Annotated in this window: 56 protein-coding genes and 2 tRNA genes (1 of these 58 cut by a window edge); 22 read left to right on the top strand and 36 right to left on the bottom strand. The window is 51.4% G+C overall.

From position 1 onward, the window contains the following. Nucleotides 1-215: 215 nt before the first annotated feature. The 9 genes from E6Q52_RS03955 to E6Q52_RS03915 form a co-directional block, all read right to left on the bottom strand. On the bottom strand, nt 216-902 hold the full coding sequence (locus E6Q52_RS03955) for a Bax inhibitor-1 family protein (protein ID WP_292818733.1): 687 nt from the start codon (nt 900-902) through the stop codon (nt 216-218). A 113-nt stretch (nt 903-1,015) separates the two neighbouring features. After that, nucleotides 1,016-1,915: a lipid A hydroxylase LpxO gene (lpxO, locus tag E6Q52_RS03950; protein ID WP_292818730.1), complete on the bottom strand. Its 900-nt coding sequence runs from the start codon at nt 1,913-1,915 to the stop codon at nt 1,016-1,018. A gap of 72 nt (nt 1,916-1,987) precedes the next feature. Beyond that, entirely contained in the window at nt 1,988-3,034 is a 1,047-nt protein-coding gene (gene nagZ, locus E6Q52_RS03945) for a beta-N-acetylhexosaminidase (RefSeq protein WP_292818727.1), read from the bottom strand. Nucleotides 3,035-3,056: 22 nt separating this feature from the next. Further along, nucleotides 3,057-4,232: a class I SAM-dependent methyltransferase gene (locus E6Q52_RS03940; RefSeq protein WP_292818725.1), complete on the bottom strand. Its 1,176-nt coding sequence runs from the start codon at nt 4,230-4,232 to the stop codon at nt 3,057-3,059. A gap of 74 nt (nt 4,233-4,306) precedes the next feature. Then, on the bottom strand, nt 4,307-5,749 hold the full coding sequence (locus E6Q52_RS03935; RefSeq protein WP_292818722.1) for an SPFH domain-containing protein: 1,443 nt from the start codon (nt 5,747-5,749) through the stop codon (nt 4,307-4,309). Between the two features lie 98 nt (nt 5,750-5,847). Continuing rightward, complete coding sequence (locus E6Q52_RS03930; RefSeq protein ID WP_292818717.1) at nt 5,848-6,546, bottom strand: queuosine precursor transporter; 699 nt, start codon at nt 6,544-6,546, stop codon at nt 5,848-5,850. A gap of 13 nt (nt 6,547-6,559) precedes the next feature. Continuing rightward, entirely contained in the window at nt 6,560-7,357 is a 798-nt protein-coding gene (locus E6Q52_RS03925) for an ABC transporter permease (RefSeq protein ID WP_292818714.1), read from the bottom strand. Continuing rightward, on the bottom strand, nt 7,354-8,265 hold the full coding sequence (gene nikB, locus E6Q52_RS03920; protein WP_292818711.1) for a nickel ABC transporter permease: 912 nt from the start codon (nt 8,263-8,265) through the stop codon (nt 7,354-7,356). Before nikB ends, E6Q52_RS03925 begins: the two co-directional genes overlap by 4 nt. Beyond that, nucleotides 8,258-8,746 (bottom strand): L,D-transpeptidase, encoded by a 489-nt coding sequence (locus tag E6Q52_RS03915; protein ID WP_292818709.1) that lies wholly within the window; start codon nt 8,744-8,746, stop codon nt 8,258-8,260. Before E6Q52_RS03915 ends, nikB begins: the two co-directional genes overlap by 8 nt. A 133-nt stretch (nt 8,747-8,879) precedes the next feature. Between E6Q52_RS03915 and E6Q52_RS03910 the strand changes: the two genes are divergently transcribed. Then, nucleotides 8,880-9,569, top strand: coding sequence for a VIT family protein (locus E6Q52_RS03910; RefSeq protein WP_292818705.1), 690 nt, complete (start codon nt 8,880-8,882; stop codon nt 9,567-9,569). Between the two features lie 19 nt (nt 9,570-9,588). Here E6Q52_RS03910 and E6Q52_RS03905 read toward each other — a convergent pair whose 3' ends face one another. Both E6Q52_RS03905 and rlmD read right to left on the bottom strand, forming a co-directional pair. Beyond that, nucleotides 9,589-11,031, bottom strand: a complete 1,443-nt coding sequence (locus tag E6Q52_RS03905) for an ABC transporter substrate-binding protein (RefSeq protein ID WP_292818702.1) — start codon at nt 11,029-11,031, stop codon at nt 9,589-9,591. A 13-nt stretch (nt 11,032-11,044) separates the two neighbouring features. Beyond that, nucleotides 11,045-12,418, bottom strand: a complete 1,374-nt coding sequence (gene rlmD, locus E6Q52_RS03900; RefSeq protein WP_292818699.1) for a 23S rRNA (uracil(1939)-C(5))-methyltransferase RlmD — start codon at nt 12,416-12,418, stop codon at nt 11,045-11,047. A 68-nt stretch (nt 12,419-12,486) separates the two neighbouring features. On the opposite strand from rlmD, the gene E6Q52_RS03895 reads away from it, so the two are divergent. Next, entirely contained in the window at nt 12,487-12,975 is a 489-nt protein-coding gene (locus E6Q52_RS03895; RefSeq protein ID WP_292818696.1) for a hypothetical protein, read from the top strand. Nucleotides 12,976-13,094: 119 nt separating this feature from the next. Here the strand turns inward: E6Q52_RS03895 and E6Q52_RS03890 are convergent, their stop codons facing one another. Further along, a complete protein-coding gene (locus E6Q52_RS03890) occupies nt 13,095-13,865 on the bottom strand; it encodes a 3'-5' exonuclease (RefSeq protein ID WP_292818694.1) in 771 nt (256 codons plus the stop codon). A gap of 300 nt (nt 13,866-14,165) precedes the next feature. Between E6Q52_RS03890 and E6Q52_RS03885 the strand changes: the two genes are divergently transcribed. Beyond that, a complete protein-coding gene (locus E6Q52_RS03885; RefSeq protein ID WP_292818691.1) occupies nt 14,166-14,840 on the top strand; it encodes a hypothetical protein in 675 nt (224 codons plus the stop codon). Nucleotides 14,841-14,920: 80 nt separating this feature from the next. On the opposite strand, the gene E6Q52_RS03880 is transcribed toward E6Q52_RS03885, so the two are convergent. From E6Q52_RS03880 to cysM, 5 genes are all read right to left on the bottom strand, one after another. Beyond that, a complete protein-coding gene (locus E6Q52_RS03880) occupies nt 14,921-15,400 on the bottom strand; it encodes a hypothetical protein (RefSeq protein WP_292818688.1) in 480 nt (159 codons plus the stop codon). 181 nt (nt 15,401-15,581) lie between these two features. Continuing rightward, the gene (locus E6Q52_RS03875; protein ID WP_292818685.1) at nt 15,582-16,067 is read right to left on the bottom strand and encodes a YdbL family protein; all 486 of its coding nucleotides are present in this window, start codon (nt 16,065-16,067) and stop codon (nt 15,582-15,584) included. After that, nucleotides 16,064-16,321, bottom strand: a complete 258-nt coding sequence (locus E6Q52_RS03870; RefSeq protein WP_367124809.1) for a hypothetical protein — start codon at nt 16,319-16,321, stop codon at nt 16,064-16,066. Before E6Q52_RS03870 ends, E6Q52_RS03875 begins: the two co-directional genes overlap by 4 nt. A gap of 47 nt (nt 16,322-16,368) precedes the next feature. Then, nucleotides 16,369-18,336, bottom strand: a complete 1,968-nt coding sequence (locus tag E6Q52_RS03865; RefSeq protein WP_292818682.1) for a hypothetical protein — start codon at nt 18,334-18,336, stop codon at nt 16,369-16,371. Nucleotides 18,337-18,386: 50 nt separating this feature from the next. Beyond that, a complete protein-coding gene (cysM, locus tag E6Q52_RS03860; RefSeq protein WP_292818679.1) occupies nt 18,387-19,280 on the bottom strand; it encodes a cysteine synthase CysM in 894 nt (297 codons plus the stop codon). A gap of 194 nt (nt 19,281-19,474) precedes the next feature. Here cysM and E6Q52_RS03855 point away from each other — a divergent pair, with 194 nt between their 5' ends. From E6Q52_RS03855 to E6Q52_RS03845, 3 genes are read left to right on the top strand one after another with little or no spacing between them, the layout of a single operon-like run. Next, nucleotides 19,475-20,638 carry a GGDEF domain-containing protein gene (locus tag E6Q52_RS03855; RefSeq protein ID WP_292818676.1) on the top strand — a complete coding sequence of 388 codons (1,164 nt, stop codon included), beginning with the start codon at nt 19,475-19,477 and terminating at the stop codon, nt 20,636-20,638. Between the two features lie 54 nt (nt 20,639-20,692). Further along, nucleotides 20,693-21,682, top strand: a complete 990-nt coding sequence (locus E6Q52_RS03850; RefSeq protein ID WP_292818674.1) for a hypothetical protein — start codon at nt 20,693-20,695, stop codon at nt 21,680-21,682. A gap of 30 nt (nt 21,683-21,712) precedes the next feature. Then, nucleotides 21,713-22,663: a 5'-nucleotidase gene (locus tag E6Q52_RS03845; protein ID WP_292818672.1), complete on the top strand. Its 951-nt coding sequence runs from the start codon at nt 21,713-21,715 to the stop codon at nt 22,661-22,663. A 17-nt stretch (nt 22,664-22,680) separates the two neighbouring features. On the opposite strand, the gene E6Q52_RS03840 is transcribed toward E6Q52_RS03845, so the two are convergent. Both E6Q52_RS03840 and E6Q52_RS03835 read right to left on the bottom strand, forming a co-directional pair. Next, the gene (locus E6Q52_RS03840) at nt 22,681-23,175 is read right to left on the bottom strand and encodes a disulfide bond formation protein B (RefSeq protein ID WP_292818669.1); all 495 of its coding nucleotides are present in this window, start codon (nt 23,173-23,175) and stop codon (nt 22,681-22,683) included. A gap of 98 nt (nt 23,176-23,273) precedes the next feature. Beyond that, the gene (locus E6Q52_RS03835; protein WP_292818666.1) at nt 23,274-24,254 is read right to left on the bottom strand and encodes a lytic transglycosylase domain-containing protein; all 981 of its coding nucleotides are present in this window, start codon (nt 24,252-24,254) and stop codon (nt 23,274-23,276) included. A gap of 199 nt (nt 24,255-24,453) precedes the next feature. On the opposite strand from E6Q52_RS03835, the gene xseA reads away from it, so the two are divergent. The 8 genes from xseA to prmB all read left to right on the top strand — a co-directional run bounded on the left by xseA (nt 24,454) and on the right by prmB (nt 34,368). Continuing rightward, complete coding sequence (gene xseA, locus E6Q52_RS03830; protein WP_292818663.1) at nt 24,454-25,674, top strand: exodeoxyribonuclease VII large subunit; 1,221 nt, start codon at nt 24,454-24,456, stop codon at nt 25,672-25,674. A 134-nt stretch (nt 25,675-25,808) separates the two neighbouring features. After that, nucleotides 25,809-27,692 carry a potassium transporter Kup gene (locus E6Q52_RS03825; protein WP_292818660.1) on the top strand — a complete coding sequence of 628 codons (1,884 nt, stop codon included), beginning with the start codon at nt 25,809-25,811 and terminating at the stop codon, nt 27,690-27,692. A gap of 135 nt (nt 27,693-27,827) precedes the next feature. After that, nucleotides 27,828-28,640, top strand: a complete 813-nt coding sequence (locus E6Q52_RS03820) for a M48 family metallopeptidase (RefSeq protein ID WP_292818656.1) — start codon at nt 27,828-27,830, stop codon at nt 28,638-28,640. Nucleotides 28,641-28,755: 115 nt separating this feature from the next. After that, entirely contained in the window at nt 28,756-29,583 is an 828-nt protein-coding gene (gene dapD, locus E6Q52_RS03815; RefSeq protein ID WP_292818654.1) for a 2,3,4,5-tetrahydropyridine-2,6-dicarboxylate N-succinyltransferase, read from the top strand. A 241-nt stretch (nt 29,584-29,824) separates the two neighbouring features. Then, entirely contained in the window at nt 29,825-31,882 is a 2,058-nt protein-coding gene (locus E6Q52_RS03810; protein ID WP_292818651.1) for an EAL domain-containing protein, read from the top strand. A gap of 80 nt (nt 31,883-31,962) precedes the next feature. Further along, nucleotides 31,963-32,316, top strand: a complete 354-nt coding sequence (locus E6Q52_RS03805) for an ArsC family reductase (protein WP_292818648.1) — start codon at nt 31,963-31,965, stop codon at nt 32,314-32,316. A 5-nt stretch (nt 32,317-32,321) separates the two neighbouring features. Next, the gene (dapE, locus tag E6Q52_RS03800) at nt 32,322-33,464 is read left to right on the top strand and encodes a succinyl-diaminopimelate desuccinylase (protein WP_292818646.1); all 1,143 of its coding nucleotides are present in this window, start codon (nt 32,322-32,324) and stop codon (nt 33,462-33,464) included. A 1-nt stretch (nt 33,465) separates the two neighbouring features. Then, on the top strand, nt 33,466-34,368 hold the full coding sequence (gene prmB, locus E6Q52_RS03795; RefSeq protein ID WP_292818643.1) for a 50S ribosomal protein L3 N(5)-glutamine methyltransferase: 903 nt from the start codon (nt 33,466-33,468) through the stop codon (nt 34,366-34,368). 95 nt (nt 34,369-34,463) lie between these two features. Here the strand turns inward: prmB and rluB are convergent, their stop codons facing one another. The 3 genes from rluB to E6Q52_RS03780 all read right to left on the bottom strand — a co-directional run bounded on the left by rluB (nt 34,464) and on the right by E6Q52_RS03780 (nt 38,474). Continuing rightward, nucleotides 34,464-35,570, bottom strand: a complete 1,107-nt coding sequence (gene rluB / locus E6Q52_RS03790) for a 23S rRNA pseudouridine(2605) synthase RluB (RefSeq protein WP_292818640.1) — start codon at nt 35,568-35,570, stop codon at nt 34,464-34,466. Between the two features lie 210 nt (nt 35,571-35,780). Further along, complete coding sequence (gene recJ, locus E6Q52_RS03785; RefSeq protein ID WP_292818637.1) at nt 35,781-37,463, bottom strand: single-stranded-DNA-specific exonuclease RecJ; 1,683 nt, start codon at nt 37,461-37,463, stop codon at nt 35,781-35,783. A 33-nt stretch (nt 37,464-37,496) separates the two neighbouring features. Further along, nucleotides 37,497-38,474, bottom strand: a complete 978-nt coding sequence (locus E6Q52_RS03780; protein ID WP_292818634.1) for a hypothetical protein — start codon at nt 38,472-38,474, stop codon at nt 37,497-37,499. Between the two features lie 203 nt (nt 38,475-38,677). On the opposite strand from E6Q52_RS03780, the gene E6Q52_RS03775 reads away from it, so the two are divergent. After that, complete coding sequence (locus tag E6Q52_RS03775; RefSeq protein WP_292818631.1) at nt 38,678-40,780, top strand: EAL domain-containing protein; 2,103 nt, start codon at nt 38,678-38,680, stop codon at nt 40,778-40,780. A 413-nt stretch (nt 40,781-41,193) separates the two neighbouring features. Here E6Q52_RS03775 and E6Q52_RS03770 read toward each other — a convergent pair. From E6Q52_RS03770 to E6Q52_RS03725, 10 genes are all read right to left on the bottom strand, one after another. Beyond that, nucleotides 41,194-41,270: transfer RNA gene (locus E6Q52_RS03770), tRNA-Pro, on the bottom strand. A 105-nt stretch (nt 41,271-41,375) separates the two neighbouring features. Further along, nucleotides 41,376-41,804 (bottom strand): MerR family transcriptional regulator, encoded by a 429-nt coding sequence (locus tag E6Q52_RS03765; RefSeq protein WP_292818628.1) that lies wholly within the window; start codon nt 41,802-41,804, stop codon nt 41,376-41,378. Between the two features lie 14 nt (nt 41,805-41,818). Next, on the bottom strand, nt 41,819-42,133 hold the full coding sequence (locus E6Q52_RS03760; RefSeq protein WP_018985782.1) for an integration host factor subunit alpha: 315 nt from the start codon (nt 42,131-42,133) through the stop codon (nt 41,819-41,821). Between the two features lie 90 nt (nt 42,134-42,223). Next, nucleotides 42,224-44,572, bottom strand: coding sequence for a phenylalanine--tRNA ligase subunit beta (gene pheT / locus E6Q52_RS03755; protein ID WP_292818625.1), 2,349 nt, complete (start codon nt 44,570-44,572; stop codon nt 42,224-42,226). Between the two features lie 51 nt (nt 44,573-44,623). Continuing rightward, nucleotides 44,624-45,625, bottom strand: a complete 1,002-nt coding sequence (gene pheS, locus E6Q52_RS03750; protein ID WP_292818622.1) for a phenylalanine--tRNA ligase subunit alpha — start codon at nt 45,623-45,625, stop codon at nt 44,624-44,626. 75 nt (nt 45,626-45,700) lie between these two features. After that, entirely contained in the window at nt 45,701-46,060 is a 360-nt protein-coding gene (gene rplT, locus E6Q52_RS03745) for a 50S ribosomal protein L20 (protein ID WP_029148486.1), read from the bottom strand. A 10-nt stretch (nt 46,061-46,070) separates the two neighbouring features. Beyond that, a complete protein-coding gene (gene rpmI / locus E6Q52_RS03740; protein ID WP_019881750.1) occupies nt 46,071-46,268 on the bottom strand; it encodes a 50S ribosomal protein L35 in 198 nt (65 codons plus the stop codon). Nucleotides 46,269-46,351: 83 nt separating this feature from the next. Beyond that, a complete protein-coding gene (gene infC / locus E6Q52_RS03735; protein WP_292818801.1) occupies nt 46,352-46,918 on the bottom strand; it encodes a translation initiation factor IF-3 in 567 nt (188 codons plus the stop codon). A gap of 43 nt (nt 46,919-46,961) precedes the next feature. After that, a complete protein-coding gene (gene thrS / locus E6Q52_RS03730) occupies nt 46,962-48,884 on the bottom strand; it encodes a threonine--tRNA ligase (protein ID WP_292818614.1) in 1,923 nt (640 codons plus the stop codon). 205 nt (nt 48,885-49,089) lie between these two features. Beyond that, a tRNA-Val gene (locus E6Q52_RS03725) sits at nt 49,090-49,166 on the bottom strand. A 95-nt stretch (nt 49,167-49,261) separates the two neighbouring features. Between E6Q52_RS03725 and E6Q52_RS03720 the strand changes: the two genes are divergently transcribed. After that, the gene (locus E6Q52_RS03720) at nt 49,262-49,930 is read left to right on the top strand and encodes a 2OG-Fe(II) oxygenase (protein WP_292818611.1); all 669 of its coding nucleotides are present in this window, start codon (nt 49,262-49,264) and stop codon (nt 49,928-49,930) included. A 21-nt stretch (nt 49,931-49,951) separates the two neighbouring features. Here E6Q52_RS03720 and E6Q52_RS03715 read toward each other — a convergent pair whose 3' ends face one another. From E6Q52_RS03715 to E6Q52_RS03700, 4 genes are all read right to left on the bottom strand, one after another. Next, the gene (locus tag E6Q52_RS03715; RefSeq protein ID WP_292818608.1) at nt 49,952-51,100 is read right to left on the bottom strand and encodes a lytic murein transglycosylase; all 1,149 of its coding nucleotides are present in this window, start codon (nt 51,098-51,100) and stop codon (nt 49,952-49,954) included. An 86-nt stretch (nt 51,101-51,186) separates the two neighbouring features. Beyond that, entirely contained in the window at nt 51,187-52,017 is an 831-nt protein-coding gene (locus tag E6Q52_RS03710) for a hypothetical protein (protein ID WP_292818605.1), read from the bottom strand. Nucleotides 52,018-52,019: 2 nt separating this feature from the next. Beyond that, nucleotides 52,020-52,610, bottom strand: coding sequence for an NUDIX hydrolase (locus tag E6Q52_RS03705; protein ID WP_292818602.1), 591 nt, complete (start codon nt 52,608-52,610; stop codon nt 52,020-52,022). A 16-nt stretch (nt 52,611-52,626) separates the two neighbouring features. Then, nucleotides 52,627-53,472, bottom strand: coding sequence for a neutral zinc metallopeptidase (locus E6Q52_RS03700; RefSeq protein ID WP_292818600.1), 846 nt, complete (start codon nt 53,470-53,472; stop codon nt 52,627-52,629). A gap of 80 nt (nt 53,473-53,552) precedes the next feature. Between E6Q52_RS03700 and E6Q52_RS03695 the strand changes: the two genes are divergently transcribed. The 6 genes in view from E6Q52_RS03695 to E6Q52_RS03670 are tightly spaced (at most 13 nt apart) and all read left to right on the top strand, a layout consistent with a single transcriptional unit that may run on beyond the window. Further along, the gene (locus tag E6Q52_RS03695; protein WP_292818598.1) at nt 53,553-54,146 is read left to right on the top strand and encodes a riboflavin synthase; all 594 of its coding nucleotides are present in this window, start codon (nt 53,553-53,555) and stop codon (nt 54,144-54,146) included. Then, the gene (ribBA, locus tag E6Q52_RS03690) at nt 54,146-55,255 is read left to right on the top strand and encodes a bifunctional 3,4-dihydroxy-2-butanone-4-phosphate synthase/GTP cyclohydrolase II (RefSeq protein WP_292818596.1); all 1,110 of its coding nucleotides are present in this window, start codon (nt 54,146-54,148) and stop codon (nt 55,253-55,255) included. Before E6Q52_RS03695 ends, ribBA begins: the two co-directional genes overlap by 1 nt. Further along, a complete protein-coding gene (locus tag E6Q52_RS03685; protein ID WP_292818593.1) occupies nt 55,252-55,857 on the top strand; it encodes a YqgE/AlgH family protein in 606 nt (201 codons plus the stop codon). The genes ribBA and E6Q52_RS03685 overlap by 4 nt, the downstream gene beginning before the upstream one ends. Next, entirely contained in the window at nt 55,850-56,353 is a 504-nt protein-coding gene (ruvX, locus tag E6Q52_RS03680; RefSeq protein WP_292818590.1) for a Holliday junction resolvase RuvX, read from the top strand. Before E6Q52_RS03685 ends, ruvX begins: the two co-directional genes overlap by 8 nt. A gap of 13 nt (nt 56,354-56,366) precedes the next feature. Continuing rightward, nucleotides 56,367-56,909: a bifunctional pyr operon transcriptional regulator/uracil phosphoribosyltransferase PyrR gene (gene pyrR, locus E6Q52_RS03675; RefSeq protein WP_292818798.1), complete on the top strand. Its 543-nt coding sequence runs from the start codon at nt 56,367-56,369 to the stop codon at nt 56,907-56,909. Next, nucleotides 56,902-57,671, top strand: the 5' portion of a protein-coding gene (locus E6Q52_RS03670) for an aspartate carbamoyltransferase catalytic subunit (protein ID WP_292818587.1). It continues 187 nt past the right edge of the window; only the first 770 of its 957 coding nucleotides appear in the window; its start codon is at nt 56,902-56,904; its stop codon lies off the right edge, out of view. Before pyrR ends, E6Q52_RS03670 begins: the two co-directional genes overlap by 8 nt.

Below are 57,671 nucleotides of genomic sequence, written 5' to 3'. Positions count from 1 at the left end.
GAGTGCAAAAATCAAACCAGCTTATTCAATTAAATTTAAATATAAAAATCAATATGTTATGATTTAATTCATCTTTACAGCCACCAATTTCGGTTGCAATCAACCATTAATGGCTGCAATAAACCATATCGATGCAAATATTATTGGAGTAATAAACATTACAAAAATAAAAAAACCCGCCTGCAGGCGGGTTTTGATTGAATCCTAGGTACTGGTTAATCGCGGTTACCCAGCAAAGACAGCAGGATGTTGAGCAAATTCACAAACAGGTTATACACATCCAGGTACAAATTCAGAGTGGCCATCACATAATTAGTTTGCCCGCCACGCACAATCTGGTTCACATCGTACAAAATATAACCAGAGAAAATCAGCACAGACACGCCGGAAATCGCCAGTGACAACGCTGGAATCTGGAAGTACATATTAGCCAAACCAGCCACAATCGCCAGAATCAGGCCAATCATGAGGAATTTACCGATGCCGCTGAAGTCGCGCGCTGGTGAAGAGCCAATTGCAGCCAGGCTCAGGAAGGTAATACCGGTACCTGCGGCAGCCAGACCAACAATCTCTGCACCATTACGCAAATGCAATGCAAATTGCAAAATAGGGCCCAACATCACACCAAACACAAACGTCATCGCCAATAGCAACCATACGCCGACACCGCTGTTTTGGTTCACCGCAATCAGTTTAAACATCCCAAACATCACCGCCATAAAGCCGATGGCAAATATGAATGGATGCGCGGCCATAAAGCCGAAATTCATTTGCAGGCCGACATAAGCGCCTATCACAGTTGGCACCATGCTCAAGCCGAGCAAAGCATATGTGTTACGCAGCACGCGATTCTGTGTCGCAGAGACATTACTTTCGCGACCTAAAACTTGCATATCTGACATAGTGTTTTCTTCCTCTCAATAAAACTTTTTAAAACTTACTTAGGATTAAGATAATGGCAAACGCACAAAGTTTCAAGGTTTAATCATGACATTTGTGTGAAGAAGCATGGTAGCTAGAGCTTCCATATGGCGTAACAAACCAATGCAATCAACATGATACGGGTGATTTGATACACATTCTTGTTCCATTTTTTAAAGCGGCGGCGATATTGGCCAACCACCCAGGCGTAATGAAACAAGCGGTTAATGACGCCGGTTTGGTCACCGGCCTCGTTCGGCGAACTCGCTGCAGTGACGATAGTATTCGCAAAAAAGCGATTCACCGCTTGCGCCCAGCCGTAACGCATAGGGCGCTCAATATCGCAGAACAAAATTACACGCGTTTCGTCGGTCTTGTTATAGGCTTCGTGGATATAGGTTTCATCAAACATCACCGCCTGACCATCACGCCAGCTATAGTCTTCGCCATCGACACGGATAAAACAGTGGTCATTATTAGGCGTTGCCAGCCCCAAATGGAAACGTAATGAACCCGCATACGGATCGCGGTGTGGACGCAAATGCGCGCCAGGCGGCAACTCGGCAAACATAGCCGCTTTGACGCTGGGAATACTTTGCAGCAACGCCACGGTTTTCGGGCAGTAAATGCTGGCAGATGGATGATGCGCGTCATACCATTTGAGGTAAAAGCGCTTCCAGCCGGTTTTAAAAAACGAGTTAAAACCAGCATCGTTATTGGTTTGTGCAGCGGCAATGCGCTCCTGCTCACGCACGTGCAAAGCCTCTTCGCGAATCTCCTGCCAGCGATCTGTAATCAATTTCAACTCAGGAAATTCATTCACCGACAAATAAGGCGTGGTTGGCGCTTTTGAAAACAGGTATAGAAACACATTAAACGGCGACACAATGCCTGAATGGTCAAACAGCTGGCGGTAAAAGCGATGCCGCACCTTGCCTCTAAAGTGTACATAACTGACCGAGGCTAAAAACACCCCTAAAATAATCCATTTCATAGTGAATACCGATGAACGCGCTTTAAAAAAATTGATAGCAATCATTTGACAGCTTACCGTATGGCCTGATGCTCAGGCAAACAAATCAGGCTCTTTTTGCCCTACCATGGCCACGCGCTTGAGCGCATCAACATAATAGGCAGACTCACGCAAACCAACCATGTCCTGTGGATGATGTCCACCATGCATGCGCGCCAGGCGTGCAATGCTCTGTGCCGAGATTTTCCAGTCCAGCTTGGCCAATAATTCATCGGCCAAATCAGGACGATTACATAACAGAACCATATCGCACCCTGCATTCAATGCCGCCAAGGTACGCGCAGTGACATCGCCTGCGACAGTGGCGCCTTCCATGCTGAGGTCATCGCTGAAAATCACACCGTTAAAACCCAGGCGCTCGCGCAATACTTTTTGCAACCAGCGTGGTGAAAACCCTGCTGGCTTTTCATCTACTTTAGGATAAATCACATGCGCAGGCATTACCGCATGTAAGCCTTCGTCTATCATGCGCACAAAGGGCTGCATGTCGTTCTGCGCAATCTGGTCAAACTCGCGCTCATCCACCGGAATGCTCACATGCGAATCGGCCACCACAAAACCATGGCCAGGAAAATGCTTGCCCACTGCCGCCATCCCGGCTTTTTTCAGGCCTTGCATCAAGCTAAACGCCAGCTCGTTAATCGCCTGCGGGTCGCGGTGAAACGCACGGTCGCCAATCACCAGGCTGTCGCCGTAGTCCATATCCAGCACCGGCGTGAAGCTAAAATCTACACCATGCGCGCGCAACTCAGCGCCCAGCACATAGCCAGCTTCCACCGCCAGCTCTTTGGCCTTGCGTGGATGCTTGTCCCAAATATGCCCAAACTCACGCATGGGCGGAATCTTGGTAAAACCGTCCCTAAAACGCTGCACGCGCCCGCCTTCATGATCTACCGCAATCAGCAATGGCGGCTGGCGCACAGCATGGATGCTGGCTGTGAGTGCTTTTAATTGTGCGCAACTCTCAAAATTGCGTGCAAACAAAATCACCCCACCCACCAGCGGATGTTGCAAACGGCGGATATCATCGGCGCTGAGTTCCTTACCAACGACATCCAGCATGACGGGACCTAAAGACATTCGTGCTTCCTTAAATACTCAATTAACGTGATTTTAAACGATAAAGACTGGTTGTTTCTTTCGCGCGGGCCGCGAATAAGGGATCTTGATCATCTCGCGCCTTGCCGTGTTTAGGTTTGGTGTCCAAACGCTGCACAATGTCTAGTCCGGCCTCGGCAATCCAGTTTGCCAGTTCGTCAGGTTGACGCAAACCGATGTGTTCCGCCAGGTCTGACATCACCAGCCAGGCTTCACCGCTGGGGGTTAAATGTGCTTTCAGGCCGTTTAAATAGCCTTTGAGCATGCGGCTATCCGGGTCATAAATGGCGTGCTCAATGGCCGCATTGGCTTTGGCTGGCAACCATGGCGGGTTACAGACAATCAGGTCAGCCTGGCCTGCAGGGAACAAATCCGCTGGCAAGACCTGAATATTGGTTTGCATATTCAAGCGTTGTACGTTTTCAGTGGCACATGCCAATGCACGTGGCTGATTATCTGTGGCAACCACTTGTTTGATGCCGCGCGCCACCAGAATCGCCGCAATCACGCCAGTGCCGGTGCCAATATCCCAGGCCACTTGCGGATTATTGAGTGGCACTTGATCGACCAGCTCAAGATATTCACCACGCACAGGTGAATAAACACCGTAATGGGCGTGAATATTGGCGTTAAGCGCATGAATAGGCACGCCTTTTTTGCGCCACTCGTGCGCGCCAACCATGCCGAGCAGTTCACGCAATGACAATACCAGCCTGGCGGGTAATTTATCTGTTTTTTCATCGAGAATGAGCGCGCCTTGCACGGCCGCTTTGACGTCTGGCGCGCGTGGCAACTCGCATTGGCCATACTTGAGCTCAATCAGGATTTTATTGGTAATGTTGGCGCGGCCAATCTGACGGGCGCGGTGTTGATGAAAAGCCTCCAGCATGGTCGCCGCCGGTTTGATCGGTTTGCGATCTACCCGACGTGTGATGGCTTGCAATAATTGTTTGGCATTTTGAAAATCACCGCGATAAAGCAAGGCCGTGCCTTCACAGGCCAAGCGATAAGCGTCATCAGCCTTGGTTGTATCATCAGCGATGACGACGGCTTTAGGCGGCAGATTGCCGACCTCAGATTGCCAGTCTGCGGTCTGTGTTTTGTTCTTTTCGTACCAGTTAATATGGTTCAATGGTGTTCCAATAATATAAATATAAAAAGGCACTTTCACGTGATGCATGCTTTATACATGGCATTCACAAAAGTGCCTAGCATGTACTACTTAAAGCAGTACATGCGCCGTACCTTACCTGTTTACTGAGCGTGAGGGGCGTCTTTGCCTTCGGCGCCCGTCACCTTGCTCAATACACTTTTACCCAGGTCTGTTTGGCCCAGCGCCTCCAGCATGGCGCCCATCTGCGTGCCGCCATTTGCGCTAAACAGGTCGGTCACCTTGCTAATGCCGTTACTGATGGTGCCGCCCGCATTAGCAATGATCTTCACGTCTGCTTTTTCAAGCGCTTTTGCCTGCTCTTTGCCAACCTCGCCCATGACTTTGACTTGCTCTAACGAAATCAGATATTTCTGATAGCTTTCGTTTTCACCAATTTTTTCCGCCAAGGTAATCTCAGCCTGTACCGAGGCAAGTTGCATAGCCTTAGCAGCCTCAGCACGGGCATGACCTTCGGCCTCTATGCCTTTAGACTCCAGCACTTTGGCTTCCTTCAAACCAGCGGCTATCGCCATGGTGGATTGTTTTTCACCTTCGGCTTTAATCATCACGGATTGTTTTTCTGCCTCTGAGTTAATCAATGCAGTGGCCTGCTCGGCTTCGGCATTAATAATCGCCGTTTCTTTCTGCTGATTGGCATTGACGATTTGTACTTCTTTATTAATTTCTGCTTGCTTGACTTGCGCGACCTGCTCAACCGCCATGGTTTTTTCTTTGGTGATACGTTCTTGCTCTTTAATGCTTTGCACCGACTGCTCTTTGGCAATACCAACTTCGCGATCTTTTTCTGCCGTGCGCAAGCCGACTTGCTGCTGACTGACTTGTCGTTGCAACTCGATATCGCGGCTGGCATCGATTTCAGCCATTTCGGCCTTACGTTTATTTGAAGCGACCTCAATACGAGACTGCATTTCGATCTCGGACTTTTTCTTCTCCATGATGTTTTTAATCACATTAGAGCCTTGTGAGTCACGGATATCCATCAGCTCTACCGACTTTACCGTGACCACACCCCAGGATTTCAGATTCTCATCGACTTGCTTGGTGAATTCCTCACCAAATTTGGCTCTATCCTGCATGATTGTTTCGATATCATTCATGGCCAGAATCGAACGGATACAGCCTTGCAAGATCGCATTCATCTGCTTGCGCATCTCATCAAAGGTTGCCACCCGTTTGGCCGCCACATTACTATCTTCAATTCTGAAAAACGCTTTGACATCAATCACAAACGGCAACCGTCCTTGATCATAAGCTTCATAATCAAGCAGCTCTTCAGTAAACACAGAAACAGGATAGCGCGACACAGATACCCCTAACACGGGTATCCAGATTGGAAACTGATAATAGGTATTGCCATATTCCAGGCCGGTTCCATAAGAGCGGCTTTGTTTGGCAGCCTGCACAATATGTACTTCGTTGGTAGAAACAACTCTGCGTAAAAAAATCACCCACAACACCAGCCACACCACAATCAGCGCGGCAACGCCTAACAAAATATGCGTTAATGAAAAATTGGATTCCATGGACGTTCACTCCCTTTATTATTAATTAGACTTAAATTCACTACGTGCCTGCTATCAAAAACCAATCATAAGCACCCAGTTTGAAACCAAGCATTATCCTAAGGCTTTATGATAAACGGGTTAAAGTCGGTCTGGGTATCGTAATAATCTTCATTCTCAGCGCGCTTGAGAAACGCGACTATTTTGTAGGTCACCGGCGTGAAGGCGACTTCTACCAATAGTTTGGCGGTAAATTGCGCCAGTACGATTTGCGGCATCATGGCATCGGGGAACTCACCTGAGCCGTAAAAAGCCAGTGGGAAAAACAGGATGGTATCCACCGCTTCACCAAAAATGGTCGAGCCTATGGTGCGGCTCCACAACCAGCGGCCTTGGGTGAGGACTTTCATTTTGGCCAACACGAACGAATTGACAAACTCGCCTGCCGCAAATGAGACCAGTGAGGCGATGGCAATACGCGCGGTGGAACCAAACACCGATTGATAGGCGGTCTGGTCATGCCAGTCTGGTGCTGGTGGCAAGGCGACGATGACCCAGGCCATGAGACTGGCAAAGGCAAGGCAGATAAAGCCGGTCCAGATCACGCGACGCGAGGCGGCATAACCGTAGACTTCGGTCAGAATATCGCCAAAAATAAAACTAATGGGGAAAAACATTATCCCGGCGCCAAAGGTCAGTGCGCCTAACAGCGGCAGCTGGACTTCGGTAATCTTGCCGGGGCCAATGAGGTTGGAGCAGACCAGCACCACGGCAAAGGACGCCATGATCAGGTCGTAATACCGGTAGGGCTTTCTCATGCGCTCACCTTGATTATCCTCTCACCTCGCTGCGTACGTCCAGCTTGTCACGCAACACATCGCCACCCAGATTAATAGCCAGAATCAAACTCATCATGCACACGCCAACGCTGAGCACATAATGCGGCGCCACCAGCATAAAGCGCACGGCATCACGCAGCATCGCGCCCCACGAGGCATGCGGTGCCTGTATGCCCAGGCCAAGAAACGACAGCGACGCTTCGGCAATCATGACGCTGGCCATGCTGTAGGCGGCTTCTACCAGCAAAATAGAAATCAGCATCGGCAAAATATGCAAGGCCATCACGCGCACGCTACTGGCGCCCAGCGACTCTGCCGCCAGCACATGCAGACGTTGCCGCAATGCCAGCGCCTGACCACGCGACAGCCTGGCATAGGTCACCCAGCCGGTTAAGCACAGTGCCAGAATCAGGTTGTTGATGCCTGCGCCCAGCACCGCCGCAAACGCAATCGCCAGTAACATGCCAGGAAACGCCAGAAAAATATTGGTGACCTGCATCAGCACGCTATCCAGTTTGCCGCCTTTGTAGCCAGCCACCAGGCCGATGCTCAAGCCTACGGTCAGCGTGACCGCCGTCACAACCACGGTGACCAGGAAAGACACCTCTACCCCGCGAATCACGCGCGCCAGAATATCGCGCCCCAAATCATCGGTGCCCAGCCAGTGTTGCACACTGGGCCATTGCAAAATCGCGTTGAGGTCAATCTGGTTGGGATTCAACCCGGCAGCATGCCCCAACAGGACGGTGATCAGCCAAAACGCCAAAGTGAGCAATGAAAACGTTTTCATTGTGTGCCCCGCGTGCGCGGATCCAGCCAGCGATAGACCAGGTCTGTTGCCTGATTAATCAGCACATAGCTTAACGCCACCACCAGGACACAGGCTTGTGTCACCGGGTAATCGCGTTTTTCTATGCTGTCTACCAGCAAACGGCCGATGCCGTTCCAGCTAAAAATGGTTTCGGTAATCACCGCACCGGCCAGCAAACTGCCCATTTGCAAACCAACAATGGTCACCAGCGGCAATAAGGCAGCGCGTAATGCGTGCTTGAGCAATACTTGCCGCTCGCTCAAGCCTTTGGCACGCGCGGTGCGAATATAATCCTCACTCAACACCTCCAGCAGGCTGGTACGCGTCATGCGGGTCAAAATAGCGCTCAAGCCGAGGCCGAGTGTTAATGCAGGCAATACGATGGTCAGCGGGCTAGTCATGCCGCTCACCGGCAACCACCCCAGCCATACCGCAAACACCAACATTAGCACCGGCCCTAGCCAGAAGGCAGGCATGGCTGCCAGACGGATACTGAGCATGGTGATCATCACATCTTGCCAATGCCCGGCTTTGAGCGCAGACCAAATGCCTAAGGGAATACCGATAGCAAGGCCGATGGCCAGTGCCACCACCGCCAGCAACAAGGTCGCCGGGTAGGCTTGCCATAACAATTGCGAGATCGGCGTTTGCGTATGGATAGAGCTGCCAAAATCGCCTTGCAGCACATGCAGCAGATACTGGCCAAACTGAACTGCTAAGGGTTGATCTAGCCCGAGTTGTGCCTTAAGTGCAAGACGGTCGGTCACACTGGCTGATTCACCCAGCATGACGTCTACCGGGTCGCCAGGTATCAGGTGTAACAAGGCAAAGGTCAGGCACAGCACCCCAAACACCACTGGCAATAATGTGGCAAAACGCTTAATCATCCGCCTCGCAAATATTCACAGTGGTGCCCACCGGCACCTGCTCGAACAATGCCATCAGGTCGGCATTGCGCATGCGCACGCAGCCATGCGAGCCGGGCACGCCCAGCTCGGTTGCGTCTGGCGTGCCATGGATATAGATATAGCGCTGCATGGTATCTACATTGCCCAGGCGATTTTTGCCCGGCTCGGTGCCGCTGAGCCATAAAATACGGGTGAGTATCCAGTCGCGGTCAGGAAAAGCCTGCTTTAAGGCGGGGCTAAACACTTCGCCAGTTGGGCGTCGCCCGACAAATACCGTATTTTCAGCCGCCCCAGCGCCAATTTTGGCGCGAATAATATGCGCCCCCAGCGGCGTACAGCCACTGTTTTTAACGTTACCCACGCCATTGGCTGCCGTCGAGACGGCATAGCGCGTCACTTGCCCGCCATTGTCGTCAAACAAGGTCAGCGTTTGTGCCGGGATAGAAATTTCAATATGCATAACCATTATTCTAAGCGATTTGCCTGTTGTCGTCGGAGATTTGATGCAACACGCAATCTGGCCATACAAATTGCATTAAAATCCCATCAAACCGCTTGTTTATTTCACTTATCGCTTTATTCAGGGTCACTATATGGCGCATCACGAATTACACTTTTTACAACGCAGTGGCTGGTTGCGCGCCGCCGTGCTGGGCGCCAACGACGGCATTATTTCTACCGCCAGCCTGCTGATGGGCGTGGCCGCCGCCGGGGCTACTCACCAGGCTTTGCTGATGACAGGCGTCGCCGGGCTGGTGGCTGGCGCACTCTCGATGGCCGCAGGCGAATATGTGTCAGTGAGCTCACAAACCGATATTGAGCAGGCAGACCTTGCCCGTGAAGCAGAGGAACTCAAAGATAACCCGGAGAGTGAGCTGCGTGAACTGACTGGCATCTACATCCAGCGCGGCTTAACACCCGCGCTGGCAAATCAGGTCGCACAGGCGCTGTCACAGCACGACTCGCTGGCCGCGCACGCGCGTGATGAGCTGGGCTTGCATGACATTAACCAGGCCCAACCCTTACAAGCCGCATTGGCCTCGGCACTCGCGTTTGCCAGTGGCGCAATCTTGCCGCTGATCACTGCCTGGCTGGCGCCGCATGCGCAGGCACAAACCTGGCTCACCATCAGCACGCTACCCTTTTTAGCTTTGCTGGGCATCGTCGCCGCGCGTACCGGCGGCGCCAGCATGGTCAAAAGTGTTAGTCGCGTCGTGATTTGGGGCGCCGTCGCCATGGCGGCCACGGCACTGATCGGTCACTGGTTTGGCGTCAACCCGTGACCTGCGGGTAGCGCAGGGATTACTGCGTGACCGGCTTAAAAACCACCTGCGTCAATCCATCCAGATTGCCATCTGGCGTCGGCTGGTAATCGCCAATCGTCTCGCGATAAGCCACAAACTGGCCCTCGTACCACAACGGGATTACTGGCAACTGGCTATGAATACGTTGTGTGACCGCGGGCCAGTCTTCTTTTGCCAATAATTGGTCCAGTACACCATCCTGATAACGGCCACGGTTAAAGCCTTGTGGCGGCAAACTGTTAGAGGCAAACACTTTGCTGTAAATTTCTGGGGTTTTAATCCCCACCCAGGTCAGGCCATACAGCTGAAAATTCCCTTTTTGCACATCGGCAAAAAAGGTGCCCCAATCCAAACTCTTGATTTGCAGGTCTATGCCCGCCTCTTGCATTTGCGCTTGCAAAATAGTGGCCAAGCGCACCCGCTGTGGATCAGTGCTGGTTTTATAAATCAAAGTCAGTGGTAACTTGATGCCTGCGGATTGCAATAACTGCCTAGCCAACGCCGGTTGATACGCATAAGGCTGCAAGGCAGGATTACCCGCATAATGCTCAGGTGGCAAAATCGCGCTGGCCTGGCGGCTATGGCTGACCATGACTTTATCAATAATGGCTTGCACATCAATCGCGTGGGCAATCGCGCGCCTCACGCGAACATCGCGCAGAAAATCCGCCTGCACGTTGAGGCCCAGATAAGAATAATTGGCGCCTACCCCGGTTTTTACCATGATATTAGGCTGCTTTTGCAGATATTTAACCAGCTCTGGCGGCAAGTCGCCCTGTATCAAATCGGCCTCGCCACGTTTAAGTTTAAGTACCCGCACATTGGGGTCTTTGACTTCTTCAAAGCGCACTTTGAGGCCATCACGCAAACGCTGTAACTGTAATGCCGACTGCCAATGATCGAGTTTAAACGGTCCGCTACCGACAGGTGCATGACCAAAGTCATGCCCGGTGGCAATCAGGCGTGCAGGCAAAATGCCCACCATCAAGCGCGCGGCAAAGTGCGGGTCCGGGTGGCTCAGTTCAAAATCGATGGTGTTAGCATCCAGCGTTGTAATCTGCTGAATATGTTTGAATTCTGCAGCATGCGGTGAGTCTTTGAGTTGCAGCATGCTATCGTAAGTCGCTTTCACATCGGCAGCGGTCAACGGCTGGCCATCGTGGAATGTGGCAGCTTGAGATAACTGGAAGCGGTAATGCGTGGCATCGCGCATTTGCCAGGTCGCCAGCCCAGGCACCTCGCGCGAGCGGCTATCAAACTCGACCAAACGCTGATATATCAGGCGATTGATGCGCTCAGAGGCCGCATCGGTGGCATAACGCGGATCCAGGTTCACCGGCGCCTGCGCCACGGCAAACACCAGCGAGCGCGGCTCGTCAGAGGGCTGGCAGCCAGTCAGCGCCCATGCGAATAACAAACCGGGCAACCACCGGCGCAACATCCCCGTCATCCCCTTAAAGCTTCTCAAAAATCGCGATAGACTCTACATGCGCCGTATGTGGGAACATATTCATCACCCCTGCGGCCTCTAAACGATAGCCTTTGACCTGAGTCAGCGTCGCCGCATCGCGTGCCAGCGTGGCTGGGTTACAAGAGACATAGACGATGCGTGATGGCGCATGACCAGCGTTGCTATCACCCGCATCCGGCAGCGACTTGATCAACTCAATCGCACCGTCGCGCGGCGGATCTACCAGCCACTTATCAAACGCCCCCAGCGCCTGCAATAATTCCGGCGTCATATCAAACAAGTCAGACTCAGCAAACTCGACATTGCTGACGCCATTGAGTTGTGCATTTTCTACCGCGCGCTTCACCAAGGCTTGCGAGCCTTCCACGCCATAAACGCTGGCACCACTGCGCGCAATCGGCAGCGTAAAATTGCCCAAGCCACAGAAAAAATCGGCAATACGCTCACCTGCTTGTGGCTGTAACAACTGCATGGCGCGACGGATCATGACACGGTTAATCGCCGGGTTGACCTGGGTAAATTCAATCGGGCTAAACGGATATTGCAGGTTAAACTCAGGCAAACTGTAATGCAGCTTGTCACCATGCCCAAACAGCGGCTTCACCGTGTCCGGGCCTTTGGTTTGTGTCCACACCTGGGCGCCATGCGTTTCTTCAAACGTTTGCAACAACGCAATATCGGCATCGGTCAGCGCTTCCATAATACGGAACACCAGCACCGTGGCATCTTCACCCACCGCCAGTTCAATCTGCGGCAAGGCCTGCTTGATCGAGAGTTGGCCAATCAAAGTTTTCAACGGCACAATCAGGTCAGACACGGGTTGCGTCAGCACTTCACAGCTATCCATAGACGTGACGTAACTGGTGCCTTTTTCATTAAAGCCCACCAGCACGCCACCTTTTTTCTCGACATAACGCACCCGCAGGCGTGCCTTGTGGCGGTAATGCCATGGCGTGCCCTGAATCGGTGGCAGGATTTTTTCGGCACGCACGCGGCCAATGTGCCATAAATCGGCCTCTAACATGCGCTGCTTGGCTGCCACTTGCGCCGAAAACTCCAGATGCTGCATGGCGCAGCCGCCGCAAGTGCCAAAATAGGCACAGCCTGGTGTCACGCGCTGGCTGGATTGTTTCAACACCTCAATAGTGGTCGCCAGCTCATAGGTCGCCTTGGCATGATGCGAGACAAACTTGACCTCTTCAAACGGCAGCGCGCCTTCGATGAAAATGACCTTGCCATCAACGTGGGTGACGCCGCGGCCTTCCTGGTCCAGGGATTCAATGGTAGCAATGCGGGGAATCTGCGCTGCCCTGGCGGCAGACGACAGGTTGGAGGATCTTTGACGGTTGTTTCTCATAACCTGTTATTTTACCTGATTTGGGCATACAATCATCCAGCAAACCAATCAAAAACAAGGAGTCTGTGATGCTTAAACAATGGCGCTTAACCACGACGCTGGTGGTCGCACTTTTTTCATCGTCTTTCTGCTTCGCGGACGAAGTGGCTATTCAGCAAGACGCCCACGGTGTGGACTATGTCACCGGCGGTATCGGCTCAGAAGAAGTGGACGCCATGGAGTCCTTTAAAAAACAATTCAATCTATATTTTTTGTTTTCGGAAGGAAAAGTTGGGCGCGTGATTGATGACATTAACATCAGCATCACCGACAGCAAAAACCAGGCCGTGTTTGCATTGGAGCACGCCGCGCCCAGACTGCTATTAAATCTGCCGTCAGGCAAATACCAGGCCGTCGCCAGTTATCTCGGTAGCGAACAACGTTACCGTTTTAGTCATGATGCAAAAAAACACCAGCGCATTATTCTCAACTGGAAAAACAAGATTGATGAAGATACGGTAGAACCGCTGACTGACGATGCTGCAGAGTCTGAAGCACCTGCCACTGAAACACCGTAAAAAACGCTTTAACCGCTGATAAACGCGGATACACGCCGATGAGTACACATGAAATTTCAAGGTTTTATCGGCGTGTATCTGCGTTTATCGGCGCTAATCAATTAAGATTTCTATAACTCTCAAGCCCAAGCAGCCATAAACTGCTGCCAGTGCTCACCGTCGTAGCCAGATAGCGTCTCACGCACTAACTGGATTTCAGCGGCGTAGTTAGCCTCATTCAAGTGTCCGCGCATTTTGAGAAAGCGCAAATAGACCAAATGCGTGTTGGCAACATCGGTTTCGCAGTAGTCACGGATCGCTTTCACTTCACCGTTCAAATACGCCTGCCACACTTTACTGCCATCCATGCCCAGTTTGCCGGGGAATCCGCATAGCTGCGCCATTTGATCCAGCGGCGCATTGGCGCGGCCGCTATACATGGCCAGCACGTCCATCAAATCCAGATGACGCATATGGTAACGGCTGATGTAGTTGTTCCATTTAAAGTCTTTATCGTCTTCACCCAGGTCCCAGTAACGGGGGGCGGCAATGCCATGCACCATGGCCCGATAATGCAGCACTGGCAAGTCAAAACCGCCGCCATTCCAGCTCACCAGGTTGGGCGTGTATTTTTCGATGCCGTCAAAAAAGCGCTGAATCATTTCTGCTTCACTCGCCTGCTCGTCGCCCAAGGTCCAGACGCGAAACTGATTACCCTCGCGTAGCGCGCAAGAAATCGCACAGACGCGTTGTAAATGATGTGGCAAAAAATCGGTGCCATTTTGCTGGCGGCGTTGGTGAAAAGCGATATTCGCCACGTCTGCATCGCTCAAACTGGCGGGCAGATCCTGTAACTGTCGAATGCCGTCCACATCTGGAATAGTTTCAATATCAAACACCAAACTTAGCATGCCCACTACCCGTAAAAAAATGATTTTTTTAAAATAGCACAGCATGCCTGCTGACACCAGAACCGCTTGCACCAAGCAGCGCGCTGTCCAAAAAATCGAGGATTTGTATCATTTGATACAAACCACGGCCATTTGTATCAAATGATACATTTAAATAACTGATTTATAAGGAATTTTTGTGTTTTTTCTGTCAATCAAAAAACAAGATTCCACTTTAATCTGACCTTGTTCAGTCAACACGATGCCTGGCCTGTGCGCCTGTGTATCAGCCCTGGACCTTTACAATTTACGGAGTACATCATGACATCTATCAGTTCACTTAGCAGTAGCAGTGCTGTTCAATCATTTTCGCAGGTCGGCCAACGCAACGGCATGCAACCTCCGCCGCCACCGCCAGATGGCGAGGGTCAGGGCAAGGATGGTGGCGGTTTGCTGGGTGCCATTGACTCGGCATTGAAAAGTGCGGGCATTGAAGGCGGCCTGGAATCTATTTTTGGGCAATCTGCGTCCAGCAGCACCCGTGCAAGCACCAGCACAGACAGCACGGATTCAACCACGACCAGCGATAGCAGTACCGATGCGGCCAATGCACTGAATAGCTTTTTACAAAATCTGATCAGCGCCTTGCAATCACAAGGCACGACAGACACTAGCAGCTCAGAGAGTAGCGACAGTGAAACAGCGGCGAGCACCATGCAAGGCATGCCGCCACCGCCACCTTATGGCGGCCATGGCATGGAATCTAAACTGCAAAGCCTGATTGCTTCTTTGAGCAACGACAGTACCAGCGATAGCACGACATCGGATACTGGCTCGGACAGCACCTCCAGTGACCTGCAAAGCAGTTTTCAGTCACTGGTCAGCGCATTGGGTGGCAGCAGCGACAATGCCAGTCTGAGTGGATTCCTGCAAGCGTTATCCGGCAGCATGCAGCACCGCGGCCCCGCAGGCAATGTGGTCAGCACCACCGCCTAAGGTTAACCTCCACGCTAGATATAAGACTGAAAAGCAACTACCGCTTTAAACAGTGGTAGTTGCCATATTCTGCGCGCTAATCAGGCAAATTCCAGCTGCATAATATCTGTGTTGGTATCTTCTTGCAGCCACTCAGCAGGCGCTTTATGCAACCGGATAGGCGTGTTCATCTCTTCGCCGTCAAAGGTCAAAATGGCATAGCTAATGTCTTGTGGCGCTTCAATCGGCGTGAACTTGGCAAACCCGAAATCGGCATTGCGCATCACTTGCCAGGCACCTGAGGGTTCGGCGTATTCTGCTTTGGAAAAGTAATGGGCGATTTGCCTGTCAGTGGCCGCCTTGAGGGCGCAATCATTCTCGCGCGACATCACAGACCAGCGATAATCCAGGCCATCGGCAATTGGCTGCAATTGCATCAAATACCAATGCACGTTTTCACGCGCCAGCTGTATCAACGATCGCACGCGGCCCGTATGGTGATTAAGGATGTAATAAATCCCCAAGTCCTGTTGATGAATACTTTCACCCAATCGAGGTAGAACGAAAAGATTAGTTGCCACAACGCACTCCTTCCATCTGAACATGCACTTAGATTGTATGCAATGAACATGCCTGAAACTGAAAGCCGATACTTTTACTACGCTGTTTATCGAATTGCCGTTGTGGGCAGTCGTCATGCCTGTGACGCCACACAACCAGCTTGAGCCTAACCCTCATTTGCCAAGCTGTTGTTTTACCTGCTTATTTACGCAACCACTGCCCATCACGCTGCACAAACCAGCCAGGTTGTGCCTTATCGATCCAGCGTATCGCAAACGTGCGCTGTATCTCGCCCTCCCACTCAGGGTGACCATTTGCGGCAGCAATTCCACGATATAAGTTGGTGCGATCTGCATTTTCGTCTTTTACCAGCGCAGTTAACGCACTACGTTGAGACAGTGGCACCAAACCGGCCTCTTTGACGGCGACAAAGCCATCGGCGGTGAGCCCGACGGCACCGGACTGAAAGTACGGTAACAATTGCACATGGCGGCTTTGCATACTGGCTTTGACGGCGGCAACCGCAGGCGTATTCACATCCAGGTCAGCGGCAGCCTGCGCAGATAATGTCAGCGCGATGCTGAGAAAAGCACCGCACAGCAGCGCTTTGACAACCGCATAGGCATGCCGTAAACCTAAAGGTAGCCAGCCTAAGCAGCGAGAAACGGGTTGCATGCGCGTGATCATGGTTTAGGCTCCTGATTAGCTGCCGGGACAGCCGGGGTCGTGGCAGGCACGGTGGGCTGATCTGCTGCCGGATGCTGGCCTGCTGGCACCTGCCAGATTTCGTCTATGACTTTATCCGCGGCTTTTTCTGCGGCAGCGGCCGGAAAGTAGATATTAATCGTCACACAAGCACTGAGGCCTGTGGCCACCAGCACCATGCCAGCGGTGCGCATACCGCGCAATCCGGCAACTTTTTTGATCAACGTCAGGTTCAATCTGGTTCCTTTCTGACAAGCGATGGGCGGTTTATGTTCATTCACGCCTAATCGATAATGATTTTACTATTGCTATCGGTCACACGCTGCATGCGCCCCAAGACATCTTTCCAACTGACATATTGCGTGTAACCATTCACATTAACCGAAGGCGCGCCCTTGCCTTTAACAATCACAAATCCGTCAGGCAATGGCTCAACGCCGCCCATTTTGCAAATATCGCCGCGCAACTCACAACTCAGGCCTATTTTTTCATAGCCAAACTCTTTAAAGAAGCGCAAAAAAGTACGTTGTAACGCCGCCGCCGTCCCCTCACCGCCCAAGGCGGTAATATTTTCGACAGCGCGCTGCGATATTTTCTTTTCAAACGGGCCGTCTGCGGTTCGCACCGAGGCATCCATAGACACGGGCTTCCAGTTTTGCAGGCGCAGATGCTTGATATCACCCTCCAGCTTGCCACTGATCGAGCCAAAGTTGAACGTGCGCGTGATTTCACCCAGGTCAATCTCCCGCATGGTGAAATTGGCGTGTAATTTGGGCACTGCGCCCAACGGGTCATCAATGTCCAGGTCAGACATGCCAACCATGCCATTAAACAGTTTAAATTGCATGTCGCCCATCATCCGCAGCTCATGGTTAGCATAAGTCACCAGTGGAATCGTGCCCGAAATCTGGCCACGCATGGTCGGCCAACCCAGCGCCTGACTAAAACTGGTCATGCTGATCGGCTGCAAATCCATTTTGACATGCCAGACCATGCTCTGATTAATCCAGGCTGCGGAAACATCCTGAACATCCAAGCCGCCATCCAAAATCGGCAATTGCAACCGAGGTGCCGTAATTGAAAAACGATTCACCTCCGCCTGCCAGCGGGTTGCGCCCAAGGGGATTTTTAGAATATGGCCGGACTGGTAGCCCATGGCAATCTGTCTGGGATGATCGTAATCCCATGGAATATCGGCATTAAAATGACTAAAACCAAACTTACCCAACTGGTCTTCCACGCTGGCATCGGTGATATTCAGGTGAAACTTGAGCGGCTGCAAGCCTTTGGCTTCAAACGACCAATCGGCCTTGCCGGAGACATTTAAATGACCAAACGCCGAGTGCGGAATCAGTGGCTGGATAAATGCCTGATAGACGCCATTAAAATCAACCTCTTTGGCGTCGACCTTTAAAAACTCAAATTGTTTGTTGATCAGGTGGATGCGGCTTTGGCTATGCAAGGTGCCCACGCCCTGCAAGGCGAGTGTTGCCTGCTCAATATCAATATATGGCTCACGGTAAAAGCCACGAATCTCAAACCGTTTGCTACCCTCAGCAAAATAAAACGGTTGCCAGAACAGCTCACCCTGTTGCCATTGAAACACGCCTTGCCAACGCCAGCCACCGTCTTGTTCGTGCGCAGACAGATTCACCTTACCCGTGAGTTTATCGCCTGCATGCAAGCCCGCTGCGTCACTAAACTTAGCCTCATGCACTGCCAACTCAATATCCACGCCTTTGGCGGCCGGGCCTGATTTATCCTGTTCTTTCCAGGTCGGGGTGAGCCGCACATTAAACGGCACATGCGAGCGCACATCGTGATACAGCCCATCTTCGCAGCGCCAGGTTTGCGCTGCTGCCTGCGCAGGCACCAGGCAGTTCAAATGAAAGGTGCCCCACACTTCGTCCTGCAATGCTTTGACTTCTGCATCAAAAGACAGCGTGGGCTGCCGGATTTGTGACCGCTGGGTGTGGGCACCATGATCGAGAAAACCATAGTCGAGAAATATTTTAGGATGGCGCACCTGGTAAGGTGGCATTTGTAGCTGTTCGGACGTAATCAGCGCCGTTGGCCGGGCGCTGATATCCAGCAGAATATTGGGTTGATCTAATTTGGCATCGCCGACTTGCAGGCGCTCGGCATAGACTTTTACCTGCTGTTTGCTATGTAAATTGACCACGGCATGCGGTTTATCCAGTTGAAAAATATCACTGAAGACACTGTCTGCGCTGAGGCTGATCTCGGTCATGGCGCACACCTGCGCTGACCAACACAACAGTATCAGCCCGCCAACGCGCATCAGTCTGGAAACACCCCGGTGGATAAGTAACGGTCACCACGGTCGCAAATAATCGCCACAATCAATGCATCATTGACTTCTTTAGATAATTGCAACGCCGTATATAAAGCACCACCGCTAGAGATACCCGCAAAAATACCTTCTGTGCTGGCCAGTTGCCGCGTGGTATCTTCAGCATTTTTCTGGCTGACATAGCGCAATGCATCAACCCGCTTGGCATCATAAATAGACGGCATATAGGCCTCTGGCCATTTACGTATGCCCGGAATCTGCGCGCCCTCTTCTGGTTGCACGCCAATAATCTGCACCTGAGGATTTTGCTCCTTGAGATAACGCGAGGTGCCCATAATGGTGCCGGTTGTGCCCATGCTAGAAACAAAGTGCGTGACTTTACCAGCGGTATCGCGCCAAATCTCCGGCCCAGTGCCTTCATAATGGGCCAAAGGATTATCGGTATTGCCAAACTGGTCAAGCACGATGCCTTTACCTTCTGCTTGCAGTTTTAACGCCACATCACGCGCCAGTTCCATACTGCCCTCTTTAGATGTCAGTACCAGCTCTGCGCCATAGGCTTTCATGCTTTGGCGACGCTCGATAGATTGATTTTCCGGCATCACCAACACCATCTTATAACCACGCATGGCGGCGACCATGGCCAGCGCAATGCCGGTATTCCCGCTGGTCGCTTCAATCAGCGTATCGCCGGGTTTGATTTGCCCACGGACTTCTGCACGTAAAATCATGCTGTAGGCAGGCCGGTCTTTGACCGAACCCGCCGGGTTATTGCCTTCAAGCTTGAGCAAAATAGTATTGCTCGGATTGGGGTTCATGCGTTGCAAAGCGACCAGTGGCGTATTGCCAACAAAGTCATCCAAAGTTTTGTATGGTTTCATAACAGACCGATGTGTGTTGTTTTCCAGGTAGAACAAGGCCAAACGCCCAAAATATTCAGAATTTAATCGATTAAAATGAATACATGCAATGCTTAATATATGTAAAATTCCAATATCGTGACTGATTTAGCTGGTGAAGTACTGATTTTACATAAACTGCCTGCATCAAAAAAAATAATTACCAAGGAAACCGGATGTTGAAGAAGTGGATTAGCCAAGCGCTTGCTGTCGTGTTGCGTCCGATCAAGCTTTTTCCAGAGCTCAGCGAAGCCGATAACGTACGTTACAAGGTTATTTTTCTAAATAATGTCTTTGCGTTCTCAGGCTTTGTATCGCTGTCTATGGGCATTATCCGCTGGAACCTTCAACCCTTCATCGGCATGGTTGACCTGATCTCCGCCTTTATCGCCTTTGTTTTACTTTGGGTACTCTATCGTTACCAGAAAAATATTGAATTAATTGCCAGCATCGCTTTGTGGCTGTGCTTTATACAGTTTTTAACCGTGTTTTTCGTCGGCATGGGCACCACCACGCGCAGCGCACTGTTACTGCTGATATTGGCCGCCGCGTTTTACCTCAAGGGCCGCGTGACGGGGTACTACATGCTGGCTATCTTGCTGGTATTGGTCATCAGCAATCATGCGATGGGCATTTTTCCTTCAGAATATAGCACCATGGATATTATCAGCCTGTGCCTTTACCTGCTGGCGCAGTTTTTTATTATCCGCAATTACGAATGCTTGCGTGAATCACAAACCAGCCATTTAAAAGCCCTCAATACAGACCTCGAGGCGCTGGTCAAACAACGCACCGAACAACTGGCTGCCGCCAATACTGCCCTGGAAATCGAAAAAGAAAACCTGAAAACGTTGTCCAGCACCGATCATTTAACTGGCCTGAGCAACCGCCATCATTTTGAAACTGTGTTTGCCGAACATACGCCAGCGATCACACGCAGAAAAATATCTGATGCATTAATTTTGATAGACATCGACCATTTCAAAAAAATCAATGATACCCACGGTCATGTATTAGGCGATGTGGTCATCAAGTCTGTGGCTAGCTGCATTAAAAAATACAGCCGCATCTCGGACATTACTGTGCGCTGGGGCGGCGATGAGCTGATTATTTATGCACCGCGCACAACGCTTAAACAAGCTACACAGCTAGCAGAAAAAGTGCGCCATCAAATCAACGCCATGCACGTGGCTGGCGTCGGCAACATCACCATCAGCGCGGGCGTCGCTGTGTTGCATCCTGGCGATAATTTGTCACTGCTATTACAACGCGCAGACCAGGCACTGTATCAAGCCAAACAGGCTGGCCGTAATAGCGTGTATGCTGCCGCGCTAGACTAAGCCACCACAATTAGATACCTTTACACCCATTTTTAATTATTCGTCTCACGCCTCATGCCTAGATGTTCTGCCGCTGCGTTTTTCCTTGCTTGCCTGCAATTACTATTAATCACCCCCATCGCCCATGCTGAGCAGTGGCAAACCGTGGCAGGACGCGAAAAGTTTCTTACCGTTGCGGTCGACCTTGACTCATTGCAAGTCGGCCAACATGAGGACATGGTTTTTTTTAAACTGAGAGCAGATGACCACGACGACACCATCGCCACCCGATATGTGCAAGCTTCTTGCAGTGAGTTTTCCTTAGAGGTAGAACGCGAAACCGTGTTTCATCAGGCCAGCCAGACCTCAGAAAGTATGGACTGGAAAAATAATCACGCCCTCGCCAGCCACCCAGCGTTTGCCCAGGCCAGATTATCATTCTGGGGTGTCACACAGGCTTACGGGCAAGCCATTTCGTTGGCCTGTCGACGCGTTGGCAACCGTGCGCCAGAACGACTGCACACCTTGCAAGCCGAAAACTGCGCAGCAAACAACCCTTTACGCAAAGTCGCCTGCGCCAGCCACACCAGCTGGCGAGCCAATTACAAGCTGTATTTTTCACGCTCGCATGACGTCATTCATAACTGCGGGATTTCAGAGGAGCGTATGACCAAGCAAGCCGCCTGGCTGATCAAGAGCGTGATGCGTTGCCAAACTGAAAGCTGCGGTAACGAGATTCTCGAAGACTGGATCCACAAGCGCGGGCAAGACATCGCCAATGTGATTCATATGCAAAAAAGTACCTGGCAGGCGGCATCGCAATCAGCCCCACTGTGCCAATCTCTCAACCAGGCCGATCAGGCAATCGCCAGCATGCAAACGGAAGAGATTTACGCCAAAGCCAAATACCTAGGTTGTTTAAAACGTGAAACCGCTAAACTGCGCGCTGCCAACATACCAGCCGAGTCGCTCTCACAACAGGCAGAGCAATTATGTGATGCGCCTTTCAAAGAGTGGCATGAAGTGATTTCTAAACAGTCAGCCAAGTCAGACATTGCCAATTAATAACAGTCTTAGTCTTAAAGTTCAACCATCATGGCATACACCCTAGAAAACAGATTAGTGATAGGCGTCGCATCAAGCGCGATGTTTGATTTATCTGACTCTGACGAAATATTCAAACGAGACGGTGAAGCACTCTACCGTAAGTTTCAAGAGAGCAATCTCAACAACCCCTTGCCCAAAGGCATTGCTTTTTCATTCATCAAACGGCTGCTCTCTCTTAATGATTTGAGCGCCCGCCCAGATGACCCGCTGGTTGAAGTGATTTTGCTGTCAAAAAATGACCCGGATACCGGCCTTAGGGTCATGAAGTCCATAGAGCATTACAACATCGGCATGACCAGAGCCATCTTTATGCAAGGCCAAGCGCCTTACAAATTTATTCCTGCGCTCAACATATCGCTGTTTCTGTCAGGGAACAAAGAGGATGTCGATTCTGCCATTCGCCTGAATCTGCCTGCTGGTCATGTGATGAATTCAGCACTGATTGATGACGAAGAGGATGCTGCATTACGCATTGCCTTCGACTTTGATGGTGTGCTGGTCGATGATGAGTCTGAAACCGTTTTTCAGGCCAGAAAAGACGTGAATGAATTCAAAGCACACGAAGCCATGAATGTCATGCAGCCCCATAACCCCGGCCCATTGCAACAGCTACTTGTGCGTATTTCCTCTATTCAATCCGCCGAAGAAGAAAAGAAAAAAATAGATCCTGGTTACAAAAATCGCTTAAGAGTTTCGATTGTCACCGCGCGTGATGCACCAGCCCATGAACGCGCCATGAACACACTCAAAAGTTGGGGAGTGATGGCGAATGACGCGTTCTTTTTAGGCGGCATTGAAAAAAGCAAAGTCCTTGCGGTATTAAGACCGCATATTTTCTTCGATGATCAATCTGGGCATTTAAAAACAGCCTCTGAAGTGGTGCCTTCAGTCCACATTCCTTTTGGCGTGACGAATCAAAAAGCAACCGAATCAGGCTGATCTCATTAGATTAAGTATTAAGCTCGCGCGCGAAACAGGAAGACGGCATACGCGCCGAACAATACAAAGCTGATCAAACCCAGCTGCGGCAAAGTCAGGCCGAGAAAGGTCCAGTCGATGGCAGCGCAATCGCCAGTGCCACGAAACACCAGTGTCAGTGCTTTTTTCAGCGGGAAATTTTCAAACATATAGTCAAAGCCAACGCCGCAGTCAGCAATGATTTCGTCTTTGTGTGCTTGTAACCACCAGTGACGAATCGCCACGCCCGCGCCACCGACTGCAGTGAGTACTTCTAGCAGCGCTAACCCAGCATGCAACCATGATTTGGGAGACACAAAAGCGTGCACAAGAAACAGGATACCCAGGCCCATAAAGACCATACGCTGCGAAATACACAGCGGGCAAGGCTCTAGGTGGTTTTGTACTTGAATAAATAGCGCCAGCGCCACGATGCCGAAACCGGCCAAGAACCCGAGCACGTAGCCACCACGACCTTTAAACCACTGACACATTGCAAACTCCTGCGCGTTAAACGAAGTTGAAATTGTAATAGATAACGCGCGTATGATGCAGCCACAGCGTACATCGTTCCCTGACTTTAATTCATCTCTCAAGAAGCAGCCTGCGCACTAACTGCCTGTTGCATGGCAGACTTTTGTTTGACTTCATGGTGTTTCTTTTTGTAATAACGGCTGATGCGTTTCACATAGTCACGGGTTTCGGGGTAAGGCGGAATCCCCTGATGCCTCAGCACGGCATGTTCACCGGCATTATAAGCAGCGGCGACCAGCTCCACATCGCCCTTAAAATAGGCGATTAGCCAGCGCAAATAAGACAAGCCACCCTTGATGTTTTGCTCAGGATCGTAGGCATCTTTGACGTGAAACCTGGCTTGAGTATCCGGCAATAACTGCATCAGGCCCTGTGCGTTTTTGCGTGAAGTAGCTTTGGGATTAAAACCTGATTCGACTGCAATCACAGCCATGGCAAAGTCCACATCGACGCCGTACACCGGCGCATGCTTTTTCACCAATTGATAAATCGGGCCGCGCTTGCGAAACAAGACTTCTGCCGCAGAATTACCTTGTTTAAGCATACAGCCTGGCAACACAGCCAACTCAGTATTCCCCGGCTCACTATCCAGCCAAGCCCTGGCATCGCGGTGGCCCTGGATGGCGGCCAAACTGAAAAAACGGGCTGCAATATCATGATTCACGGCCACCCCTTTGCCCGTACTGTAAAACCAGCCCATCGCAAACAAGGCATCGGGGTCACGCGACTCACCCGCCAACGCACAATAATGCGCATGTGCCTGCTCGTAGCTGGTGAGGCCCAATGCATTCTTAGTGCCGGCGGCGAGACTGACCTGTAATTTGATAAATTGTTTATACGCCTCATTTTTAACCGCAGACTGCTCGCGACTATAGCCATCGACGGGCTCGCCGCCCTCAGGCAAGTTTGATGTTGCAGCCAATGGCGGTGTTTCACTCGGTAAGGGCTCAACAATTTCATCGGCCTGTGACAATGGCGATAAAAGGGCCGCGCAGGCGGCGACTGCGCAAAAAGCAAGCCACAAGCTTACGCGACGCATTCGAGCGTATAAGAGCATTGATTGCATTTGGATAACAATATTTTCAAGTATTATTTTATGTAATGACTCAATTAATCACACAAAGTGCCAGGCCGCGTGTAAATAGGGCCAAAAAAGATGTCTTCCGGTGCCAAAACGCACAGGATTTCATACAAAAGGCGTAGCCAACTAGCAATCCACTGTTGGATAATGCCAGGCTATGACACAGCTGTTATCGACGCCTTTTAAACAAATCTTGAATGTCAGCGACCTGACGCGCCTGACCAAAGAACTGCTGGAAACCAGTTTTCCGTTGTTCTGGATCAGCGGCGAAATTTCCAATTTCACGCGTGCCGCCAGCGGTCACTGGTATTTTTCGCTCAAGGATGACCGTGCCCAGGTGCGCTGCGTGATGTTTAAAGGCCGTAATAGTCTGATGGGCAGCATGCCGCGCGAAGGCGATCTGATCGAAGCGCGGGCGACGGTCACTCTGTATGAAGCGCGCGGCGACTTTCAGCTGACGATTGAGTTTATGCAACCCGCGGGCATGGGCAGGTTGTATGAAGCATTTGAGCAACTCAAACAACGCCTGCAAGCCGAAGGCCTGTTTGACCTCTCGCGCAAGCAAACCATTCCAGCCAGCCCGCAACGCATCGGCGTGGTGACTTCGCCCGATGCAGCAGCTTTGCGTGATGTGCTGACCGCTATCCGCAGGCGTTATCCAGGCATGGGCGTCATCATTTACCCAACCCCTGTACAAGGCAAAGGCGCAGCCGCGCTGATTGCGCAAGCCATCCAACTGGCTGACCAGCGCCAGGAAGTTGATACGTTATTGATTTGCCGCGGTGGCGGCAGTATTGAGGATTTATGGTCTTTTAACGAAGAAGTCGTCGCACGCGCCATGGCGGCGTGCCGTTTGCCAACCATCAGCGGCGTCGGCCACGAAACTGACTTTACGATTGCCGACTTTGTGGCAGACTTGCGCGCCGCCACGCCAACGGCTGCGGCAGAACTGGCTTGCCCGGATCAATCACAACTACGCCAACAAGTGGCGCAATCGCAACAACGCCTGATACGCGCCATGCAATCGCTGCTGCGCCAGCACGCGCAAACACTGGATTATTTGTCGCGGCGTTTGATCTCGCCAGCACAACAGCTGCAACAACAAAAACAGGCGCTACAACAATGGCAACATCGCCTCAGCTTGGCCATGCAGCAGTATTTGCAAGGCCGCCGCCGTCGGCTGGAATATCTGACTAACAGCCTGCAACAACTTAACCCACACCAGGTACTGGCACGCGGATATGCGATTGTGCAACAACAGAATGGCCGCGCCGTGACCGACGCTCGCCAACTGACCATTGGTGAACACTTGAAACTGACACTGCATCAAGGCGAGGCGCAGGTCATCGTTGCAAAAAACCGGCCTGCCGATCAGTAAGCTATTCATGCAATCCCCAACAAAGGTGCGACGCGTTCAGATTATTTCTGTCCAACTCGGTTATTTGCGTCAAAGTCGTTGGTGAAGTTTTAGAATTAACCGATAATAATTGCTTGTCTTCAGCTGTTCACACAATGGACCATACAAAAAATCAGCAAACGGCGCTCCACACCATGGCACTCGCTGCGCTAGGCGTTGTTTTCGGGGATATTGGCACCAGCCCTCTTTACACCATGAAAGAAGTCTTTGCGGTTGGCCACCACCCGCTATTGCTGACGCAAGACAATGTCTATGGCATTTTGTCATTGATCACCTGGGCATTGTTGCTCATTGTTTCGTTCAAATATGTCGCGTTTATCATGCGGGCAGACAACCGTGGCGAAGGCGGTATCATGGCCTTGTTGTCACTGGCCAGTCGCTATGCCGGTGGTGACCCTGATCAACGTAAACGCATCATGATGCTGGGTATTGTCGGCGCCTGCATGTTTTACGCCGACGGCATGATTACCCCCGCCATTTCGGTGCTCTCGGCGGTAGAAGGCCTCGAAGTCGCGGCCCCGCAATTAGATAGCTGGATTGTGCCGATTACACTCTGCGTGCTATTCGTGCTGTTCTGGGCACAAAGTAAAGGCACCGCGGTGGTAGGCGCCTTTTTTGGCCCGATCATGTTGACCTGGTTTGCTGTGCTCGGTATTCTTGGCGTCATCAACATCAACCACCACCCTGAAATTCTCAAAGCACTCAGCCCTGGCTACGCTTTTCTATTTTTCTACACCCAGCCTAAAATTGCATTTATTGCTCTGGGCGCAGTTGTGCTGGCGGTGACAGGTGCCGAAGCGCTCTATGCCGACATGGGCCACTTCGGCCGCAAACCGATTCGATTAGCCTGGTTTTTATTTGTGCTACCCGCCCTGATTTGTAACTACTTTGGGCAAGGCGCACTGATCCTGGCCGAGCCGGAGTCAATTCAAAACCCGTTTTACCATCTGGCGCCAGACTGGGCGTTGTTCCCTTTAATTATTCTGGCCACACTGGCCACCGTGATTGCGTCGCAAGCCGTGATTACCGGCGCATTTTCTGTCTCGCGCCAGGCGTTGCAACTCGGCTTTATCCCACGTATGCACGTCGCCCATACCTCAGAAAAAACCGAGGGCCAGGTCTATATGCCGCGCGTTAACTGGGGCTTGATGGTCGCCGTAATGGGCCTGGTGCTGATTTTTGGTAGCTCGGGCGATTTAGCCGCCGCTTACGGTATCGCCGTGACTGGCGACATGGTGATTACCACCTTGCTGGCTGCGGTGGTTTTTCACCACCTGTGGGGCTGGAGCAAATTAAAAACCGCGTGCCTGATTACGGTATTCCTGGTCATAGACCTGTCCTTCTTTGCCGCCAACATTCTCAAGATCCCTGATGGTGGCTGGGTGCCATTACTGATCGGCCTGATTATTTTCACGCTGATGCGCACCTGGAAAACCGGCCGCAGGCTGTTGTATAGCATCCTTAAATCAGAATCGATGGAACTGATTCCTTTTATTCAGGCCATTGGTGCGCACCCACCTGCACGCGTCAATGGTGCAGGCGTATTTATGACGCCCAACCCTGACGGCGTACCGCATGCCCTGCTGCACAACCTCAAACACAACAAGGTGCTGCATGAAACCATGGTGATCCTGACCGTGCGTTTTGAAGACTATCCTTACACCAGCCGTGAAGAACGCGTCGCGGTAGAAGTGTTACCCTACGGCTTTTATCGCGTCACGCTGCGCTATGGTTATATGGACGAACCTGACCTGCCCAGAGACCTGGCACTGACCGACGCCTTGGGGCTGACGCTGGACACCATGGATACTTCTTTCTTCGTTGGCAAGGAGAGCCTGATTGCGTCTGACAAACCAGGCATGGCTTTCTGGCGTAAAAAAATATTTATCGGTTTGTTCCGCACCGCAGAAACCATCACCAACCAATTTAAATTGCCGCCCAACCGCGTGGTGGAGCTCGGCTCACAAGTTAAAATTTAAATCGCAGGCGACAAACACAAGTGTACAGCCCAAGCGTAAAATGCGTTTTTTGCTTGCCAATTGCTTTAGTCAGCTGTCAACGGATCAAGCCAGCCATGCGATAACTGCATAGTTGCCACCTGTGAGGAAAAGAATATGTTCAATATTAAAACCATGTCAGTCGCCGTGATGTGTGCATTGCTCACTGCCTGCGCCAGCACCACCAAAAACAGCACTTCTGGTGTCCAGCGCAGCCAGTTGCTGTTATTGCCGTCTGCCACCGTCGATAAGATGTCTGCGCAGTCTTATACGCAAACACTGCAAGACGCCCAAAAGAAAAGCACGCTCAATGCTGATAAACCGTTATTAAATCGCGTAACAACGATTTCCAACCGTCTGATTGCTCAAGTCGGTGTGTTCAGGCCAGATGCCGCCAAATGGAAATGGGAAGTCAATGTCGAAAAGAATGATCAGCTCAACGCCTACTGCATGCCAGGTGGCAAAATCATGGTGTTTTCCGGCCTGGCCGAAAAGCTCAATGCCACCGACGATGAACTGGCCGCCGTGATTGGCCACGAAATTGCACATGCACTGCGCGAGCATGGCCGTGAGCGGATGTCACAAGCCTATGTTCAACAATTTGGCTTGCAGGCGCTGGCCTCCTTTGTCGGCGGTACGGCTGGCAGCATGGCTGCACAAGGCGCAGGCATGGGCAGCCAGTTATTGTTCTCGCTACCGAATGGCCGTGAACAAGAACGCGAAGCTGATCGCATGGGCCTGGAGCTCGCCGCCCGTGCTGGTTACAACCCGGAAGCGGCGGTCAGCCTGTGGAAAAAAATGATGGCTGCCAACAAAGAGGCGCCACCTGAGTTTTTAAGCACTCACCCATCTAGCGAAAATCGCATTAAAGACCTGCAGGCGCTCACGCCTAAAGTGATGCCTTTGTACCTCGCGGCCAAAAACAAATAAATACTGCCTGGCAGGGGTAGCCAGACATGCGCGGCCCCTGACCTGCCAAAATTAGGTTAAAATTTCGGGTTTCACTGTTATTTAACCGAATTTTTTCATCGAACAAGAGAACATCATGGATCCACGTCAAAGCATTATTGAAGCGGCTTTTGAAGACCGCGCCAACATCAACCCGGGCAATGCCCCTGCCGATATTAAAGCCACGGTGGCTTCTGTGCTGGATGACCTGGATGCAGGCAAATTGCGTGTGGCAAGCCGCATTGGCGATACCCAACAATGGGAAACCCACCAATGGTTGAAAAAAGCGGTGCTGCTGTCTTTCCGCCTCAAGGACAATGTGCTGATGGATGACGGCGTGACCCGTTATTTTGACAAAGTGGATCCTAAATTCGCCAACTACACTGAAGAAGACTTTAAAGCCGGCGGCTTCCGCGTCGTGCCGAATGCCATCGTGCGTAAAGGCTCATTCATTGCTAAAAACACCGTGTTAATGCCTTCTTATGTCAACATCGGCGCTTACGTCGGCGAAGGCTCCATGGTCGACACCTGGGCGACGGTAGGCTCCTGTGCACAAATTGGTAAAAACGTGCACCTGTCTGGTGGCGTCGGCATTGGCGGCGTGTTAGAGCCCGTGCAAGCCGGTCCAACCATCATTGGTGACAACTGCTTTGTCGGTGCGCGTTCAGAAGTAGTTGAAGGCGTGGTGGTCGAAGACAACTGCGTGATCTCTATGGGCGTTTATATTGGCCAATCGACCAAAATTTATGACCGCGAAACAGGTGAAGTACACTATGGCCGCGTGCCTGCAGGCTCTGTAGTCGTGTCTGGCAACCTGCCATCCAGCGACGGCAAATACAGCCTGTACTGCGCCGTGATCGTGAAAAAAGTCGATGCCAAAACCTTGGGCAAGGTTGGTATCAACGAATTGTTGCGCGGCATTTAAGTCCAATCAGCGCGGAACCGGGAATCACGCTTAAAAACACCCCTGTCGGCTCAAGTTATAGAGAAGACTGGTCGATATTAAGCGTGATCCTCAACCAAAGAAATTAGATACAGGGTTGTCGATAAATGTGTTATTAAATTTAAATGTAAGGACGGAGAGTCAGCAGACAAGCAACAAAACGCAGTAGAGTCAAACCACTAACAATCACAATGACCGTGCAATTTTTATGATCCCAACACACATGCTTATTTTGTTGCTATTCACATCCAGTGTCATTGGATGTTTTTTTGCATTTAAGCTTGTAGAGAAGCTGCGTATCGCAGCGACCAAAGATCATGATGCCTTGCTCAAAAAATACGCAGCATTGACTGCTGGCGGTATTTTCCTGCTACATGCTGGCTACCAGCTGGCCGCAGATAACTTTCCCAAAATCACCCAGCATCCGGTCGACTTTATCGGCAGCCTGCTGTGCGCCTATTTGTTGTCGCTTTCTTTACTTAAAACCGTCAACAAAAAGAAACTGCCTTTGCGCGACCTGCTGTATGCCTCGATGGCAGCAGGTGTCAGTGGTTATTTACTATCCTACTTTTTTCAGATCAGTGCGGGCGCGATTAATATCCGCATTGATACTTGGGCCGCCTTATTCGCGCTGTTTCTCGCCTGCCTGACCTCGGCACTGGCCATTGTGACTACCCTCTGGTTAAAAGGCTATGAGGGCAAAGCCCTGCAGCGCCTGAAGTGGATGTTTTCGGTCGAAATTGCGTTAGGTTTTCTCGCTTCACACACGGCGATTAACCTGAGTATTGTGCACAACAACATGCTACTCAGCCAACCGACCGACCAGAGCGGCAACTATCTGATGTTGCTGCTGGTATTGGTGCCGGTGCTGTTATTTATCACCTCATTTATTCTGGTGATTTTTTACGAACGCAATGTCGATATCACGCAAAGCAAACTCACGTTTCGCAACACACAAACCGTGAACAAAAAGTTTTTGGCCTATGACCCACTCACGCACCTGCCAAACCGCGATGCCCTAAACCAGCACCTGATTATCAGCGCCAAACGCTGTGACCGCAATGGCGAGTCCCTGGCGCTGGCCTATATTGACCTTGACCACTTCAAGCCAGTCAACGACCAGTTTGGGCACCATATTGGCGACTTGCTACTGATTGAAGTCTCCAAACGCATCAGCAATGCCATCCGCAATTGCGACTATGTGGCGCGCGCCGGTGGTGATGAGTTTATTGCCGTGCTGAGTGAAATTGAAAATCACCAAAGTGTGGTCACTGTCACGCAGCGTATCGTCGATGCCTTGCGTGACATTTTCATCATTGAAGATCACGTGATTGAAATCTCCTGCTCGATTGGCGTCTCGATGTACCCGCAGGACGGCAACCTGCAAAAACTCAAATTGAATGCTGATGCGGCGATGTACAAAGCCAAGGAAAACGGCAAAAACCAGTATCGCTTTTTTGACGCAGAAATCGAACAAGCCTCAGATGAAATGCAGCAAACGCGTGTGGAGCTCAAGCAAGCAATTACACACCAGGAATTCAGGTTGCTGTTCCAGCCCAAAGTCGATGCCCTGACGCGTATCGTCCATGGCGCAGAAGCCTTGCTACGCTGGCAACACCCGACGCGCGGCCTGCTCTCACCGAATCACTTTATTGAGGCAGCGGAACGTTTTGGCATGATTGAAGAAATCAATGCCTGGGTCATTTCACAAGCCTGCAGCACCATCAAACAAGCGCGCGACCGGGGCATTGATTTAAGCATTTCGGTCAATATGTCTAACCAGCAATTCCGCAACAAACAGCTCAGCTCACTGATACAGTCGATCCTTGAGCAACATGGCGTCGAAGCGCGCAACCTGATTTTGGAAGTCTCTGAAACCAATGCCATTCATCACCAGGCGCAGTTTCAAGAAACCTTGCGTCACTTCAAACAGCAAGGCCTGAAAATCTCACTGGATGACTTTGGCTTGCACCCCTTTAGTCTCACCCATTTGCAAGACCTCGAAATAAGTGAAGTCAAACTCGACCGCACGTTGACCAAAGGCGTGGCAGCGTCAAAGACCGGTCTATTAATTGTAGAGGCCATAGTTAAACTCGCGCATGCACTGGATTTGAATGTCGTGGCAGAAGGCGTAGAAGACGAGGATCAACGCAAGGCGCTGGCAAGCATAGGCTGCGACCAGATGCAGGGCTTTTTATTCTCCAAGCCGGTCGAGCAGAAATTCCTATTTGATGTGTTCAGCGAGTTACAACTAAAATCTGCCACGCAAAGCCTGTTCTAAGGCTAGCTCTGCCAGCACAAAAATTGCAACGCACCCGCGTCTGGCTGTTAAAATATGGTTTTTAACCGCACAAACCCGCCATGAAACTGTACGGCATCCCCAATTGCAATACCGTGAAAAAGGCCCGCGACTGGCTGGATCAGCATGCGGTGGCTTATGAATTCCATGACTTTAAAAAGCTCGGGCTGGATGCCGCCACGGCACAATCCTGGCTGCAACAACAACCATGGGAAAAACTGGTTAATCGTAGCGGCATGACCTGGCGCAACCTGACTGAGGCCGAAAAAAATGCGGTGGTGGATGCCGCCACGGCGCAGCCCTTGATGCAGGAAAAAACCTCCGTGATCAAGCGCCCTATCATCGTCAAAGACAACAAAATCATCGCCCTTGGCTTTCATGAAGCCGAGTATGCTCAACTGTTTGCCAAAGAATAAGCCCTATGACAACAACGCTGGACCTTGCCATTGACCTCCTTCAACGCCGCTCTCTGACGCCGGAAGATGCTGGTTGTCAGGAAACCATGATCGCCCGCCTGGAGCCCTTGGGCTTCAAGATTGAGCGCATGCGTTTTGGCCAGGTGGATAATTTTTATGCCCGCCGCGGTACCACAGGCCCGCTGATTGTGTTCGCCGGTCACACGGACGTGGTCCCCACGGGTCCGCTCGATCAATGGCACACACCGCCATTTGAGCCAACGATTAAAGACGGCATGCTGTACGCACGTGGCGCGGCAGATATGAAAACGTCACTGGCGGCGTTTATTACCAGCATAGAAGCGTTTATTGCCGAGCATCCTGATCATCCTGGCTCGATTGGCTTGCTGATTACTTCAGACGAAGAAGGCATCGCCATCGAAGGCACGGTCAAAGTGGTCGAAGCCTTGCAAGCGCGTGGCGAAACATTCGATTACTGCATCGTCGGCGAGCCGACCAGTAACAAAGTGGTTGGCGACATGATCAAAAACGGTCGCCGCGGCTCCTTGTCCGGCAAACTCACCGTCAAGGGCATACAAGGCCATATCGCTTACCCGCATCTGGTTAAAAACCCGATTCATCTGGCTGCACCGGCGATCAAAGACATGGTGGAAACCGTGTGGGACAACGGCAACGAATACTTCCCGCCCACCTCATGGCAAATCTCCAATATGAATGGTGGCACAGGTGCCACCAATGTGGTGCCCGGCGAAGTAGAAATCCTGTTTAACTTCCGCTATTGCCCAGAGGTGGATGGCCAAGGTAGCTCCGAAGACAGCTTGCGCTCACGCGTACATGCCATTTTAGATAGTCACGGCTTTGAATACACGCTGGACTGGGAACATAACCAATCCTATATCACGCCACGCGGCCAACTGGTCGAAGCCATCAGCCAGGCCATTACCCAAAGCTATGGTGTGACGCCTGAGTTATCTACCACCGGCGGCACTTCTGACGGCCGCTTTATCGCCGACATCTGCAAAGAAGTAGTCGAGTTTGGCCCGCTCAACGCGACCATCCACAAACTGAATGAGTGCGTGGCGGTGGCAGACATAGAGCCGCTCAAAGAAACCTATCAGCGCACCATGGAACTGTTACTACTCAAATAATATGACAAGCAACTTACACACGATCCGCGACTGGCTGCGTTACGCTGTTAGCCGTTTTGAAAACTCTGATATTTTTTATGGTCACGGCACCGACAACAGCTACGACGAAGCCGTGTGGCTGGTGATGAGTGCTTTACATTTACCGCATGACACACTGGATAACTTTTTCGATGCGCGTTTGACCACAGAAGAAAGTCAGCATCTGGCGACCTTGATTGAAAAACGCGTCACCGAGCATACGCCGACCGCTTACCTTGTGAACGAAGCCTGGTTGCGTGGCTTTAAATTTTATGTGGATGAACGCGTGATTGTGCCGCGCTCATTTATTGCCGAACTGCTGGAAGACGGCCTGCAGCCCTGGGTAGAGTTTCCAGAAATGGTCGAATCTGCGGCCGATATTTGCACTGGCTCGGGTTGTCTGGGGGTGTTGCTGGCAGACACCTTCCCCAATGCGCATATTGATGTGGTGGACATCTCGCCAGATGCGATAGATGTCAGCAATATCAATATCAAGCGTTACGGACTGGAGCATCAGGTACAGGCGGTGCAGTCTGATATGTTTACTGCGCTCAAAGGCCGTAAATACGATGTGATTATCAGCAACCCGCCTTATGTAGATGCCCCCAGCATGGCAGAGCTACCAGCGGAATACCGCCAGGAGCCGCAACTGGCACTGGGCAGTGGTGTGGCAGGGCTGGATCACACGCACACTTTACTCACACAAGCGGGCGAATACCTCAATGATGGCGGTATCTTAGTGGTAGAAATCGGCCATAATCGCGATGCCTTGCATGACGCCTACCCAGAGCTGCCTTTTACCTGGCTGGATACCAGTGCGGGCGACCAATTTGTGTTTATGCTGACCAAAGAAGATTTGGTTGAAGCGGGTTTGCAAAGCGAATAAATCGGCAGGCAAACTTGTCTGCGCAGCGTTTCAATCTATTAAAAAAGCACTTCGGTCAGAAGTGCTTTTTTTTGATACCACACCAGTTTAACGGGTTAGCGATTGCGGTCGCTGCGCTTTTTTGCGCCAGTATTGGCGCGTGCGTTCTCGCGTGAAGCCTGTTTAATATCAGCATCCTGGCGAATCCGGCGTGATTGCTTAGGCGCCGGACGTGCTGGGCGTTCAGTCTCTGTCGGCGCGTTTGCGGTTTCCAGCAAGCTACGGCGTTGTTTACGCACTTTAGGCACAAACACACGCGTAGCACGGTCTTTTTCGCGTGGACTGAGTTGCTTGAGCGGTTTACGCGGCACTTCCAGACCCGCCCACTCCATTAAACCCACCACTTGCTTTTGCTCCAGCTTGAGCATGGTGCCGCGCTTGAGGCGCGGTGGCAGGTTGATCGGGCCAAATCGCACGCGCATCAACCGGCTCACGGGCAAATGAAACGCCTCGAACAGGCGACGCACTTCGCGGTTACGGCCTTCTTTAATCACTACCTGATACCATTTATTGGCCCCTTCACCGCCTTGCGGGAAGATGCTTTCAAAGTTGGCCGGGCCATCTTCGAGCTCGATACCGTTTTTGAGTTGCGCCATCTGGTCCTCGGTCAACTCCCCCAGAATCCTCACCGCATATTCACGCTCAACTTCATAACGCGGATGCATAAAGCGGTTTGCCAGCTCACCAGAATTGGTAAAAATCAACAAGCCACTGGTATTCATATCCAGCCGGCCAATCGCCAGCCATTTACCTTGTTTGATACGTGGCAGTTTATCAAAGACGGTGGCTCGGCCTTCCGGGTCATCCTGGCTGACGATCTCGCCTTCGGGTTTATGGTAAAGCAATATTTGTGGCAGCTCTGCCTCAAACGGCAAATGCAGAATACGGCTATCCAAGCGGACGATGTCATGTTCGTCTACCACCGCACCGACTTGCGCAACCTGGCCATTAATGGTGATGCGGCCACTCTCAATCAGCGTTTCCATATCGCGACGCGAGCCAAAACCAGCCAAGGCCAGCAATTTGTGCAAACGCTGCCCAGAACGTTGTGTTGCAGCCACTTCGGTGCCGTCAGCATCCACCGTCACTGTTGTCGCTGCCGGTTGCACTTTGGGTGGACGTGCCGCAGCAGTCGCTTTGGGGGATTTAAATGGACGCGCCATGCTTAACCTCTTGAATGAAGGCTGTATTTTAACTGATTTAGCGCAAAGCCCCTAAAGGATTGCTTAACCGCAGATAAATGCGGATGAACGCAGATTTAGAGCAGAAAAGATGGCTATACAGACACAAGGCAAATGCATCAGCAATAAAAGTGTTTCAGTGTTATCTGCGTGCACCAGCGTTGATCTGCGACCAATTAAACAATCGCCTGTTTAAACCACCGCATGCACGACCTGCAATTGCAAATTGCGCGCACCGTTAAACTCATTCACTTGCATGGCATAAGCAATTTCTACCTGCTCAGGCAAAAATTCGGCATGCTGAAAATAAATCGCATCAAATTGCTGGTGATGTTTTTGCAGACGCAATTTCAGGTGTTTTTCACCTAACACCTTTTGCTGCAACACTTGAAAATTGTCATAAAACACTGGCTGCGGAAAGCCCTGCCCCCAAACTTGCTGGGCGATGGCTTCTGCGGTGTGCATGGTCATTTCTTGTGCGGCCAATGCACCGTCTGTTTCCAGCACTTCCTGCAAGGTTTCGGCATCAATCAGGCTTTGTACCACTTGCTCAAACGTTTGCTGAAAGCGTGCAAAATCATCGGCGCGGATACTGAGCCCCGCCGCCATGGCGTGGCCACCAAACTTAATAATCAGATCGGGCTGCAGCTTGGTGACTAAGTCCAGGGCATCGCGCAAATGCAACCCGGCAATTGAACGACCAGAGCCCTTGATCAAGCCGTCACCAGCATCGGCAAAGGCGATCACTGGCCGGTGATATTGCTCTTTAATACGTGAGGCGAGGATGCCAATCACGCCCTGGTGCCAATCCGGCTGAAACACACTGATCGTATATTGGTCATCACGAAAATCCTGCGTGAGATCTGCCATCGCATCCCACTGCATTTCAGCTTCAATCTGCTTGCGCTCTGCATTGAGTACATGCAGTTTCTGCGCATACTGCATCGCCTCCTGCGGCGTGTCTGCCAACAGGCAACGAATGCCTATGGTCATGTCATCTAACCGGCCTGCGGCATTGAGACGCGGCCCAACGTAAAAGCCTAAATCCTGCGCATTGACCTGCGAGGCATCGCGCCCAGCCAGTTTAAGAATCGCCAGAATGCCCGGGCTAGCCTGCCCTTGGCGAATACGCTTCAGGCCTTGCCTGACCAGGATACGGTTATTGGCATCCAGTTTCACCAGGTCAGCCACTGTGCCTAAAGCCACCAGGTCTAACAGACTGCCCAGATGCACAGTCTCATCAAGCAAGTGCCCGCGCTGTTTGAGCTCGGCACGCAATGCAATCAACACATAAAACATCACCCCTACCCCAGCCAGATGCTTGCTCGGGAAACCACAGCCACGCTGATTAGGGTTAACGATACAGTCTGCAGCAGGGGTTTGCTCGGCGGGCAAATGGTGGTCAGTAATCAGCACCTGCAAACCGAGTGCTTTGGCGGCGGCAACGCCATCCATACTGGCAATGCCGTTATCCACCGTCAAAATCACCTCTGGTTGCTGTTGCGCGGCCAGGGCCACAATTTCGGGTGTCAGGCCGTAGCCATATTCAAAACGATTGGGCACTAAAAAGTCAACGACGGCCCCCATCATACGCAAACCACGCATGGCCACACTGGTGGCTGTCGCGCCGTCTGCATCGTAATCGCCCACGATCAAAATACGTTTTTGCTGTGCGATTGCATCGGCCAGCAGTCTTGCCATCTCGGCCGCACCGGTCAAGGCCTCCGGCTTAAGCAAATGCGGCATTTCCTGGCGCAGCCAGTCCTCGGCAGTCACCGCCCTCGCGGCCAGCAATCTCGCTAACAAAGGTGGCAAGCCTTGTGCCTGCAAGGCCGCAAACGAGGCCTCGGAATAAACGCGTTGTTTAATTTTCATGGTGTATGAGCGGTAAGTAGGTCGCAAGCAGCGCTAGCCGCTGGTCGTCAGGGTTGTTTCAAGCTGTTGCAACAGGGTTTCCAGGCGAGGCGCTTTGCGCCAAAACTGCCAACGTAATTGTTTTTTATAGTGCACCTCAATGCTACGCTCGGCAAATGGCAACACCAGTTTCAATGTGCTCTGGCGGCCTGTTTGCAAAGCGTTAGATAGCATAGGCCAATCCACGGTTTGCCATTGATCTGCAACCCATGCGGCTTGCCGGGCGTCTTGATCTGCCATCAATGCGGCCATCGATGCTGACCGAATCGTGGGCAACGCACAAGCCTGCAAGGCGGCAACAATCTCGCCTTGCCCAGCAATCACAGGGGCAGACGCTTGCCAGGTCGGCATCTCGCCCACACTGGCAAACCATAAACTATTCAGCGCAGCTGGCCAATCTGCCACCTCTGTGCCATGGGCGGCCTGATGGATTAGCATTTGTATTTCGTTCGTCCATTGTCTAATCACGGCAGCATCGGCACCTTGCGGCTGCCATTGAAAGGCCTGCTGATACAAACAATCTTGTGGCCACTTACATTGCGCCTGCATATCACGCAAAGGCTGAACCCACCAAAAACGCTGGCTGCTATCAGCATGAATGACAAAATCATCAGCAAAATGTGTTTGCAAACGTTCTGTCAGGCTTGCATAGGTGTTTGCTGCCAAAGGAGTCACTGCCTGCAAACTAAACGTATCACGCCGCATACCAAGATGCACCGGCAACAGACAAAATGCAGGGCGCGCACCTGGCCAAGCCTGTCGGGCAGAGAGTAGCGTCGCTACAGAAAAATCAGGCCCTGCCTCCTCATGCACGCGTAACGCACGCAGCAAGGTTTTGAGCGGCGGCAACGGGCTGACCGTCCACTGTGCATTTAACAACGCAGGACATTGCGCAACCAGTGACTGAACCATCTCAACGGGGTGAGCAGCGGCATCAGACAAATAATCTGTGATATAAATTTGCTGTATCATGAGAAAACAAATACACTAGTTTGGTGATAATAAAACTTAACAAGTTGCCGCATCTAAGCTACAAACCGGAAAAATTGTTACTGTTATAATCATTGCGACTTATACACGAAATTCAGGGGGATGTCATGAATCGAACTCAATGGCTATTCAGCCTGCTTCTGTATGCGCCTGCTGCTTTAATTTAAACAGACCCTCTGGAATCCATGCATTTTTTCCAAAATTTAAGTATCCAGTCCAGATTATTGCTTTTAGTCATCGGGCCAGTATTCGCGTTATCTTGCATTCTGTTGTTATTTGACTTTAAAGAACAACTGCAACGCGAAGAAGACAAACTCAGCCAGCATGCCTTAACCACCGCAAAATTCTTGTCTGCGGTGATACACAACCAAACCGACCTCCACGGCCAGGACTATATCGAGCGCCTGCTCAAAGCCAGCCAACTGAATCGTGAACCTTATCTATCGCTGATTATTGCCGATGCAGATAATCATGCCATCGCCAATCTTGGCACCTCTTTCAATATCAGCGAAACACTGCCGCAACAAGACACCATCGTTATGCAGCAAAGCACACATGACATCACCATGGTGAAAGTGCTCTCTACCGAACCTGCCCATCGTTTGCTGGGCTATGTGTTTGTCGCTATCGATAAAGCTTCGCTGATCGAAGACCATCGCCAGGCCTTTATCAAAAATGTCGGCTACATTACGCTAGCGCTTATCTTGTGCTCTATTTTGGTGAGCTGGGTGAGTCGCTCGATTAGCCAGCCGATTCGCGACATGACTTCTGCGCTCAAACGCTTTGTCATCGGCAGCCAACAAGTCAGCCAAGGTAAAAATTCCTTGCCTGAAATCAAATCCCTACAAACCACCATTAATCAGATTTCCAGAGACATGCAGCATGTCGAAGCTGACATGCGTCACCGCATTCAAGATGCGCAAGCCCAGCTGCGTTACCAGGCGCGTCACGACGCCCTCACTGGACTGGTCAATCGCCAAGAGCTGGAAAGACGCCTGCAACAAGCGCTGCAAGATGTCAAACAACACCGTGCAAACCACGTGTTCTGCTACATGGATCTTGACCAGTTCCGCGTCATTAATGATACCTGCGGCCATTTGGCTGGCGACGAAATGTTGCGTCAGATCAGCATGATCTTAAGCCAGCGCATACGCGCTGAGGACACCTTTGCCCGCTTGGGCGGCGACGAGTTTGGCCTGTTGCTCAGCTATTGCCAGGTTGAAAAAGCCATTGAAATTGCCGCGCAACTGCGGCAAATGGTAGAAACCTTCCGCTTTATGCATGAGGGTCGCTTGTTCCAAACCGGCATCAGTATCGGCATTGTCGAAATCACCACTACCCTCAAAGACGTAGGTGAGATTACGCGCCATGCCGACGCTGCCTGCTATGTGGCGAAAGATAATGGCCGTAACCAGATTCACCTGTTTCACCCAGAAGATGACGTGTTACTCAAACGCCATGTTGAAATGGAATGGGTGTTGCGCATCAATGAAGCCATCGAGCACAACGAGTTTGTTCTCTACTGCCAGGGCATTTTCCCGCTGCAACAAAAAGAATTACCGCCCTTCTACGAGATTTTGATCCGCAAACGCGACGAACACGGCGGCATCATTCCCCCGGCAGAATTCCTGCCCTCGGCAGAGCGTTATCACTTGATGACCAAGATTGATCGCTGGGTCATCCAGCACGCATTTATGGCCCTGCAACCGCTGTTTAAAATGCAGTCTAGCGTCACCCCTTTTATTGTCAGCATTAATCTGTCTGGCACGTCTTTAGGTGACGCCCAACTGCTGCCCTACATTCAAAACTGTTTTGACACGTACGACATCTCGCCCAGCCATGTCTGTTTTGAAGTCACAGAAACGTCAGCCATCATCAACATCGATAACACCATTAAATTGATTACAGAGCTGCAAAAAATGGGCACTCGTTTCATGCTAGATGACTTTGGCAGCGGCATGTCTTCTTTCAGCTACCTCAAACACCTGCCGGTCAACTTCCTCAAAATGGACGGTGCTTACGTCAAAGATATCACCAGCAACAAAGTGGACCTGGCAATGGCCCAAGCCATTCAAAGCGTCGCGCAATCGATGGAAATCCAGACCATTGCCGAATACGTAGAAGATGAAGCCACACTAGACTGCCTGAAAGACATGGGCGTCGCTTTTGCCCAGGGTTTCTATTTAAACCGCCCCATGCCCCTGAGCGAAGCATTGGCACGCCATATCGGCACCATCAGCAATCAACAGCAGATCGCTGCGGCAATTGCGCCTGACATGACGATTTAAACCGACAATATGATGAGGGCCCAGCTTTTAAAGCTACACCCTTAATCACGTTGGTGACCCCTAAAATTGAGTGTTGACAGACTCTTTTCTATGGCTTTTACGCATGATCCACATCAGTGACGGTGTTAAAATCTAATGATGCTCATCGCAGGTATAGTTGTTTCTCTACTCGCCTACTACTTCGCTTTACAGTGGGGTAATCGTTTGCTTGAAGGCAATAACATCGAGCTACCAAGGTTTACCCGCTGGCTAGTGCTCAACACCTTTGCATTCATCATTTCAAGCATTGTTGCCCTGCCATTTCCTTCAATACTCTAGCTTTAGGCCTTAAGACTTCTTTGGATGTGCATAGACACATAAATCGCTTAAATACCTGTTTTAAGGCTACTTATGGATTGTATTAGATTAGATTTTGGTCGGAACGGTGTGATTCGAACACACGACCCCTTGCACCCCATGCAAGTGCGCTACCAGGCTGCGCTACGCCCCGACGTTAGAATCGAACAGGAACCTGCTCGAAAAGAAGGCTGTATTATAAAACAAAACCGCATATTCGCTAAGCAGAATATGCGGTTTTATAAGTGCGCCAGACGGTTTAGGCTGGGGCTTTTAGCAGTTGTAATACCTGTTGAATTTGCTCTCTGAGCGCGGCGACATCCACGACAGGTAATTTAGTTTCTTGGGCAATCAAAGATTGCGTATTCGTAGCAACAGGGCTGGCAATGTCGTTGCTAGCCCGCAATTTATCTGCTTTTTCCTCTACACCATCCAAGCGGTTACGCGCACCACTGATGGTGAAGCCTTGCTCATACAGCAGTTCGCGGATTTTACGAATCAAGAGCACTTCGTGATGCTGGTAGTAGCGACGATTGCCACGACGCTTGACCGGTTTCAGCTGAGTGAACTCTTGCTCCCAGTAACGCAGCACATGCGGCTTGACCCCGCACAACTCACTCACCTCACCGATGGTGAAATAGCGTTTGGCAGGGATAGGCGGCAACGTGACTTTTTGCGTTTCTACCATGTTTAGGAGTCAGATTAGGCTTGTGCTTGTAATGGTTGTTCGGCGTAGTGTTCTTCTACGCGTAATTTTAATTTTTGGCTGGCGTGAAAAGTCACGACACGGCGTGCAGAGATTGGAATTTCTTCGCCAGTTTTTGGATTACGGCCAGGGCGCTCGGATTTTGTACGCAACTCGAAGTTACCGAAACCGGACAGCTTGACGCTATCACCCTGCTCGAGCGCGTTGCGAACTTCTTCAAAAAACGCTTCTACCATGTCTTTGGCTTCACGCTTGTTCAGCCCGACTTGTTCAAACAACAAATCGGCCAAGTCAGCTTTTGTGAGTGTCATTAACGATCCCCTGAACCTTCTTATTATGCGAGATGCTTGTGTTGTATCAACTGTTTGTGCTTGGCGCCAAGCAATGATGATTCCAGGGAATCATCTCAGTGACGCAGCAAATTTGGATGACCAGTTGTTGAGGATTCGTGCCACGATGGTATCCACTTCCTCATCGACCATTGTCTTGCAAGTATCTTGCATAAGTACAAGAAATGCAAGGCTTTTTTTGTTTTCGGGCACACCTTTACCATGATAAACATCGAACAATTTCACCGTTTGCAACTGTGGAATTTGCTCAGAAATAATGGCATCAATCATGTCCTGTGCCGAGACAGTTTGGTCGACGACCATGGCTAAATCGCGACGAACCGGCAAGAATTTGCTGACTTCGTTATACGCAGGCACTTGGGTGGCGAGTCCCGCATCGGCATCCAGCTCAAACAGGTAACAAGCGCTGGTGAGACCATATTGCTGCTGCCATTGCGGATGCAATTTACCCAGCCAGCCAACGGCTTTGTCGCCCAGGTAAATGCGAGCTGACTGGCCTGGATGCAAAGCGGGATGTTGTTCGACGGCAAACCGCACCGGTTGCGCGAATAACGCCTCCACATGTGCTTTGGCATCGTAAAAATCAAAAGCGCGCGTTTCAACCGCCCATTGCTCAGGCAACACGCCGCCATAAACGAGGCCAGACAGGGTCAATGTTTCAACAAAGCCTTGCGCCCCCTTCTCATAACGGGCGCCCAATTCAAACAGCATGGCACGTGTTTGTTGGCGCTTGAGGTTGTAATCCAGCGCGTCCAGCAGTCCGCCCCACAAGCCAGAGCGCATCACGCTCAAGTTGCTGGCAATTGGATTTTTCAGCGCAATCGGCTGGCTATTGCCGTATAAATCACGCTCCCAGTTCGCATCAACAAAGCTGTAAGTCACTACTTCTTGATAACCATGGTTCACCATCACATCGCGCAACCAGTGCTTGCTACGTGTGGCCTCAGGCGCCACCAGCATGCCTTGCGAAGCGACTGGTGTGAGCGCTGGGATATGCTCATAGCCATGCAAACGGGCCACTTCCTCAATCAGGTCTTCTTCACGCGCAATATCAAAGCGGAAGCTAGGCGCACTAACATTAAACACACCGTTAGCTTCGGTATACACAAATCCCAATTGCGTCAGTAACTGACCCACTTGCGCCAGGCTAACGTCTATGCCCAGAATCGACAGCAGATAAGCATGACGCAACGTGACTTGCTTGCGCACAGGCAGTTGAGCAGTCACCGCGGTCACCGCACCAGCCTGACCACCACAAATCTCCAGCACCAATGCCGTCGCCCGCTCCAAGGCATTCAAGGTATTGCCGAAATCCACACCGCGCTCAAAACGGTAAGAAGAGTCTGTGCTCAAGCCCAAACGACGCGCTTTGCCTGCCATGACGTCTGGTGTAAAGAAAGCGCTTTCTAAGAAGATGGCTTGTGTCGCATCGGTGACAGAAGTCGGTTTACCGCCCATCACGCCAGCCAAGGCAACCGGTCCATGGCCATCGGCAATCACCAGATCATCCGCTTTTAAAGTCACTTCTGTGTCATTGAGCAAGGCCAGTTTTTCACCAGCGCTGGCGAAACGGACGGCCACATCGCCTTGTAAAAGCGCATGGTCAAACGCATGCATAGGCTGGCCCAGTTCAAGCAGCACATAGTTGGTAATATCCACCAGCGCACTGATGCTACGGATGCCGCTACGCTCTAAACGGCGCACCATCCAGTCAGGGGTTTTGGCCTGGGCATTCACGCCTTCAACAACACGGCCATAATAAGCAGGGCAAGCCTCTGCCGCACTGAGAGTCACAGCTTTGGTCAGGTTGCTACCAATCGTCGCAGTTGTCATCTCAGGCGTCGTGATTGGTGCACCTGTCATCGCTACTACATCGCGGGCGATGCCTAGAATGCTTAAACAGTCGGCACGGTTAGGTGTTAGTTTTAAGGTATAGGTGCTGTCATTCAAGTCCAGGTATTCGCGGATATCCTGGCCAACCGGTGCATCTGCTGGCAATTCCAGAATCCCATTGGCTTCGGTCGCAATGCCCAGCTCTTTGGCAGAACACAACATACCAAAAGACTCTACACCACGCACTTTGGCTTGTTTGATTTGAATGCCAGGCAGCTCAGCGCCTACCAGGGCACAGGGTATTTTGATTCCCACGCGTGCATTCGAGGCACCGCAGACAATTTGCAAAATCTCTTCGCCGACGTTCACTTTACACACTTGCAAACGGTCTGCGTCCGGGTGTTTAGCGGCTTCCATAATCTCAGCGACTACGACATGGCTAAACGCCGGCGCGACCGGGCTTAACTCTTCCACTTCCAGACCGGCCATGGTCAATGCGTGACCAAGTTGCGCGGTATCCAGCGATGGATTCACCATGGAACGTAACCATTGTTCGGAGAACTGCATATGTGTCTAACCCTGTATTAATTCGGTATTTAAAGTGAGCTGGCGATGGAATTATTTAATAAATTGCTGCAAAAAACGCAGGTCATTATTAAAGAAATGACGCAGATCATTGACGCCGTAGCGCAACATGGCCAGGCGCTCTACGCCCAAACCAAAGGCAAAGCCACGGTATTTTTCGCTGTCGATATTGACGTGTTTGAGCACCTCCGGGTGCACCATGCCACAGCCGCCAATTTCCAACCAGCCACCGTTCCAGCTCATGTCCATCTCGGCCGATGGCTCAGTAAATGGAAAGAATGATGGGCGGAAACGCACAGTGAGATCATCACGCTCGAAAAACTTTTGCAAGAAGTCCTGCACTACGCCTTTGAGATTAGCAAAGCTGATTTGCTCGTCTACCCACAAGCCTTCCACTTGGTGAAACATCGGCGAGTGTGTTGCATCGGAGTCAACACGGTAGACGCGACCTGGCGCAATAATCTTCAACGGCGGCGTATTGTTTTCCATGTAATGCACTTGCACTGGCGAGGTATGCGTACGCAAGACGTGCTCCATGCTGTCATTACCGCTATCAATGTAAAAGGTATCGTGCATGGCACGCGCCGGATGGTTATCAGGAATATTCAGCGCGGTGAAATTATAAAAATCGGTTTCGATTTCAGGGCCATCCGCCACACTGAACCCAATCGAGTGAAACAGCTCTTCTACACGGCGCAAGGTCAGTGTCACCGGATGCAAGCCACCGGCAGATTGTGCACGGGCGGGCAAAGTCACATCAATCGTTTCACTGGCCAGTTGTTTGGCCTGAGCGGCGGCCAAAATACTGTCACGGCGCTCATTCAAGGCCTGCTCAACGGCTTGTTTAACCACATTAATCGCCGCGCCAGCTGCAGGACGCTCTTCAGCCGTCAATTTACCCAGCCCTTTCAAGGCCTCGGTCAGCGCGCCAGATTTGCCCAGGTATTTGGCCTTGGCATTTTCTAGTGCAGGAACATCATGACAAGCCGCGAAGTCTTGTGCCGCTTCTGCGATTAAGTGATTGAGATCAGCCATCGTGCGTATTCTTCAAGTTTTAAGTAACATTAAAATAAAAAAAGAGGCCGCAGCCTCTTTTTTTGGTAGGTCTGATTAGGCGCTTAAACCTGTTTTAGCCAATTCTACGAATTTAGCAAAAGCAGCTTTGTCGAACACGGCCAGATCAGCCAGTACTTTACGGTCAACTTCAACCGCAGATTTTTTCAGGCCATTCATGAAACGGCTGTATGTCAAACCAGCTTCACGGGCTGCCGCGTTGATACGGGCAATCCACAAGGTACGGAATTGACGTTTTTTCTGACGACGGTCACGGTATGCGTATTGACCGGCTTTCATTACCGCCTGTTTGGCAACACGGTAGACGTTCTTACGACGACCACGGTAACCTTTAGCAGCATTTAAAACTTTTTTATGTCTTGCGCGTGCGACGACACCACGTTTAACTCTAGGCATGTCGGTCTCCTTATTGTGTTGGCATCATTGCGCGGACGCGTTTCACGTCAGTCGCAGAAATAATAGAAGTACCGCGCAGCTTACGTTTTTGCTTGGTGGTTTTTTTAGTCAGGATATGGCGCAAGTGAGAGTGTGTACGCTTCACTTTACCGTTACCCAAGAACTTAAAGCGCTTTTTGGCGCTGCTCTTTGTTTTCATCTTTGGCATTTTTATCTCCTTAGAGGTTGAATAAAGAGTAACTAGGCAGCCAATTTAGCCGTATTACTCCAAAAAACTGTTTACTGCTTGATTTATTCTGCTTCTGGCGCTGACTTATCAGCCTTTTTTGACACTGGCACAACTTTTTTAGCTGGTGCCAGCACCATCACCATTTGGCGGCCTTCCATTTTTGGATATTGCTCAACCAACGCATGTTCTGTTAAATCTGCCTCCAGACGCTTTAACAGCGCCAGGCCGAATTCCTGGTGCGTAATTTCGCGACCACGGAAGCGCAAAGTAATTTTTGCTTTATCGCCATCACCTAAAAAGCGGATGATGTTACGTAATTTAATATTGTAATCGCCGTCATCAGTGCCAGGTCTAAATTTGACCTCTTTAATTTGCACTTGTTTTTGCTTTAGTTTTTGCTCGTGCATACGCTTGCTCTCAGCGTATTTGAATTTGCCATAATCCATCAAACGGCACACGGGTGGTGCAGCATTTGGTGCAATTTCAACAATATCAATATCAGCTTCTTCCGCTTTGGCAAAGGCCTCTCTCAGAGTCATTACACCTAACGGTTCGCCATCAACACCCACTAAACGCACTTGTGGCGCTGTAATGTCGCCATTGATGCGTGTATCTTTATCTTGAGCTATAACAATCCCCTAACAATAAACAAAGCCGCACGAATACCCGAAATTAGACCCGGTTTTGGATGTCTTGCTGTATGTGCGCTACAAACGCTTCTACCGACATCACACCCAGATCTTCACCTTTTCTGGTACGTACGGCCACATGACCATTTTGCATTTCTTTGTCGCCCACCACAATCAGGTACGGCAACTTTTGCAAACTATGTTCTCGTATTTTATAGGTAATCTTCTCATTTCTCAAGTCAAAATCGCATCGAATGCCATTTTTCTTCAATTTTTCAACCACTTGGCGCACATAATCAGCTTGACCATCAGAAATATTCAGCACCATGACCTGTACTGGCGACAGCCAGACCGGCATTGCACCCGCAAAGTTTTCGATCAAAATGCCCAGGAAACGCTCCATGGAGCCAACAATGGCGCGGTGCAACATAATCGGGCGCTGACGGGTATTGTCTTCAGCCACATACTCTGCGCCCAGGCGCTCAGGCAGGTTAGGATCGAGTTGGATCGTGCCGCACTGCCACATCCGACCCAGCGAGTCTTTCAGCGTAAATTCAATTTTCGGGCCGTAAAATGCGCCCTCGCCTGGCTGATATTCAAACTCCAGGCCATTGGCTTTAATGGCATTAGCCAAGGCAGTTTCCGCCATATCCCAGGCTTCTTCTGTACCAACGCGCTTCTCTGGGCGGGTAGACAACTTGACGATGACATCATCAAACCCAAAGTCTTTGTAGACTTCATACAGCATCTTGATAAAGTCAGCGACTTCAGCCTCGACCTGTGATTCCATACAGAAAATATGGGCATCATCCTGGGTAAACCCACGCACGCGCATCAAGCCATGCAAAGAGCCAGACGGCTCGTTACGGTGACAAGAACCAAACTCGGCCAAACGTAATGGCAAATCGCGATAGCTGTGCAGGCTGCTATTAAAAATCTGGATATGGCCAGGGCAGTTCATCGGCTTGACGGCATAATCGCGGCTTTCCGACTGGGTGACAAACATATTGTCACGGTAGTTTTGCCAATGGCCAGATTTTTCCCACAGGGTTTTATCGAGCACCGTCGGTGTGCGCACTTCCTGATAATCGTACTCTTTAAATTTGGCACGCATGTACTGCTCAACCTCTTGCCAGATCACCCAGCCACGCGGATGCCAGAACACCATGCCAGGTGCATCTTCTTGCATGTGGTAAAAATCGAGTTGCTTGCCGAGTTTGCGGTGGTCGCGCTTTTCAGCCTCTTCCAGCATGTGCAAGTACGCTTCCAACTCATCTTTATTGCGCCAGGCAGTGCCATACACGCGTTGCAACATTTCGTTATTGCTGTCGCCGCGCCAGTAGGCGCCCGCCAGCTTCATAAGTTTAAACGCTTTGAGCTTACCGGTATTTGGCACATGAGGACCACGGCACAAATCCGTGAAGTTGCCTTCAGAATATAAAGACACGTCTTCATTGCTCGGAATACTGGCAATAATCTCAGCCTTGTAATGCTCGTTAATGCTTTTGAAGTAAGCCACCGCTTCATCGCGCGGCAACACCTTGCGCTCGACTTTTTCGTCTTTTTTCGCCAGCTCAGCCATTTTCTTTTCAATGGCTGCCAGGTCGTCCGGCGTAAACGGACGCTTGTAGCTAAAGTCATAGTAAAAGCCATTATCAATGACCGGGCCGATGGTCACTTGCGCATCCGGGAACAACTCTTTCACCGCATAAGCCAGCAAGTGGGCAGTCGAGTGACGAATCACTTCCAGGCCTTCATCGTTCTTATCGGTAATGATGGCGAGGTCTACATCCTGCTCAATCAGATGACTGGTATCGACCAGTTTAGCTTCCTGACCTGTGTACGTGACCTTACCCGCCAGTGCGGCTTTCGCCAGACCAGCGCCAATATTCATCGCAACATCGGCCACGGTCACCGGCTGTTCAAAACTTCTGGATGACCCATCAGGCAAGCGGATTACAGGCATGACTCTCTCTCTACAAACATTAAACAACCAAATAAAACAAGCACATGGCGCCTGCTTTTGGTCAAACCTCGATTATCTCACAGCGCACGAAAATTCCGCAATCACAAACCGATGACAGATCCCACCGCCTCGGCATCACCGCGATGGTTGTGCGCAACTTAAAAAAGCAAAAAGCCACCAGAAATCCTAGTGGCTTTTTAAAACTTGGTAGTCGCGAATGGACTCGAACCATCGACCCCCACCATGTCAAGGTGGTGCTCTAACCAGCTGAGCTACGCGACTATTGCATTAACAGCATTGAGCTATCAATCAATAAGGTTGCGCATTCTATCCGAAAGCAATCGGTTAAGCAATGGCATCGCGCTTATAATATGCGCATGACAAGTACCACCTGCCGCCCTGCCATGTTCACTGAGCGCATGCTAGAAAACATCATCGACACCCTGGCCGAACAGCAGTATTGCGTGATCGACCAGTGTTTACCCGCCAGTTTGACGCAAAGCCTGCGCACCCTCGCGCTTGAGCAGCAACAGCAAGGATTCATGCACCAGGCGGGCACCAGCCAGTCAGCCATCAGCAACCCCAAGTTGCGTGGCGACCAGATTGCCTGGCTAGAGGCCAATGACCCGCATCCAGCCATTCAGGACTACCTCGCACTCATGGCTCAAGTGCAACAAGCCGCCAATCGGCAACTGATGATGGGGCTGGATAGCTTTGAAACCCATTTTGCGATCTATCCGGCGGGTGCATCTGGTTATGCCACGCACATAGACCTGTTTCGCCAACACCGCGAGCAGACAGCGCCAGGCGCCAGAATGCTCACCTCCATTATGTATTTAAATGATGACTGGCCTGCGGCAGCGGGCGGTGCGTTGCGCTTATATCTAGATGAACATCATCAGACGCCAGCAGCCAATGCCAGACACATTGACATATTGCCGACCACGGGCAGGCTAGTGTTGTTTTTATCCGCCAGATTCTGGCATGAAGTATTGCCGACCAGCCTGCCACGTGTCAGTGTGACGGGCTGGTTTAAAAGCCGTTAACGAAACAATTAAAGTGTGTAGTTATTGCGCCAATTGCACTTGTGCCGTGAGGCGGTTAAATACCTCGGCCCCGGCGTAGCCATCTTGTGGCAAGCCCTTGCTGGCCTGATAGCGACGAATCGCCGCTTGCGTTTTCGGACCCGGAAAGCCATCCGGCGTGCCACAATCAAAGCCCTTCGCATTCAGCGACTCCTGCAGAGACCACATCTGCTGATAGCTCAGCGCAGGTGGCTCAGGCGGCATCATCAGCGTATACGTCTCCTGGCGCAATTGCTGGCTGAGCAAACTGACACTCAGCGCATAATTGATAGAGCGGTTCCACTGCATAATCACGTCAAAGTTGGGGAACACCATATACGCCGGGCCGTCATAGCCTTGCGGTAGCAAAATGGCAGCTTGCGGCAAACTCAACGCACCATCAGGCACGCCCGCCACGCCGGCTTTCACCCACTCACTGACCGGCTTATTCAGTTGCCATTGCGCCTGGCTGTAATCAAACCCGGCCGGCAACGCCACCTGGATACTGATCGGCTTGCCAGGTTGCCAACCAGCTTGTGACAGATAATTGGCGGCTGAACTAAACACATCCGGGTAAGAAGTCCAGATATCGATTTTGCCGTCGGCATCAGCATCCACGCCATACTTTAATAAGGTCGATGGCATAAACTGCATATGTCCAGTGGCGCCTGCCCAAGAGCCAACCACCGGGCTATCATAGCGCTGCTCGCGCTCGACCACGCGCATCAGGTTCAACAATTCGCGTTTAAAAAACTCAGCCCGACGCCCTTCATAAGAAAGCGTAGCCAATGCAGAAGCTAATGGAATATCGCCCATAAAACCGCCAAAATTGGTTTCCAGCCCCCAAAAAGCCACCAACACCTCCCGCGGCACCTGATACAACTCCTCAACGACGTAGAGCACGCCTTGGTAATCTTGCGCCATCTGCTTGCCTTTGGCCACCACACGCGGGCTGATGCGGCGGTTGACATAGGCCGAAAAGCTAGTGACGAATTCTGGCTGTTTGCGGTCTAGTTCAATTAAGCGCGGTAAAAAAGTCACCTGATTCAGCGTCGCATCCACCGCTTCGGGTGCCACATGCTGCGCCAGCGCCTCCTGGCGCATGGCAGCCACCCAAAGCGGGAAGCCGTCGGCATCTTCTGCGCTACTCAAATGCCCCGATAGAACGAGCCCTGAGACGAGTAATCCACCGTATATTGATGGCCACTTGCGTTTTGTTTTTACGTTAGTCATAGACATTACTTCAGGCCGGATAAAATAGATGCATAGCCCGCCTGATAATCAGCAAATTGCGGCTTGAATCCTGTGTTTAGTAAAAAGTGGTTGCGGATGCGCTTGCCAGATTGCGGATGCAATGGCGGCGTTGGTGGCGCGGGTAATTGCTGCTGAGCCGCCAGCCACTGTAACACCTCATGCTGCATAGCTGGGACGCCATCGCTCAAAATACAATGTGTTGGTAACGCAACACCATCCATTATTTGCTGATATAAATGCACCACGGCAGCGGCGACATCCTGCTCATGCATGCGATTGGTCCAATGCACATGCGTCGGCCAGCGCGCGCTGTTTTGTAGCAAACGCAACAAATAAAGCCGCTGCGGGCCATAAATCCCCGATACCCGCAGGGCGGTGTGTCCACACGGCAACAATGCCAACAACTGTTCAGCCTCCAGCAACATACGCCCACCCTCGTCCGCCGGGAGGGCTGGGCTGTCATCGTCTATCCAACCGCCCTGATCCTCACCATAGACACCCGTGCTGGAAATAAAAAAAACGTGCTTCAATGCCGCCAAAGACACATTTGCCAGCACATGGCGCAAACCTTCCACATATGTCTGCTGATAGTTTTGCCCCTCAACAGGCGCCAGACAATACAGCAGGATTTCCGGCTGCAAAGCGGTGAGCGCTGGCAGATTTTCTTCAGCCACCACATCCAGATAGAGCGCTTGCGCGCCCTCGGGCACCGGCAATTGAGAGCGGCGCAAAATAGTCAGATCATGGCCTTCTGACAGGGCAGCCTGAGCAATCAATGTTCCCAACCCGCCGCAACCGATTTGCAATATGCGCATACTTACACCAAGCTCTCCGTTTGCGGATGTAGACGCAAATAGCGCTCAGCCAACAACATGGCCGACATGGTTTTGCTGTCGGTAATGTCACCAGCTTCTATGGCTTGCATCACACGTTCAAACGGCCACACAAACACGTCCATCGCTTCGTCGATATCCCTGGCGTGCGCACCCAGTGACAAACCAGTGGCTAAATAAATATGAATCACCTCATTGGAGTAGCCAATACAAGGATGTTGCACGCCCAATTTGACCCAGCTTTGCGCGGTGTAACCGGTTTCTTCGAGTAATTCACGCTGGCCAGTGGTCAACACTGGCTCGCCGGGGTCAATCTTGCCTGCAGGCAACTCAATAAACACCTGTTTGAGCGGGTAGCGGAATTGGCGCTCCAGCACGACTTCGCCTGCGGGCGTCAGCGCAACCACCACCACAGCGCCAGGGTGGATTACATATTCGCGGCCACTAATCACACCATTCGGTAAGCGGGCCTCGTCATAACGTACGGTGAGCATGTTGCCCTGCGCCATGATGGCGCTGGAAACGGTGGTTTCAATTAAATGCTGATCCTGATCGACTACTTTTTCTTGTGTCATGCCTGATATCTACTGCTTAAACAGCCTCTTTAAATGTATTGCAATCATTGACCTGGCCAGATTGCAAGCCTTGCTTGAACCACTGGACGCGCTGCTCAGAGCTACCATGGGTAAAGCTGTCCGGGACCACATAGCCTTGCGCCTGTTTTTGCAGAGCGTCATCACCAATCGCGGTCGCGGCGCGCAACGCTTCTTCTATATCGCCGGTTTCCAGAATGCGGAACTGCTGATCTGCATGATGTGCCCACACGCCTGCATAACAGTCAGCCTGTAACTCCAGGCGCACCGAATAGGCATTAGCCGCAGCCTCTGAGCGCGCCTGTTGCCGGGCTTGCTGTACTTTTGCCGAGGTGCCCAGCAAGTTTTGCACGTGATGCCCGACCTCGTGCGCAATCACATAGGCCTGGGCAAAATCCCCGGGCGCTTTAAAGCGTTCTTGCAGCTCCTGGTAAAAACTTAAATCGATATACACTTTTTGGTCCGCCGGACAATAAAACGGGCCCATGGCCGCCTGCCCTTGTCCACAAGCGGTTTGCGTGGCGCCACTGAAAATCTCCAGATGTGGCGCCGTATATTGCTGGCCTGCCGCTGAAAACGCGCTTTGCCATACTTGCTCGGTGCTCCATAGCACGCGAGACACAAACTTGACTTTGGGGTCATTACTATCGGCGGGCACGGCTTGTGACTCGGCCGCCGGTTGCACTTGCTGGGCAATATTCAATACCACATTGGGGTCTACACCAAAATACATCGCCACCAAAGCAATGGCAATCGTGCCTAAGCCGATGCTACGACCACCGACCATGCCGCGGCCCCGACTGTCTTCGACATGCTGGCTTTCTTCCAAATCATCCAGGCGCACAAAAATCTCCAGACCAATACGATTGAAAAATGTTGATGGAATGTGATTACTTTAGCATGCAGCACTGATAAAATCACACCATGTTTACTGGGATTATTCAAACCGTCGGCCGGATAGCCGAAGTGGTTCCTCATGGTGAAGATTGCGCACTCCGCATCGAAGCCGCGGAACTGGGAATGCAAGATGTGCAACTGGGCGATAGCATTGCGGTCAACGGCGTCTGCCTGACCGTCACTGAATTCGATACGCATAGTTTCCAAGTCATGGTCTCCAAAGTCACGCTGGACGTGACCACCGGGCTGGGTCAACCAGGCCCGGTCAACCTGGAAAAAGCCTTGCGCCTAGCCGACCGCCTCGGTGGCCACCTGGTCACCGGCCATGTCGATGGTATCGGCACCATCACTACCCTGCAAGAAGTCGGCGAGTGCTGGCTACTCAAGATCCGTGCGCCGCACGCCATCAGCAAATACGTCGCGAAAAAAGGCTCCTTGTGCGTCAACGGCATCAGCCTGACGGTGAACGAGATCAGTCAGGACGAAGTGAGTATTAACCTGATCCCGCACACCATGCAGCACACCATGATGCAATATGCCAAGGCTGGAGACCCGGTGAACCTTGAAATCGATTTAATTGCACGCTATGTCGAGCGCATGCAAGCCTGGGAGCAAGAATAATGTCGGCGCAAATTAGCCCTATTGAAGCCATTATTGCCGATATCCGTGCCGGAAAAATGGTCATCCTGGTCGATGACGAACACCGTGAAAACGAAGGTGACTTTGTCATTGCAGCAGAGTTTGTCACCGCAGAACATATTAATTTCATGGCCAAATTTGGCCGTGGCCTGATCTGCCTGACCCTGACCGAGCAGCGCTGCCGCCAATTAGACTTGCCCCCCATGGTGCAAAAAAACGGCACCCGCCTCGGCACCAACTTCACGGTTTCGATTGAAGCTGCCGAAGGTGTTACCACCGGCATTTCTGCCGCAGACCGCGCCACGACCATACGCGCGGCGATCGCCAAACAGGCCAATGCCCGCAGCTTGGTCAGCCCTGGCCATATTTTCCCGCTATCGGCCATGAATGGCGGCGTGCTGGTGCGCGCCGGACACACCGAAGCAGGCTGCGATCTGGCGCAACTAGCCGGATGCGAACCTGCCAGCGTCATTTGCGAAATTTTGAAGGACGACGGTGAAATGGCGCGCCTGCCAGACCTGATGCAGGTCGCGGCTGAGCATGATATTAAAATCGGCACCATTGCCGATCTGATTCACTACCGCGCCGCGCATGAAACACTGATTGAACGTAGCGCCGAGCGCGCCATAGAAACCGTGTTTGGCCCGATGCGCCTGATTGCCTACCGTGACAATATCGCGCAAGAAACTCATCTGGTGCTGGTCAAAGGCGATCCACAACACAGTGACGAAGCGCTGGTGCGTGTACATGAGCCATTGTCGATGATAGACCTGCTGGATAGCAGTCACCAGTCGCACAGCTGGAACCTGTTACACGCCATGCGCATTATCAGTACCGCCCCTTGTGGCGTGATTGTGCTGATCAACCACGATGAAGATGGCCTGGGACTTACCGACCGCATTCTGCGCGCGGATCAGAAAATGGTGCTCAACCAGGAGCTGCGTAATTACGGCATCGGTTCACAGATTTTGCTCGATCTCGGCGTCAAAAAAATGCGCCTGATGGCCGCTCCACGCAAAATGCCGAGCATGGATGGCTTTGGCCTGGAAATTACCGGCTATTTAAGTGCAGAAGAAACCAGCCCCGTATGAGTGAACAATTAACCCTGGATGCCAATGACATGCGGTTCAATCTGACTGGCCAGATTTTGATCGCCATGCCAGCGATGGAAGACCCTTACTTCAGCAAGAGCGTGATTCTGGTCTGCAACCATGATCACGATGGTGCCATGGGCATGATCCTGAACCATCCCTTGCAACTCAACGTAGGGGATTTGTTTGAGCAGCTGGATATGGCTTGCGAGACCGACTATCAGCAAGAACGACTGGTGCATTTTGGTGGCCCGGTACAAGTCGAGCGTGGCTTTGTGCTACACAGCCCGGCAACAGAATTCAACACCACCACGGAGCTGTCTGAAGGCTTGGCCATGACTTCCTCCAAAGATATTCTGGAAGCCGCTGCGCGCGATGAAGCCCCGCAGGATATGTTTATTGCGCTGGGCTATACCGGCTGGTCCGCCGGTCAACTGGAAGAGGAAATTCAAGCCAATGCCTGGCTGACGTTGCCGCTGGAGGACAACCAGCAACTGCATAAACTGATTTTCAAGTTGCCCAATGATGACAAACTATCCTGGGCCATGCAGCAGCTAGGCGTTGATTTCGCCACGCTGTCCGAGGTGGCTGGTCATGCCTGATGCACCCAAGCTCGGCAAACAGCCTCTTAACCAAAGCCATTTACCCATTACCCAGCGCCGTTACCCCGAGGTGAGCGGCACCCTGCTTGCGTTTGATTTCGGTGAAAAACGCATAGGTGTAGCCGTTGGCGACACAGTGCTCAAACTGGCACATCCGCTACTGACCATAGAAGCAGAAGAAAACGCGGCCAAATTCACCCAAATTGAAGCGTTACTCAGCGAATGGCAACCGGCACTACTGGTCGTCGGCTTACCGATGTCGTTAGATGGAGAAGCCCATGCCATGACCGCGCTGGCGCAAAAATTTGCCCAGCGGCTCGAGGGCCGCTTTAACTTGCCGGTGGTGATGGTAGACGAACGCTTGACTTCAGCCGAAGCGGCACAATCTTTGCGTGAAGCAGGCATTAAAGGCCGTGCGCAAAAACCGTTGCTAGACCAGGTTGCGGCACAAACTATATTACAATCTTACTTTGATGCTTATCATGGACGTGCATAGCGCCCCTCCCCTCATGACACTACCTGACCCGGAACAATTACTGGAGCATTTATATGCTCAAATCAAGCCTCGTATACAGGAAAACACTGCCCTGGTTGGTATTTATACCGGCGGTGTCTGGTTGATGGAGCGGCTACTCAAACGCCTGCAAACCGAGCTAGGGCATGACATCCTCTTCGGAAAGCTGGATGCCGCCATGTACCGGGACGATTACGCGCAACGTGGCTTGAAAACCTCAGCCCATCCCGCTTATATCCCGTTTGATATCAATGGCAAGCACATTATCTTGATCGACGATATTTTCTATACGGGCCGTACCACGCGCGCGGTCATGAATGAACTGTTTGACTATGGCCGCCCGGCTTCGGTACAACTGGCTGCCCTCATTAACCGTGGCGGCGCACAATTACCAATCCGGCCTGACATGGTCGGTGCCGACCTGCCTTTACAGGCGCATCAATCTTTTGAACTGGCCATGAACACACTGGGGCGCCTTAGCCTCAGTATTTCTGAATCGGCCTCCTCTGCCAAGCCTGGAGTTGACGACCATGTATAACCCGCAACTCAACGCACAAGGCCAATTACAACACCTGCTCAGTATCGAGGGCCTACCCAAACGTATTTTGACGGATATTTTGGACACAGCCGAAAACTTTGTCGGTGTGGCTGAGCGTGAAGTGAAAAAAGTGCCGCTGCTGCGTGGCAAAACGGTGTGCAATATCTTCTTTGAAAACAGTACGCGCACGCGCACCACCTTTGAAATTGCCGCCAAACGCCTGTCGGCCGATGTGCTCAACCTCAATGTCAGCACCTCGTCGCAATCCAAGGGTGAGACGATTTTAGACACAGTCAACAACCTGATCGCCATGCACGCCGATATGTTTGTCGTGCGCCACCAGCAAAGTGGCGCCGCGCACTTTATTGCGCAACATGTGCCACCGCATATCAGCGTCATTAACGCGGGCGATGGCCGCCATGCGCATCCGACACAAGGCCTGCTGGATGTCTTTACCATCCGCAAATACAAGCCAGAAATGCACAATTTACGCGTCGCCATTGTCGGTGACGTGTTGCACTCACGCGTCGCCCGTAGCGAGATTCACGCCCTGACGACCCTGGGCGTACCCGAAATCAGAGTGATCGCCCCGCGTACGCTGCTGCCTACCGACGTAGAAAAGCTCGGCGTACAGGTATTTCACAATATGGAACAAGGCTTGAAAGACGTCGATGTGGTGATGATGCTGCGCCTGCAAAATGAACGCATGTCTGGCGCCTTGCTGCCCAGTTCGCAGGAGTTTTTTCAGACCTTTGGTCTGAC

The organism is Methylophilus sp., assembly GCF_008015755.1.
Taxonomy (GTDB): Bacteria; Pseudomonadota; Gammaproteobacteria; order Burkholderiales; family Methylophilaceae; genus Methylophilus.
This window is presented reverse-complemented; position numbering and strand designations above follow the sequence as displayed.

Coding starts and splice junctions, on each gene's coding strand:
- E6Q52_RS03955 (WP_292818733.1), bottom strand. CDS start 902: ATGTCAGATATGCAAGTTTTAGGTCGCGAAAGTAATGTCTCTGCGACA.
- lpxO (WP_292818730.1), bottom strand. CDS start 1,915: ATGAAATGGATTATTTTAGGGGTGTTTTTAGCCTCGGTCAGTTATGTA.
- nagZ (WP_292818727.1), bottom strand. CDS start 3,034: ATGTCTTTAGGTCCCGTCATGCTGGATGTCGTTGGTAAGGAACTCAGC.
- E6Q52_RS03940 (WP_292818725.1), bottom strand. CDS start 4,232: ATGCATCACGTGAAAGTGCCTTTTTATATTTATATTATTGGAACACCA.
- E6Q52_RS03935 (WP_292818722.1), bottom strand. CDS start 5,749: ATGGAATCCAATTTTTCATTAACGCATATTTTGTTAGGCGTTGCCGCG.
- E6Q52_RS03930 (WP_292818717.1), bottom strand. CDS start 6,546: ATGAGAAAGCCCTACCGGTATTACGACCTGATCATGGCGTCCTTTGCC.
- E6Q52_RS03925 (WP_292818714.1), bottom strand. CDS start 7,357: ATGAAAACGTTTTCATTGCTCACTTTGGCGTTTTGGCTGATCACCGTC.
- nikB (WP_292818711.1), bottom strand. CDS start 8,265: ATGATTAAGCGTTTTGCCACATTATTGCCAGTGGTGTTTGGGGTGCTG.
- E6Q52_RS03915 (WP_292818709.1), bottom strand. CDS start 8,746: ATGCATATTGAAATTTCTATCCCGGCACAAACGCTGACCTTGTTTGAC.
- E6Q52_RS03910 (WP_292818705.1), top strand. CDS start 8,880: ATGGCGCATCACGAATTACACTTTTTACAACGCAGTGGCTGGTTGCGC.
- E6Q52_RS03905 (WP_292818702.1), bottom strand. CDS start 11,031: ATGTTGCGCCGGTGGTTGCCCGGTTTGTTATTCGCATGGGCGCTGACT.
- rlmD (WP_292818699.1), bottom strand. CDS start 12,418: ATGAGAAACAACCGTCAAAGATCCTCCAACCTGTCGTCTGCCGCCAGG.
- E6Q52_RS03895 (WP_292818696.1), top strand. CDS start 12,487: ATGCTTAAACAATGGCGCTTAACCACGACGCTGGTGGTCGCACTTTTT.
- E6Q52_RS03890 (WP_292818694.1), bottom strand. CDS start 13,865: ATGCTAAGTTTGGTGTTTGATATTGAAACTATTCCAGATGTGGACGGC.
- E6Q52_RS03885 (WP_292818691.1), top strand. CDS start 14,166: ATGACATCTATCAGTTCACTTAGCAGTAGCAGTGCTGTTCAATCATTT.
- E6Q52_RS03875 (WP_292818685.1), bottom strand. CDS start 16,067: ATGATCACGCGCATGCAACCCGTTTCTCGCTGCTTAGGCTGGCTACCT.
- E6Q52_RS03865 (WP_292818682.1), bottom strand. CDS start 18,336: ATGACCGAGATCAGCCTCAGCGCAGACAGTGTCTTCAGTGATATTTTT.
- cysM (WP_292818679.1), bottom strand. CDS start 19,280: ATGAAACCATACAAAACTTTGGATGACTTTGTTGGCAATACGCCACTG.
- E6Q52_RS03855 (WP_292818676.1), top strand. CDS start 19,475: ATGTTGAAGAAGTGGATTAGCCAAGCGCTTGCTGTCGTGTTGCGTCCG.
- E6Q52_RS03850 (WP_292818674.1), top strand. CDS start 20,693: ATGCCTAGATGTTCTGCCGCTGCGTTTTTCCTTGCTTGCCTGCAATTA.
- E6Q52_RS03845 (WP_292818672.1), top strand. CDS start 21,713: ATGGCATACACCCTAGAAAACAGATTAGTGATAGGCGTCGCATCAAGC.
- E6Q52_RS03840 (WP_292818669.1), bottom strand. CDS start 23,175: ATGTGTCAGTGGTTTAAAGGTCGTGGTGGCTACGTGCTCGGGTTCTTG.
- E6Q52_RS03835 (WP_292818666.1), bottom strand. CDS start 24,254: ATGCGTCGCGTAAGCTTGTGGCTTGCTTTTTGCGCAGTCGCCGCCTGC.
- xseA (WP_292818663.1), top strand. CDS start 24,454: ATGACACAGCTGTTATCGACGCCTTTTAAACAAATCTTGAATGTCAGC.
- E6Q52_RS03825 (WP_292818660.1), top strand. CDS start 25,809: ATGGACCATACAAAAAATCAGCAAACGGCGCTCCACACCATGGCACTC.
- E6Q52_RS03820 (WP_292818656.1), top strand. CDS start 27,828: ATGTTCAATATTAAAACCATGTCAGTCGCCGTGATGTGTGCATTGCTC.
- dapD (WP_292818654.1), top strand. CDS start 28,756: ATGGATCCACGTCAAAGCATTATTGAAGCGGCTTTTGAAGACCGCGCC.
- E6Q52_RS03810 (WP_292818651.1), top strand. CDS start 29,825: ATGCTTATTTTGTTGCTATTCACATCCAGTGTCATTGGATGTTTTTTT.
- E6Q52_RS03805 (WP_292818648.1), top strand. CDS start 31,963: ATGAAACTGTACGGCATCCCCAATTGCAATACCGTGAAAAAGGCCCGC.
- dapE (WP_292818646.1), top strand. CDS start 32,322: ATGACAACAACGCTGGACCTTGCCATTGACCTCCTTCAACGCCGCTCT.
- prmB (WP_292818643.1), top strand. CDS start 33,466: ATGACAAGCAACTTACACACGATCCGCGACTGGCTGCGTTACGCTGTT.
- rluB (WP_292818640.1), bottom strand. CDS start 35,570: ATGGCGCGTCCATTTAAATCCCCCAAAGCGACTGCTGCGGCACGTCCA.
- recJ (WP_292818637.1), bottom strand. CDS start 37,463: ATGAAAATTAAACAACGCGTTTATTCCGAGGCCTCGTTTGCGGCCTTG.
- E6Q52_RS03780 (WP_292818634.1), bottom strand. CDS start 38,474: ATGATACAGCAAATTTATATCACAGATTATTTGTCTGATGCCGCTGCT.
- E6Q52_RS03775 (WP_292818631.1), top strand. CDS start 38,678: ATGCATTTTTTCCAAAATTTAAGTATCCAGTCCAGATTATTGCTTTTA.
- E6Q52_RS03765 (WP_292818628.1), bottom strand. CDS start 41,804: ATGGTAGAAACGCAAAAAGTCACGTTGCCGCCTATCCCTGCCAAACGC.
- E6Q52_RS03760 (WP_018985782.1), bottom strand. CDS start 42,133: ATGACACTCACAAAAGCTGACTTGGCCGATTTGTTGTTTGAACAAGTC.
- pheT (WP_292818625.1), bottom strand. CDS start 44,572: ATGCAGTTCTCCGAACAATGGTTACGTTCCATGGTGAATCCATCGCTG.
- pheS (WP_292818622.1), bottom strand. CDS start 45,625: ATGGCTGATCTCAATCACTTAATCGCAGAAGCGGCACAAGACTTCGCG.
- rplT (WP_029148486.1), bottom strand. CDS start 46,060: ATGCCTAGAGTTAAACGTGGTGTCGTCGCACGCGCAAGACATAAAAAA.
- rpmI (WP_019881750.1), bottom strand. CDS start 46,268: ATGCCAAAGATGAAAACAAAGAGCAGCGCCAAAAAGCGCTTTAAGTTC.
- thrS (WP_292818614.1), bottom strand. CDS start 48,884: ATGCCTGTAATCCGCTTGCCTGATGGGTCATCCAGAAGTTTTGAACAG.
- E6Q52_RS03720 (WP_292818611.1), top strand. CDS start 49,262: ATGACAAGTACCACCTGCCGCCCTGCCATGTTCACTGAGCGCATGCTA.
- E6Q52_RS03710 (WP_292818605.1), bottom strand. CDS start 52,017: ATGCGCATATTGCAAATCGGTTGCGGCGGGTTGGGAACATTGATTGCT.
- E6Q52_RS03705 (WP_292818602.1), bottom strand. CDS start 52,610: ATGACACAAGAAAAAGTAGTCGATCAGGATCAGCATTTAATTGAAACC.
- E6Q52_RS03695 (WP_292818598.1), top strand. CDS start 53,553: ATGTTTACTGGGATTATTCAAACCGTCGGCCGGATAGCCGAAGTGGTT.
- ribBA (WP_292818596.1), top strand. CDS start 54,146: ATGTCGGCGCAAATTAGCCCTATTGAAGCCATTATTGCCGATATCCGT.
- E6Q52_RS03685 (WP_292818593.1), top strand. CDS start 55,252: ATGAGTGAACAATTAACCCTGGATGCCAATGACATGCGGTTCAATCTG.
- ruvX (WP_292818590.1), top strand. CDS start 55,850: ATGCCTGATGCACCCAAGCTCGGCAAACAGCCTCTTAACCAAAGCCAT.
- pyrR (WP_292818798.1), top strand. CDS start 56,367: ATGACACTACCTGACCCGGAACAATTACTGGAGCATTTATATGCTCAA.